This is a genomic window from Dechloromonas sp. ZY10, assembly GCF_041378895.1.
Lineage (GTDB): Bacteria > Pseudomonadota > Gammaproteobacteria > Burkholderiales > Rhodocyclaceae > Azonexus > Azonexus aquae.
Window position 1 is genome coordinate 3,494,288 of record NZ_CP144212.1, and the last position, 55,747, is coordinate 3,550,034.

The 55,747-nt window shown below is 59.9% G+C and carries 61 protein-coding genes and 2 tRNA genes (2 of these 63 cut by a window edge); 22 read left to right on the plus strand and 41 right to left on the minus strand.

The features are described 5' to 3' along the window. The 4 genes from VX159_RS16020 to VX159_RS16035 form a co-directional block, all read right to left on the minus strand. Positions 1–79 carry the beginning of a DUF2026 family protein gene (locus VX159_RS16020; protein WP_371323872.1) on the minus strand. Its footprint begins 308 nt before the window's first position, so only the first 79 of its 387 coding nucleotides appear in the window; it begins with the start codon at positions 77–79; the stop codon falls past the left edge of the window. Positions 80–150: 71 nt separating this feature from the next. Further along, on the minus strand, positions 151–768 hold the full coding sequence (locus VX159_RS16025) for a hypothetical protein (protein ID WP_371323873.1): 618 nt from the start codon (positions 766–768) through the stop codon (positions 151–153). Positions 769–871: 103 nt separating this feature from the next. Further along, positions 872–1,378, minus strand: coding sequence for a hypothetical protein (locus VX159_RS16030; RefSeq protein ID WP_371323874.1), 507 nt, complete (start codon positions 1,376–1,378; stop codon positions 872–874). Positions 1,379–1,771: 393 nt separating this feature from the next. Next, entirely contained in the window at positions 1,772–3,394 is a 1,623-nt protein-coding gene (locus tag VX159_RS16035) for an ABC-F family ATPase (RefSeq protein WP_371323875.1), read from the minus strand. A gap of 160 nt (positions 3,395–3,554) precedes the next feature. Here VX159_RS16035 and gshA point away from each other — a divergent pair, with 160 nt between their 5' ends. The 5 genes from gshA to VX159_RS16060 are packed head-to-tail and all read left to right on the plus strand — an operon-like array spanning position 3,555 to position 7,894. Further along, entirely contained in the window at positions 3,555–4,841 is a 1,287-nt protein-coding gene (gene gshA / locus VX159_RS16040; protein WP_371323876.1) for a glutamate--cysteine ligase, read from the plus strand. Between the two features lie 6 nt (positions 4,842–4,847). Then, positions 4,848–5,867, plus strand: coding sequence for a glutathione synthase (gene gshB / locus VX159_RS16045; protein ID WP_371323877.1), 1,020 nt, complete (start codon positions 4,848–4,850; stop codon positions 5,865–5,867). After that, a complete protein-coding gene (locus VX159_RS16050) occupies positions 5,852–6,907 on the plus strand; it encodes an FAD:protein FMN transferase (RefSeq protein ID WP_371323878.1) in 1,056 nt (351 codons plus the stop codon). Before gshB ends, VX159_RS16050 begins: the two co-directional genes overlap by 16 nt. Next, entirely contained in the window at positions 6,904–7,071 is a 168-nt protein-coding gene (locus VX159_RS16055) for a hypothetical protein (RefSeq protein WP_371323879.1), read from the plus strand. The genes VX159_RS16050 and VX159_RS16055 overlap by 4 nt, the downstream gene beginning before the upstream one ends. Beyond that, a complete protein-coding gene (locus VX159_RS16060; RefSeq protein ID WP_371323880.1) occupies positions 7,061–7,894 on the plus strand; it encodes an NAD-dependent deacetylase in 834 nt (277 codons plus the stop codon). The genes VX159_RS16055 and VX159_RS16060 overlap by 11 nt, the downstream gene beginning before the upstream one ends. Before the next feature lie 10 nt (positions 7,895–7,904). Here VX159_RS16060 and dtd read toward each other — a convergent pair whose 3' ends face one another. The 5 genes from dtd to VX159_RS16085 all read right to left on the minus strand — a co-directional run bounded on the left by dtd (position 7,905) and on the right by VX159_RS16085 (position 11,609). Further along, on the minus strand, positions 7,905–8,357 hold the full coding sequence (dtd, locus tag VX159_RS16065) for a D-aminoacyl-tRNA deacylase (protein ID WP_371323881.1): 453 nt from the start codon (positions 8,355–8,357) through the stop codon (positions 7,905–7,907). A 57-nt stretch (positions 8,358–8,414) separates the two neighbouring features. Continuing rightward, positions 8,415–9,110 carry an STAS domain-containing protein gene (locus VX159_RS16070; protein WP_371323882.1) on the minus strand — a complete coding sequence of 232 codons (696 nt, stop codon included), beginning with the start codon at positions 9,108–9,110 and terminating at the stop codon, positions 8,415–8,417. A gap of 347 nt (positions 9,111–9,457) precedes the next feature. Continuing rightward, positions 9,458–9,997, minus strand: coding sequence for a phasin family protein (locus tag VX159_RS16075; protein WP_371323883.1), 540 nt, complete (start codon positions 9,995–9,997; stop codon positions 9,458–9,460). A gap of 84 nt (positions 9,998–10,081) precedes the next feature. After that, positions 10,082–10,768, minus strand: a complete 687-nt coding sequence (locus VX159_RS16080; protein WP_371323884.1) for a DUF3334 family protein — start codon at positions 10,766–10,768, stop codon at positions 10,082–10,084. Positions 10,769–11,021: 253 nt separating this feature from the next. Further along, the gene (locus VX159_RS16085) at positions 11,022–11,609 is read right to left on the minus strand and encodes a YigZ family protein (protein WP_371323885.1); all 588 of its coding nucleotides are present in this window, start codon (positions 11,607–11,609) and stop codon (positions 11,022–11,024) included. A gap of 134 nt (positions 11,610–11,743) precedes the next feature. Between VX159_RS16085 and VX159_RS16090 the strand changes: the two genes are divergently transcribed. From VX159_RS16090 to VX159_RS16100, 3 genes are all read left to right on the plus strand, one after another. Continuing rightward, positions 11,744–12,184, plus strand: coding sequence for a bacteriohemerythrin (locus VX159_RS16090; RefSeq protein ID WP_371323886.1), 441 nt, complete (start codon positions 11,744–11,746; stop codon positions 12,182–12,184). Between the two features lie 58 nt (positions 12,185–12,242). Then, positions 12,243–12,602 (plus strand): CZB domain-containing protein, encoded by a 360-nt coding sequence (locus tag VX159_RS16095; protein WP_371323887.1) that lies wholly within the window; start codon positions 12,243–12,245, stop codon positions 12,600–12,602. A gap of 64 nt (positions 12,603–12,666) precedes the next feature. Then, positions 12,667–12,813, plus strand: a complete 147-nt coding sequence (locus VX159_RS16100; protein ID WP_371323888.1) for a hypothetical protein — start codon at positions 12,667–12,669, stop codon at positions 12,811–12,813. Between the two features lie 127 nt (positions 12,814–12,940). Here VX159_RS16100 and VX159_RS16105 read toward each other — a convergent pair whose 3' ends face one another. The 5 genes from VX159_RS16105 to VX159_RS16125 form a co-directional block, all read right to left on the minus strand. Next, positions 12,941–13,663 carry an NYN domain-containing protein gene (locus VX159_RS16105; RefSeq protein ID WP_371323889.1) on the minus strand — a complete coding sequence of 241 codons (723 nt, stop codon included), beginning with the start codon at positions 13,661–13,663 and terminating at the stop codon, positions 12,941–12,943. Between the two features lie 69 nt (positions 13,664–13,732). After that, complete coding sequence (locus VX159_RS16110; RefSeq protein ID WP_371323890.1) at positions 13,733–15,310, minus strand: hypothetical protein; 1,578 nt, start codon at positions 15,308–15,310, stop codon at positions 13,733–13,735. 59 nt (positions 15,311–15,369) lie between these two features. Beyond that, on the minus strand, positions 15,370–15,525 hold the full coding sequence (locus VX159_RS16115; protein WP_371323891.1) for a hypothetical protein: 156 nt from the start codon (positions 15,523–15,525) through the stop codon (positions 15,370–15,372). A gap of 93 nt (positions 15,526–15,618) precedes the next feature. Beyond that, entirely contained in the window at positions 15,619–19,320 is a 3,702-nt protein-coding gene (locus VX159_RS16120) for a reverse transcriptase domain-containing protein (protein ID WP_371323892.1), read from the minus strand. Positions 19,321–19,608: 288 nt separating this feature from the next. Beyond that, positions 19,609–19,896, minus strand: a complete 288-nt coding sequence (locus VX159_RS16125) for a hypothetical protein (protein WP_371323893.1) — start codon at positions 19,894–19,896, stop codon at positions 19,609–19,611. 83 nt (positions 19,897–19,979) lie between these two features. On the opposite strand from VX159_RS16125, the gene VX159_RS16130 reads away from it, so the two are divergent. From VX159_RS16130 to VX159_RS16150, 5 genes are all read left to right on the plus strand, one after another. Then, a protein-coding gene (locus VX159_RS16130) for an IS3 family transposase (RefSeq protein WP_371323894.1) occupies positions 19,980–21,127 on the plus strand; the annotation gives its coding sequence in 2 pieces (ribosomal slippage) (positions 19,980–20,226 and positions 20,226–21,127; 1,149 coding nt in all). Positions 21,128–21,147: 20 nt separating this feature from the next. Then, positions 21,148–21,402, plus strand: a complete 255-nt coding sequence (locus tag VX159_RS16135; RefSeq protein ID WP_371323895.1) for a restriction endonuclease subunit S — start codon at positions 21,148–21,150, stop codon at positions 21,400–21,402. A 12-nt stretch (positions 21,403–21,414) separates the two neighbouring features. After that, the gene (locus tag VX159_RS16140; RefSeq protein WP_371323896.1) at positions 21,415–23,211 is read left to right on the plus strand and encodes a DUF262 domain-containing protein; all 1,797 of its coding nucleotides are present in this window, start codon (positions 21,415–21,417) and stop codon (positions 23,209–23,211) included. Further along, on the plus strand, positions 23,211–25,610 hold the full coding sequence (gene hsdR, locus VX159_RS16145; RefSeq protein WP_371323897.1) for an EcoAI/FtnUII family type I restriction enzme subunit R: 2,400 nt from the start codon (positions 23,211–23,213) through the stop codon (positions 25,608–25,610). Before VX159_RS16140 ends, hsdR begins: the two co-directional genes overlap by 1 nt. Positions 25,611–25,625: 15 nt before the next feature. Continuing rightward, on the plus strand, positions 25,626–26,531 hold the full coding sequence (locus VX159_RS16150) for a hypothetical protein (RefSeq protein WP_371323898.1): 906 nt from the start codon (positions 25,626–25,628) through the stop codon (positions 26,529–26,531). Between the two features lie 117 nt (positions 26,532–26,648). On the opposite strand, the gene VX159_RS16155 is transcribed toward VX159_RS16150, so the two are convergent. Together VX159_RS16155 and VX159_RS16160 are read right to left on the minus strand one after the other, a co-directional pair. Next, positions 26,649–26,722, minus strand: a tRNA-Gly gene (locus VX159_RS16155). Positions 26,723–26,790: 68 nt separating this feature from the next. Further along, the gene (locus VX159_RS16160; protein WP_371323899.1) at positions 26,791–27,276 is read right to left on the minus strand and encodes a flavin reductase family protein; all 486 of its coding nucleotides are present in this window, start codon (positions 27,274–27,276) and stop codon (positions 26,791–26,793) included. A gap of 65 nt (positions 27,277–27,341) precedes the next feature. Here VX159_RS16160 and mutY point away from each other — a divergent pair, with 65 nt between their 5' ends. Next, positions 27,342–28,391, plus strand: coding sequence for an A/G-specific adenine glycosylase (mutY, locus tag VX159_RS16165; protein ID WP_371323900.1), 1,050 nt, complete (start codon positions 27,342–27,344; stop codon positions 28,389–28,391). 211 nt (positions 28,392–28,602) lie between these two features. Here mutY and VX159_RS16170 read toward each other — a convergent pair whose 3' ends face one another. Then, complete coding sequence (locus VX159_RS16170) at positions 28,603–29,199, minus strand: hypothetical protein (RefSeq protein WP_371323901.1); 597 nt, start codon at positions 29,197–29,199, stop codon at positions 28,603–28,605. Positions 29,200–29,267: 68 nt separating this feature from the next. On the opposite strand from VX159_RS16170, the gene VX159_RS16175 reads away from it, so the two are divergent. Further along, a complete protein-coding gene (locus VX159_RS16175) occupies positions 29,268–31,181 on the plus strand; it encodes an ATP-binding cassette domain-containing protein (RefSeq protein WP_371323902.1) in 1,914 nt (637 codons plus the stop codon). Positions 31,182–31,193: 12 nt separating this feature from the next. Here VX159_RS16175 and VX159_RS16180 read toward each other — a convergent pair whose 3' ends face one another. Further along, positions 31,194–31,967: a Crp/Fnr family transcriptional regulator gene (locus tag VX159_RS16180; RefSeq protein ID WP_371323903.1), complete on the minus strand. Its 774-nt coding sequence runs from the start codon at positions 31,965–31,967 to the stop codon at positions 31,194–31,196. Between the two features lie 321 nt (positions 31,968–32,288). Between VX159_RS16180 and thrH the strand changes: the two genes are divergently transcribed. The 3 genes from thrH (at position 32,289) to VX159_RS16195 (ending at position 34,421) form a co-directional block, all read left to right on the plus strand. After that, the gene (thrH, locus tag VX159_RS16185; RefSeq protein WP_371323904.1) at positions 32,289–32,900 is read left to right on the plus strand and encodes a bifunctional phosphoserine phosphatase/homoserine phosphotransferase ThrH; all 612 of its coding nucleotides are present in this window, start codon (positions 32,289–32,291) and stop codon (positions 32,898–32,900) included. 91 nt (positions 32,901–32,991) lie between these two features. Next, positions 32,992–33,855, plus strand: a complete 864-nt coding sequence (gene purU, locus VX159_RS16190) for a formyltetrahydrofolate deformylase (protein WP_371323905.1) — start codon at positions 32,992–32,994, stop codon at positions 33,853–33,855. 11 nt (positions 33,856–33,866) lie between these two features. Beyond that, positions 33,867–34,421, plus strand: coding sequence for an isochorismatase family protein (locus VX159_RS16195; RefSeq protein WP_371323906.1), 555 nt, complete (start codon positions 33,867–33,869; stop codon positions 34,419–34,421). Positions 34,422–34,433: 12 nt separating this feature from the next. Here the strand turns inward: VX159_RS16195 and VX159_RS16200 are convergent, their stop codons facing one another. The 5 genes from VX159_RS16200 to VX159_RS16220 all read right to left on the minus strand — a co-directional run bounded on the left by VX159_RS16200 (position 34,434) and on the right by VX159_RS16220 (position 38,621). Continuing rightward, a complete protein-coding gene (locus VX159_RS16200; RefSeq protein ID WP_371323907.1) occupies positions 34,434–34,889 on the minus strand; it encodes a Crp/Fnr family transcriptional regulator in 456 nt (151 codons plus the stop codon). A gap of 98 nt (positions 34,890–34,987) precedes the next feature. Then, positions 34,988–35,782 (minus strand): phosphodiesterase, encoded by a 795-nt coding sequence (locus tag VX159_RS16205; RefSeq protein WP_371323908.1) that lies wholly within the window; start codon positions 35,780–35,782, stop codon positions 34,988–34,990. A 111-nt stretch (positions 35,783–35,893) separates the two neighbouring features. Continuing rightward, entirely contained in the window at positions 35,894–37,387 is a 1,494-nt protein-coding gene (locus VX159_RS16210) for an ammonium transporter (protein WP_371323909.1), read from the minus strand. 10 nt (positions 37,388–37,397) lie between these two features. Continuing rightward, positions 37,398–37,736, minus strand: a complete 339-nt coding sequence (gene glnK / locus VX159_RS16215; protein WP_371323910.1) for a P-II family nitrogen regulator — start codon at positions 37,734–37,736, stop codon at positions 37,398–37,400. 90 nt (positions 37,737–37,826) lie between these two features. Next, positions 37,827–38,621 (minus strand): TorF family putative porin, encoded by a 795-nt coding sequence (locus VX159_RS16220; protein ID WP_371323911.1) that lies wholly within the window; start codon positions 38,619–38,621, stop codon positions 37,827–37,829. Between the two features lie 224 nt (positions 38,622–38,845). On the opposite strand from VX159_RS16220, the gene VX159_RS16225 reads away from it, so the two are divergent. The 3 genes from VX159_RS16225 to VX159_RS16235 are packed head-to-tail and all read left to right on the plus strand — an operon-like array spanning position 38,846 to position 41,808. Further along, positions 38,846–39,088, plus strand: coding sequence for an accessory factor UbiK family protein (locus tag VX159_RS16225; RefSeq protein WP_371323912.1), 243 nt, complete (start codon positions 38,846–38,848; stop codon positions 39,086–39,088). A gap of 22 nt (positions 39,089–39,110) precedes the next feature. Further along, positions 39,111–40,619, plus strand: a complete 1,509-nt coding sequence (locus VX159_RS16230) for a YifB family Mg chelatase-like AAA ATPase (protein WP_371323913.1) — start codon at positions 39,111–39,113, stop codon at positions 40,617–40,619. Then, entirely contained in the window at positions 40,612–41,808 is a 1,197-nt protein-coding gene (locus tag VX159_RS16235; protein WP_371323914.1) for a multidrug effflux MFS transporter, read from the plus strand. Before VX159_RS16230 ends, VX159_RS16235 begins: the two co-directional genes overlap by 8 nt. Before the next feature lie 221 nt (positions 41,809–42,029). On the opposite strand, the gene VX159_RS16240 is transcribed toward VX159_RS16235, so the two are convergent. The 4 genes from VX159_RS16240 to VX159_RS16255 all read right to left on the minus strand — a co-directional run bounded on the left by VX159_RS16240 (position 42,030) and on the right by VX159_RS16255 (position 45,198). After that, on the minus strand, positions 42,030–42,530 hold the full coding sequence (locus tag VX159_RS16240; RefSeq protein ID WP_371323915.1) for a GIY-YIG nuclease family protein: 501 nt from the start codon (positions 42,528–42,530) through the stop codon (positions 42,030–42,032). A 104-nt stretch (positions 42,531–42,634) separates the two neighbouring features. Then, entirely contained in the window at positions 42,635–43,186 is a 552-nt protein-coding gene (locus tag VX159_RS16245) for a hypothetical protein (RefSeq protein ID WP_371323916.1), read from the minus strand. 98 nt (positions 43,187–43,284) lie between these two features. Beyond that, positions 43,285–44,430 carry an OmpA family protein gene (locus tag VX159_RS16250; RefSeq protein ID WP_371323917.1) on the minus strand — a complete coding sequence of 382 codons (1,146 nt, stop codon included), beginning with the start codon at positions 44,428–44,430 and terminating at the stop codon, positions 43,285–43,287. Between the two features lie 375 nt (positions 44,431–44,805). Then, positions 44,806–45,198: a rhodanese-like domain-containing protein gene (locus tag VX159_RS16255; RefSeq protein ID WP_371323918.1), complete on the minus strand. Its 393-nt coding sequence runs from the start codon at positions 45,196–45,198 to the stop codon at positions 44,806–44,808. 89 nt (positions 45,199–45,287) lie between these two features. Here VX159_RS16255 and VX159_RS16260 point away from each other — a divergent pair, with 89 nt between their 5' ends. Then, on the plus strand, positions 45,288–45,788 hold the full coding sequence (locus tag VX159_RS16260; RefSeq protein ID WP_371323919.1) for a hypothetical protein: 501 nt from the start codon (positions 45,288–45,290) through the stop codon (positions 45,786–45,788). 109 nt (positions 45,789–45,897) lie between these two features. Here VX159_RS16260 and VX159_RS16265 read toward each other — a convergent pair whose 3' ends face one another. From VX159_RS16265 to fdxH, 14 genes are all read right to left on the minus strand, one after another. After that, complete coding sequence (locus VX159_RS16265; protein ID WP_371323920.1) at positions 45,898–46,080, minus strand: hypothetical protein; 183 nt, start codon at positions 46,078–46,080, stop codon at positions 45,898–45,900. Between the two features lie 229 nt (positions 46,081–46,309). Next, complete coding sequence (locus VX159_RS16270) at positions 46,310–46,696, minus strand: DsrE family protein (RefSeq protein ID WP_371323921.1); 387 nt, start codon at positions 46,694–46,696, stop codon at positions 46,310–46,312. Further along, positions 46,689–47,123, minus strand: coding sequence for a glycine cleavage system protein H (locus VX159_RS16275; protein WP_371323922.1), 435 nt, complete (start codon positions 47,121–47,123; stop codon positions 46,689–46,691). Before VX159_RS16275 ends, VX159_RS16270 begins: the two co-directional genes overlap by 8 nt. A gap of 91 nt (positions 47,124–47,214) precedes the next feature. Continuing rightward, positions 47,215–47,310 (minus strand) — tRNA-Sec (locus VX159_RS16280). A 19-nt stretch (positions 47,311–47,329) separates the two neighbouring features. Then, positions 47,330–49,228 (minus strand): selenocysteine-specific translation elongation factor, encoded by a 1,899-nt coding sequence (gene selB, locus VX159_RS16285; RefSeq protein ID WP_371323923.1) that lies wholly within the window; start codon positions 49,226–49,228, stop codon positions 47,330–47,332. A gap of 11 nt (positions 49,229–49,239) precedes the next feature. After that, a complete protein-coding gene (locus tag VX159_RS16290; protein WP_371323924.1) occupies positions 49,240–49,545 on the minus strand; it encodes a type II toxin-antitoxin system RelE/ParE family toxin in 306 nt (101 codons plus the stop codon). Further along, complete coding sequence (locus tag VX159_RS16295) at positions 49,542–49,817, minus strand: type II toxin-antitoxin system ParD family antitoxin (protein WP_371323925.1); 276 nt, start codon at positions 49,815–49,817, stop codon at positions 49,542–49,544. The genes VX159_RS16290 and VX159_RS16295 overlap by 4 nt, the downstream gene beginning before the upstream one ends. Before the next feature lie 33 nt (positions 49,818–49,850). Beyond that, entirely contained in the window at positions 49,851–50,411 is a 561-nt protein-coding gene (locus VX159_RS16300; protein ID WP_371323926.1) for a flavodoxin family protein, read from the minus strand. A gap of 24 nt (positions 50,412–50,435) precedes the next feature. After that, positions 50,436–50,759: a YnfA family protein gene (locus VX159_RS16305; protein ID WP_371323927.1), complete on the minus strand. Its 324-nt coding sequence runs from the start codon at positions 50,757–50,759 to the stop codon at positions 50,436–50,438. Positions 50,760–50,830: 71 nt separating this feature from the next. Further along, on the minus strand, positions 50,831–52,165 hold the full coding sequence (locus tag VX159_RS16310) for an FAD-dependent oxidoreductase (RefSeq protein ID WP_371323928.1): 1,335 nt from the start codon (positions 52,163–52,165) through the stop codon (positions 50,831–50,833). 123 nt (positions 52,166–52,288) lie between these two features. Then, positions 52,289–53,686 (minus strand): L-seryl-tRNA(Sec) selenium transferase, encoded by a 1,398-nt coding sequence (gene selA, locus VX159_RS16315; protein ID WP_371323929.1) that lies wholly within the window; start codon positions 53,684–53,686, stop codon positions 52,289–52,291. Between the two features lie 66 nt (positions 53,687–53,752). Beyond that, positions 53,753–54,679: a formate dehydrogenase accessory protein FdhE gene (gene fdhE, locus VX159_RS16320; RefSeq protein WP_371323930.1), complete on the minus strand. Its 927-nt coding sequence runs from the start codon at positions 54,677–54,679 to the stop codon at positions 53,753–53,755. A gap of 196 nt (positions 54,680–54,875) precedes the next feature. Further along, positions 54,876–55,496 carry a formate dehydrogenase subunit gamma gene (locus VX159_RS16325; protein WP_371323931.1) on the minus strand — a complete coding sequence of 207 codons (621 nt, stop codon included), beginning with the start codon at positions 55,494–55,496 and terminating at the stop codon, positions 54,876–54,878. Continuing rightward, positions 55,493–55,747, minus strand: the end of a protein-coding gene (gene fdxH / locus VX159_RS16330; protein WP_371323932.1) for a formate dehydrogenase subunit beta. It continues 642 nt past the right edge of the window; 255 of the gene's 897 nt are visible here — the last part of the coding sequence; its start codon lies beyond the right edge, outside the window; it ends in the stop codon at positions 55,493–55,495. Before fdxH ends, VX159_RS16325 begins: the two co-directional genes overlap by 4 nt.

The window sequence follows — 55,747 nt, forward strand, 5'->3', positions numbered from 1 at the left end:
CAGCGTGAATGGTGCGAAACAGTCGCTCATACTCGGGAAGGGTAAGTGGCGGTCGGGTCCGCTTAGACGTATGCGACATAGTTGTTGGACTAACGTGGAGGTCAGCGGCGCTGCACGGCTTTATCGCGCAACGCCGGGTGGACCGCAGGGTTACACATCATTTCTCAGCCTCTGCGGAATTGGGTCGATGACTTCGAGAACCTTCGTTTCCAAATTGAATGCCAAAAGAACGATGCCGCCTGACGCTCTTGGTGCCTCCAAATTCGCGGCAAATTCGGCTTCTGCGGCGTGCGAGTGATATGCCTCAAGAAACCCAATAAATGCGCAAAGCATTTCGTCGTACTCGCACTCAGAAACTTCACGCTGAATGAGGAGCTTGAAACGCAAACTGCCATTACCCTCTGCCATGATGGAATAGACAAGCGAGTATGGCTGGTTCGGCGTCGTTTTCCCTGCACTCGATACCACAGCTATTTGCGGGGCGGCTGGCCCCAGGAGTTTCTCTCGAAGTGACTGGAACCCTGCCTTCAGTAAGTTGTAGTGATCTTTCCCCATCTCTTTCAAGAAGCCATCGAAGTATGACTTTCCGATGTAGATGAAGACCGCGGTAGGTATTAGCCACTCCAGCCCGGCGTAAATTCCCCCATCCTCGCGTGACTTAATATCGAGCTTCAAGCGTTCGGTAGAAATTGTTCGCACAAATTCGGAGAAGAGCTCTTCTGGAATTGAGTCGACGTGAACGATTGCGATCTGAGGAGAAGTAGTCATAGCCTGCGCCTATGGGGCATAACGTTGGATGCAACCGGCGGAGCGCTCAGCGCGGGGGGAACTCCAAAAGCGTAGCTTTTGGGGCGTCTGGTTGACGGACTTGTTATGACCCGGTTGCATTTGCATAGCGAGCCCAGAATGATGCTAATAGAAATATCATTCCGATGCCCGCGATTACCCCTTTTGATGTGAAGAGGAGGTAGGCCGCAAGTGCCCGCGCCCCAAGCGGAATTACCATTGGTGCAAGCCCCTCAATAACGAGGCGATCAAGAACAGTTTTGAACGCGCCTAGCATTAGTACAACAGACATTAGGCCGAACGCTATCGCAATCAGAACTGTTCTTTGATCTTGTTCGAAAACAGCGACGAAACGAAGGGAGATGGCGCCCGCTACCATTACTGCAAACGCAATGACGTAGGTACGCAAGTTGTGTTTGAGAACCTGTACTTGTGCCTTTATTGCGTCGTTGGATTGGATTTGAATGTCGTGAATTCGATTTTTCGCCCATTCATCGAGTCGATCCTTAATTTTGCTCGAAATGAAGTAGTCGTAGCCCATGAAGATGGCAGCGACAACTTGCAGTTTCAGAATTGTGAGTTCAGACACCATGGTGGCTTGTCTTTGCATAACGTGAAATGGACTTCAATCTTGCAGGGTCTGTCGCCTGCTTGATATCCATATTAGTGCTGTGCATGCCTGTAATCCCCCTTGCCATCTTGTTCTTCGTGACTGCGCCGTACGTACGAACAGCGCTAAATACCCGGCCAAACCCTGCTGGCCACGAAACGTGCCAATGGAATTATACGGCTGTCTTCGGACTCATTGAGCAGCGGCTGCTTCTGGCCGCTTCTTGCTAATGACTGCCTACAAGCCACAGGTTCAGGCAGCCTTCAGCCACACACCCAAGCGCCGCCCCACCAAACCACAGACGTAAAAAAGCCGAAGGCCAAGGCCTTCGGCTGCTTTCCACGGTCGACGCCCGAAAACGGGCAAAAACCTGTTTTACTCGACGCCTTGCGAGGCGAGGTAGTCTTCGTAGCCGCCGAGGTAGTCGACGATGCTGCCGTCGCCCTTGACTTCGAGCACGCGGGTGGCGAGGGAGGAGACGAATTCGCGGTCGTGCGAGACGAAGATCAGGGTGCCGGGGAATTTTTCCAGGCCGCTGTTGAGGGCTTCGATGGATTCCATGTCCAGGTGGTTGGTCGGTTCGTCCATCACCAGCACGTTCGGCTTTTGCAGCATCAGCTTGCCGAACAGCATGCGGCCCTGTTCGCCGCCAGAAATCACGTTGACCGGCTTTTTCTGTTCGTCGCCGGAGAAGAGCAGGCGGCCGAGGGTGCCACGGATCAGGGTTTCGAGGTCGCCGCCTTCTTCGACCGAGGCGCGGGCGTAGCCGATGATCCAGTCGGTGAGGCTTTCACCGTTGGCGAATTCGGCGCTGTGGTCCTGCGCGTAGTAGCCGAGCTTGGCTTTTTCGGCCCACTTGAGGGTGCCGAACTGCGGCTGCAGTTCGCCCATCAGGAGCTTGAGGAAGGTGGTTTTACCGACGCCGTTTTCACCGATCACCGCGATGCGTTCGCCGCCGTTGATGGTCAGGGTCAGGTTGTTGAAGATCTTGCGCTCGCTGCCTTCGTAGGCGAAGGAGAGGTTTTCGATCTCGACCGCCTGACGGTGCAGTTTCTGCTTGTCGTCGTGCTCGAAGCGGATCCACGGGTACTGGCGCGACGAGGGTTTGACGTCTTCCGGCTTGAGCTTGTCGATCAGCTTGAGGCGGCTGGTCGCCTGCTTGGCCTTGGAGGCGTTGGCCGAGAAGCGGCGGACGAAGGTCTGCAGTTCGGCGATGCGTTCCTTGGCCTTGGCGTTGGCCTGCGACTGGCGTTCGCGGGCCTGCTGCGCGGCTTCCATGAAGTCGTCGTAGTTGCCAGCGTAGGTGGTGATCTTGCCGTAGTCGAGGTCGGCCATGTGGGTGCAGACTTGGTTCAGGAAGTGACGGTCGTGCGAGATGATGATCATCGTCGAGTCACGGTTGTTGAGCACGTCTTCCAGCCAGCGGATGGTGTTGATGTCGAGGTTGTTGGTCGGTTCGTCGAGGAGCAGGATGTCCGGGTTGGCGAACAGGGCCTGGCAGAGCAGCACGCGCAGCTTCCAGCCGGGGGCGACTTCGCTCATCGGGCCGTTGTGCTGCGCGGTCGGGATGCCGACGCCGAGCAGCAGTTCGCCAGCGCGGGCTTCGGCGGTGTAGCCGTCGTATTCGCCAACCTTGCCTTCGAGTTCGGCGGCGCGCATGTAGTCGTCTTCGCTCGCTTCCGGGTTGGCGTAGATCGCGTCGCGTTCCTGGATCGCCGCCCACAGTTCCTCGTGGCCCATCATCACCACGTCGAGCACGCGCATGTCTTCGTAGGCAAACTGGTCCTGCTTGAGGTAGGCCATGCGCTCATGCACGTCCTTGGAGACGTTGCCGGCCGAGGGCTCCAGCGCGCCGCAGAGGATCTTCATGAAGGTGGATTTGCCGGCGCCGTTGGCGCCGATCAGGCCGTAGCGATAGCCTTCGCCGAACTTGACGTTGACGTTCTCGAAGAGGGGCTTGACCCCGAATTGCATGGTAATGTTGGCGGCGACGAGCACGGTGTTTCCGATCTCTGAAATAAACGCAAAATAGTCGGCAATTTTACCTGCTTTCGTCGGTCGACCGTGGGCATTGAAGCTGGCGCATTCATCCCCATTTAAGAAAGCCCGCTGTAAGATGCTTTCCGACTTCTTTCCGCCGCAAGGCAAGGCCTGACCCATGGTTCCACATCTCACCACCGCGCTGAGCGGTCCCCTGCTCGAACTCGAACGCCGTTTTCTCGCGGCCAGCCCGCAAATCGAGCACTGGTTGCGCGGTCAATGGCAGGAACACACGCCCCCCTTCTATTCGTCGGTCGACCTGCGCAACTCCGGCTTCAAGCTGGCGCCGGTCGATACCAATCTTTTCCCCGGCGGCTTCAACAACCTGAACCCGGCCTTCCTGCCGCTGTGCGTGCAGGCGGCGATGAGCGCGATTGAAAAATTCTGCCCGGAAGCGCGCAGCCTGCTGCTGATTCCCGAAAACCACACGCGCAACGCCTTTTACCTGCAAAACGTCGCGCAGATTGCTGCGATCCTGACCCAGACCGGCCTCAACGTGCGCATCGGCAGCCTGATCCCCGATCTGCAGGCGCCGCTCACGGTCGACCTGCCCAACGGGCAGAATTTGCTGCTGGAGCCGCTGGTGCGCAAGGGCAACCGGATCGGCGTCGCCGGCTTCGAGCCCTGCGCGATCCTGCTCAACAACGACTTGTCGGCCGGCATCCCGGCCATCCTGCAGGGGCTGGACGAACAGTTCGTGCTGCCGCCGGTACATGCCGGCTGGGCGGTGCGCCGCAAGTCCAACCACTTTGCCGCCTACGACGAAGTGGCCAACGCCTTCGCCAAGGAAATCGGCATCGACCCGTGGCGGATCAACCCGGCCTTCTCGGTCTGCCGCAGCATCAACTTCCACGAGCGCCAGGGCGAGGAATGCCTGGCCGCCAACGTCGCCGCCGTGCTCGACATCGTGCGCGAGAAGTACAAGGAATACGGGATCGACGAAACGCCTTACGTGGTGGTCAAGGCCGACGCCGGCACCTACGGCATGGGGGTGATGACGGTGCGCGACGCCGACGAGGTGATTGCCTTGAACCGCAAGCAGCGCAACAAGATGAGCGTGGTCAAGGAAGGTCTGGAAGTCAGCGAGGTGATCATCCAGGAAGGCGTGCATTCCTTCGAGACGGTCAACGAGGGCGTGGCCGAGCCGGTGGTGTACATGATCGACCGCTACGTGGTCGGCGGTTTCTACCGCGTGCACACCGGTCGCGGCAAGGACGAAAACCTCAACGCGCCGGGCATGCATTTCGAGCCGCTGGCCTTTGAAACCGGCTGCAACCTGCCCGACTACCGCTGCGGCAACCCCGATTCGCCGCCCAACCGTTTTTACGCCTACGGCGTGGTCGGCCGCCTGGCCTGCCTGGCCGCCGCGCTGGAACTGGAACGGACAGCGCCGGACGCAGTCTGAGCGGGCATGGGACAACAGCTACATTTCGAGAAACACCTGCTCGGCGGACGCAGCCAGACGCTCAAGTTCGCCTTCGTGATCGACCCGCTGCACAGCCTCAAGCCGTGGAAGGATTCGACCATCGCGATGATGCGCGCGACCGAAAAACATGGTCACGAGGTCTTCGCCATCGAGTCCCACACCCTCGGCTGGCGCTGCCCCGAGCCGGGCCAGAATGGCGGCGTCTTCGGCCTGGCGATGCATTTGCACCCGCGCCCCGACGACCATGACTGGTATCGCGAAACCGGCCGCGACTGGCTGCTGCTGAACTCCTTCGACGTGGTGATCATGCGCAAGGACCCGCCCTTCGACGCCGAATATCTGACCGCCACCTGGCTGCTGGAACGCGCCGAGGCCGAAGGCGTGCGCGTCTTCAACCGGCCACGGGCGCTGCGCGAACACTCGGAAAAGCTGGCGATCATGGAGTTCGCCGACTTCATTCCACCGACCCTGGTCGCCCGCGACATCGCACAGCTGCAGCACTTCATCGACGAAGAACACGACGTGATCGTCAAACCGCTCGACGGAATGGGCGGCAGCCAGATTTTCCGCATCCAGAAGAACGACCCGAACCGCAACGTGATCCTCGAAACGATGACCCGCCTGGGCCGCCGGACGATCATGGCGCAACGCTACCTGCCCGAGATCGCGCAGGGCGACAAGCGCATCCTGCTGATCGGCGGCAAGCCGGTGCCGTATTGTCTGGCGCGCATTCCCAAGGCCGGCGAGACGCGCGGCAACCTCGCGGTCGGCGGCGTCGGCGTGGCGCAGGACCTGTCGCCGAACGACCGGCGGATCGCCGAACACCTCGGCCCGATTCTGGCCAAGCGCGGGCTGCTGCTGGTCGGGCTCGACGTGATCGGCAACCACCTCACCGAAATCAACGTCACCAGCCCGACCTGCATGGTCGAGATCAAGCAGCAAACCGCCTTCGACGCCGCCGGCGCCTTCATCACCACCATCGAGCATCTATGCGGCGTTTATTGAGTGCCGGGCTGCTGCTCGGCACGCTGTTGCTCACCGCCTGCCGCCCGACGCCCCTGCAGGAACAGCAGGCCTACGTCTTCGGCACCCGCGTCGAAGTCGTCGTCGTCGGCAGCGAGCCCGAGCGGGCGCGTAGCGCCATTGCTGCCGTGCTGCGCGAATTCGACCGCCTGCACCAGAACTATCACGCCTGGCAGCCGTCGCAGCTGAGCGACCTGAATTCGGCGCTGGCCGCCGGTCGACCGTGGCCGGTCGCGCCCGAAATGGCGGCGCTGATCCGCGATGCGCAGCAACTCACGGCGCAGGGCGAAGGCCTGTTCGACCCCGGTATCGGCCGGCTGATCGCGCTGTGGGGCTTCCAGTCCGAGGAGTTCAAGGCGCAATTGCCCGATCCCGCCGCGCTCGCCGCCTGGCAACGCGAACGCCCGGGGATCGCCGACCTCCAGCTCGGCCCCGAGGGCACGGCGAGCAGCCGCAAGCGCCTGCTCGCGCTCGACTTTGGCGGCTACCTCAAAGGCGTCGCCCTCGACCGCGCCGCCGCGATCCTGCGCGAACAGGGAATCAGGGACGCGCTGATCAACATCGGCGGCAATGTCATCGCCCTCGGCAGCAAGGATGGCCGCCCCTGGCGGGTCGGCATCCAGCACCCACGCCAGCCGGGGCCGCTGGCAACGCTCGAACTGCACGACGGCGAGGCGATTGGCACCTCGGGCGACTACCAGCGTTTTTTCGAACTCGACGGCAAACGCTACTCGCACCTGCTCGACCCGCGCAGCGGCCAGCCAGTCGAACACACCCAGGCGGTGACCGTGGTGATTCCTGCCGGCCAGGGCGGACGCGGCGCCGGCACCTTGTCGGACGCGACTTCAAAGCCGATCTTCGTCGCCGGCCCCGAGCGCTGGCACGAACTTGCCGACAAGCTGGGAATTTCGCTGGTTTTGCGCGTCGACCGTGACAACGGCATCGAGTTGACGCAAGCATTGCAGCAACGCCTGCAATTTGTCGGCGAAACCAGGGATTTGTCGATCAAGGTCGTGCCATGAGCCCACTCGAACATAGCCAGACTTTCCAGCGCCTGCGCCAGCTGGTCGCCGCCGAGCTCGCCGACGAACGCTGGAAGGCTCGCCAGGCTCGACGCCTGGGCGTGCTCTTTGCCGTCCTGGCAGTCGCCCTGCTGCTCCTGCTCGGCTGGCGCCTTGGCCGCTGATCCGCTCACCGCCGCCTTAACCCGCGCCGCCGGCTGGCTGGCAGCGGCCGATGGGCTGCTGATCAACGCCGGCGCCGGCATGGGGATCGACTCGGGACTGCCCGATTTTCGCGGCCCGGGCGGGTTCTGGGGCGTATACCCAGCGCTCGGCCGGGCTCGCATCGCCTTCGAGGAAATCGCCAACCCCGCCGCCTTCGCCCGCGACCCACAGCTGGCCTGGGGCTTTTACGGCCACCGCCTGGCGCTCTACCGCACCACCGAGCCGCATGCCGGCTTTGCGCTGCTGCGCGAGATCGCGGCGCAACTGCCGCAGGGCGCCTTCGTGTTCACCAGCAACGTCGACGGTCAGTTCCAGAAGGCTGGCTACCCGGCCGAGCGCATTTGCGAAATCCACGGCAGCATCCACCACCTGCAATGCAGCCGGCCGTGCAGCGAACGCATCTGGTCGGCAGCCGGGTTTGCACCCGAGGTCGATCACGCGGCCTGCCGGCTGCGCAATGAAGCGCCGCATTGTCCGCAGTGCGGCGCGCTGGCGCGGCCGAACATTCTGATGTTCAACGACTGGCACTGGCTGGAGCAGCGCAGCGCGGCCCAGCAACAGGCCCTGGCCGACTGGCTGGGACAGGTCCGCCGCCCGGTGGTGATCGAAATCGGCGCCGGCAGCCGGATTCCCAGCGTCCGGCGCTTTTCCGAACAGTATGGCCAACGCCTGATCCGGATCAATCCGCTCGAAAGCGACAGCCCGCCCGGCAGCATTGCGCTGCCGCTGGGCGGTCTGGCGGGGATTCGAAGGCTGGCTGCGGCCTATTCGGCGCTCGCCTGAGGCCGCCGGTTTATTCCGGCTGCCGCGAGTCGATGGTCAGCGTCACCGGCCCGTCGTTAACCAGCGCAACCTGCATGTCGGCGCCGAAAACTCCGGTTGGCACCGGTTTGCCCAGCGCGGCTTCGAGTCTGGCAACAAAGTCGGCAAACAACGGCTGCGAAATTTCACCCCGCGCAGCCCGGCTCCACGATGGCCGGTTGCCCTTTTTGACCGAGGCATAGAGGGTGAATTGCGATACGGCGAGAATTTCGCCGCCGACTTCCTGCACGCTGCGGTTCATCACCCCGTCGGCGTCGGCAAACAGGCGCAAGCGCAACAGCTTGCCGACCATCCAGTCGAGATCGGCCGCAGCGTCTTCCGCCTCGAACCCGGCCAGCACCAGCAAACCGGCGCCGATTTTTCCGCAAATTTGCCCGTCGACCGTGACACTGGCTTGCGCTACCCGCTGCACTACCACCCGCATGAGACGTTCCCTATCCGAATCAAGAAGGCAACATCTTACCCAGGCTGCGGGCCTGGCTCAGCAATGCGCAGCGCCGGACTGGCTCTGACCGAGAGCGAAACACCGCTGGCAAACCCCGGCCGCAGTCAGCATGGCCCGCACATCGCCGGAACAACCAGTCAGCGCGACACCCCGAGCCACCGCCAGGGCAACCACGCCAACCCCCGCCCCATCGATGCCGCTACACTGGGCAAGGTCGATTTTTCTCACCCGATGCGAAAGATGCGTCAGCTGGCGCGCGGTTTCGAAATGCAGCCGACCGTGCACCCTTGCCTGCCCCCGCTGGTCCACCGAAATGCTGCCGAGATTCCAGTGCATCCGCAGGTAGTCGACCAACCCCTTGAGTACCGGCTTGTTATCCCCGATGTGCAGGCCGAGCAGCAGATCGTCGCCATGCAATTGCTGGCGGCGGATGGTTGCCAGACCGCAGGTCAGACCAAGCGAAGAATAAATCTCCCATTCGACGGTCAGCATCTGATCGCGTATCGGCAATTTCGGCAACCGCCCCTGCAGGCGGGTACACAAGCCGGTTTCCGAAATGTCCAGCAGGCTGCCGATCAGATCGTGGCGCACCCCAAGCTGGACAATGCTGACGCCCACTTTGAGCTGCGCATGTTGCTGTGCGTTACCGGGGATGCGATAACGCACCTGCTGGCGCCGCTCGGTAACCTGCGCCTCCGCACTGTTGTGCAAGGCTTGTCTCGCATTGTTCATGGCCTGCTTTGGCTCCCTCGTCCGCCTGGTCCGCATCATCCGCCCGGAATGGCTGGACGACATTTATCGATAATAAACCAATTGCATAAAATGACAAAATCGACAAGAAGCGGATGGACGTCACTGCGGCAAATCAGCAGGCCTGCGCCAAACAAAAAAAATGCCCGCACAAGGCGGGCATAAATCCATTCTTGGAAATGGAGGAGACAGATCGCATTATGCGGCAACATCTTGTGCAATGCAGCAAATATTTTGTTGCAGTCTGTAACGGCAAGTAATCGATTTTGTTGCCGCGCACAAAAAAGCCCCGCAGACCGGAGTCTTGCGGGGCTATCGGAAACGCCGGCTTACTTGCGCAAGCCTTTGCTCATTGCCTCAGCCGCCTGCGTCGCAGCGGAAAAATTGGCCTGGGTCAGTTCGGCAAACTGTTTGCTGACCTCGTTCATCCGGGAGAACGATGCATTGACCTGATTCATCGCGGCCTGAATCCCGCCAAATGCGCCTTCGCCACCGACCGGAATGGCCTGCGTAGTCTGCTTGGCCAATTCGGTCAGGGCTTTCTGAAAACCGGAGAACTGGGCTTCCATCAGTTTGGCCAACTCACCCTGGCTCTGCGCGGCAATCTCGTACACCGAACGCGAGTAAGCCACCGCCTTCTCTACCGCCGGCTGAGCCAGAGCCACCTGAATGTCAGCCGCCTCCTGCGGGCTCTTTGCCGCCAGCACGGCCTGGGCGCCGGAAGCGGAATCCTCGATCGCCGACCGGGCTGCGTTCAGGTTCAAGGCAGCAATCCGTTCAGCGGAAGCGAGTGCGACATTGGCCACGGCCAGCAGGGAATCGACCGTTGCCTTGTTGGCAACTGCAAATTGTTCGACATTCATCGTCATGGAGCTTCTCCTCTAAAAATATCAAATCTTCCATATCTCTGTTGATTATAGCCCCACCTGCGAGCCGACCGGACCCCGCGCCGCTTACATGCCCAGCGAATCGAGCAGGCGCTGGTTATCGCTCTCGCCGCCGTCCGCCGCAGCCTGCACCGGTTGGCCGCTCTTGGCAGCCTGGGCGAACAGGGCATCCGGATCGCGGTCTTCCTCGGTATCGAAATCGGCAATCTTGATGAACTCCGTCCGATCAACAGCCAGTTCGAGATAAAAAGTATTGCTCTTGCCGGTAAAGAAGCTGACCCGTCGTGCCTCCGGGTTATCCAGGTTGGCCCCGATGCTGAGCGTGACCTGTTTGTTGATCACCAGCATCTTTGGCTGATTCTGCGTGATGTGGGTCTGCAATTCACGTTCGACGCGGCTGGTGAAGTCGCCGACCATCTGGTTCATCAATTCGCCCATCACATTGCTGACTTCGTCCGAGGTGTAGGAGACGGCCAGATCTTCGCGCGCCATGCCCATGTTCAGCATGTAGCTCTCGTAGAGTTCCATCGCCGCCTGGGCCGAGAAATTGAGCACGACCAGACCGGAAAAACCGCCGTCAAACAGGACAAAGCAACCGATATCCGGCTTCAGGCAGGTCTTGCCGATCTTCTGCACCATCCCGGAATAGCGGATCGGCTGTTGCGTCGCCGTAGTCAGCACCCGGCTGACCGAATTACACAGGGTTTTCAGCAAATCCTCGGTACCGAAGACAACAGGTGCTTGCGTGCTCATGATCGAATATTCCAGACGAAAAATGTTCAATGTATAACAGCCGCCCAGTCTGGGCCAGCCATTACTGCCGGTGCTTAACAATTACCCTTCTTGGCCTGCCCTGGCGGGCAAAAGCCGCCACCGGAGGGATGTGGATCAATCACCACACTCGTGCCCGGTGTGTGCACTGCACACCCGGCCAGCGCGGCCAGCAAAAAACATACGCTCAGATATTTCATCTCGTTTCTCCTGGGCTCGCCCTTGCGCGCAACCGTCAGGTCGCTTCCCAGCAGACCTGCCCCCCGCCGTTCTCATCGAGCCGGCGACGAAGATTATCGGCCTGATCACAAGGCAACGAAAGCACTACCCGCACCGCCTGCCCATGCTCGACCGCCTCCAGTACCGCACCGGCAGCCTGCAATTCCCGCCGCAACCAGCCTTCACGCGCATAGGGCAGGACGCAACACAGTCGCAGGCGCGCGACCTGCGGGACCAGGCAGGCCTCGGCCAGGGCCCGGGCAACACTGTCGGTATAGGCCCGAATCAAACCACCGGCCCCCAGTTTGACCCCGCCGAAATAGCGCACCACCGTCGCCAGCACCCCATCCAGATCGCGGTGCCGCAACACGTCCAGCATCGGTCGGCCGGCCGTACCGCTAGGCTCGCCATCGTCCACAGCCGCCGACTGCCCCCCAGCCAGCAAAGCCCAGCACACATGTGCGGCACCGGGGTGCTGGCGCCGCAAGTCGGCAACGATGCGCAGGGCCTCCTCGCGGCTGGCCACATTTTCGATCCGGGCCAGAAAGCGGCTCTTCCTGATCGTCAATTCGGCGGTCGCCGGCGCCATCAGGGCATTAGCCATGGCTCCCTCCATGCGTCCGCGCATGCATTGCGGCCAAATTTTCCGGCAGCGAACCGTCAATCTGTTGACAGCGGACAAAACAAGACATGCGAATTAGTTAATAATAGAAACACGAAAATCAAAAAAAACGCGAAATGAACCAAATGCTCAACTGGTCGCCCGACTTGCAGGTCGGCAATGCAACACTTGACCGCCAGCACCGGCAGCTGTTCGAAATCAGTCAGCAGGCGGGGCGCTGTGCGCTTGAGGCCGGCACCCAAGCCGACAGCCATTTTCACCTGCTGCTTAACGATATCGCGGTTTTGTTCGACCGGCACTTCAACGACGAAGAAAACTTTCTCGAACAAAATGCCAGTCCCAACCTCGAAGCTCATAAGGCCGAGCACGATCACTACCGGACTCGGCTGACTGACCTGCTGTGCGAGGCAAGCATCGGCCACATCGACCGCCAGGGACTCTATCGTCTGACCTGCGATTACCTGTGCGATCACCTGCAAAAAACCGATCAAGCCGATCTGACAGGGCGGCATCCGCAGCCGGCGGCTGCCGGCAATGCGGCAAGCGAAACTGCCTGACCTGGCCGGCGGGGATTCTTCAGATAAACTGCGAGTCAATCACGAAAGACGACACCGCATGCCGCTCTCCAGCATCGATCAGGCAATTCTCGCCCATCGCACCTGGGTAGTCCGCTTCCAGACCGCGATCCAGGGCGTGAACCGCGAGGCCTTCGATCTCGCCACCGCCCGCGACGACAATCTCTGCACGCTCGGCTGCTGGCTGAACTCCCCGGATTCTCTCAGGCTCCTGGGCGATGACCCGCACCAGAGAATCAAGGTACTGCACAAGACCTTCCATGAAATTGCCGGCGACCTGGCCGAAAAAATCAACCGCCACGACGCCCTCGACGAACTTGAATTATTGCTCGGCGAGTTCGACAACCTGTCGGCACAACTTATCCAGTTGCTGCGGCTGGCCAAAAAGCGGATCGGCTGATCACGCAAACGGTAAAAAGCGGCGAAAAGCAAAAAAGCCAACCGGCATCGGTTGGCTTTTTCTTTTGCAGATCAATGATCTGCCTGAATTCGATGTGGAGCGGGCGATGGGAATCGAACACGTCAACCCGACCATCGATCCGCTCATTATGGGCTTCACCAGTGATTCTATTACCCCGCTGTTTCCTTGGCAATTGAAGGAAATCACATGAATACAAATTTTCGGGATAGGGCTTAGTTCTAACGCCTCAGTTTGACTGAATTGGATGGAATCCGCTTCTGCTGTGACCAGAATGTGACCAGACGCGAGACCGAACAGTTACGAAACACCACGCGCGGCTAAATGAGGATATCAGTAATCCGGTTTTCCCCGCCTGGCGATGTTGTAAAGCGCAAGTGCCCTCGGCTAGTCATCTCTTTCACCAGTGGCATGAAGTTCTTGTACTGAGTTCGCGCAACGTCAAAACTGGGGTCAATTTCCTTCATCTTGTTATTAGCGGTCGAAACATTGATTGGCAACTTGTTCCGATCAATGTTGCGGAGCGCTTTGACAAAGAGATTTTCGATTGCATCGTCAAAGGTCCTGATCTTCGCCTTCGCAAAATCCTCAAGAAATAGCAAGGTATCAAAAGCTTTAGCCAAAATTGCCCGGTCTTTGTCCTTTTTACGACAGACCAACCAGACCTCCTTCCCGTACTTCCGCAAACGGTCACCAATGACTGTAAAGTCGGAGTCGCTAGTCAGGAAACAGTAGCGGTCGATCTTCGGGTTGCCGAGGTAGAGCGTTTCAAAAGCGTCCAAGCTGATGAAGAGATCGGCCCGGTTCTTCTCCGCGCCAATCTTCGGCGTGTCGATCAACGTGAAGTTGTGGTCGATTAGTTGCTCTTTGAGCGTCTTCTTACCAGTCGTCTGATTTCCGTAAGCCGCCTTGATCACGAAAATGCAGTTGTGGTCGTCATCGGCTCGAAGCAATGCACTCATTAAATCTTCCAGCGCAAATTCGGTTGAAGCGACATTCTCCATGTCTACGTAAACCGCAATGTTGTACATCTGCTTCTTCATGATTTTTGGATTGTTAGAACAAACGTCGATCGTATCCCGACCGCTATTATTTGTCATGATCTGGGGCGCTTATAACTGTGCGTAGGTGGCCTTTTGCATCATCGCGAAAACGAATTGCAGCGCCTCCTCGGTAGGCTCCTGAGCACGGAGCCAGCGGATGGAAACCCCAATGTATAGTGCCCATTCGACTCCTTTCTTGAAGCTTTTCCAGCGATCCGTTTTTGCGGCAAGCTCGATGAATTGGTTCACCAGCAGATACTGGCTACCGCCGGCTCGGTACTTCGCCTGCTCGAAGGCATATTCCATATGATAGAAGGCAGACTCGTAGTCACCGTTCCGGTAGCGAACGACTGCACGCAACCAACGCTCCATCCAGTTGAGATGTGACGCTAAGCCGTCCTGTCGGAGTGCCTGCAGGTACTGATCAATATCCTCGTCGCTGCATTCGGAATTTTTCTTTAACTCGAATCCTTCGCCTAGCCTTTGTGGAAAGCCGGAAGGAATGGAAAATTCGCGATTGATTTCCAATCTGTCGAGTGCGGTACGCACACTGTACTCGCCATACCTCTGAATAAGTTCAGCAACCGTATCAGCGGGCAGAGGGTTGTAGTCGTTCTCGTGCAGCAAGTAATCCAGCGTATTGGCCAAGTCGGCGTAGCGATCGCGGAACCAGGTCCAGTATTGCTCCGAGAACTCCATCCAGACTGTATCTATGGCGATTGGCGGGACGCTGTATCCCTCGATATATGAAGTGGTTTCTTCTGTAAATGAATCAAGGTCGACTGATAGCCAATCGCGGTGTTGCGTGAATTGGGTGATTAACTGCTCCAGTATGACCGTCCCGTAGGCTTCCTTGATCAAATTGCAAATGTAGGTAGCCAGCCGGGCCAAGAAAAGCACCTGAAAGATGCTTTCACGCAACTTCTCTGGAAAATGGCGCTGATACGCTCTGTCGCTATGGCTTTCAAGATGCTCAAATGAGCGCGCAAAGTTCCAAGACAGACCGGGCCATGATGGAAGACGTTCTCCTTTAAACCAGTCCGACGCGTTCTCTAGGTTCTGCTGTAGCTCTGCATCATCAGTGTTGGCGCTCTTGCCCGGGTAGTGAAAGTGTGTCCGGCTGACACCGCAGGCTTCATAAACCCAAGACATGGCTTTCTTGATCGGCAAAATGATCTCGTCGCCGTTAACCGTAGGCAGGTACCAGTTGGGGTCAGGCGGAATTGCGAATCCCTCAGAAGCCAAATTGAAACGGAGTGCGTGCTTCTGGATTGATATCGCCAGTCGGGGAATTGCATGTGCGCGACAAAACCAAAGAATGCTGTCTTTCTTGTTGAGATAAGTACCCTCATCACGAATGACGGCGTTGTAAACCTCGAAGAGGTCCATAACACCTTCGCCAAATGCCAAATTTACTTTGGCGTTCGGTATCGCACCGGCTGTCAGAAAACCCAGGTTACGGATCAGCTCACCACAGCGATCCGTCAGGCTACCTTCTTCGTCGGTAAGGCGCTGGAGCTGTTTTTGAATACGCTTTTTATCTGTGTCGTTTAGGCCGTCGTTTTCTCCCCGTTTGCGGGGTAGAACGCCTGCTGCGTCAAAAGCAAACTTGACCAGTTCGCCCAGTGTCGGAAAGTTATCGTTCATGATCGATCACACCGCTTCTTAAAAGTGCGTATCCCCGCACGCAGCGGGGATACGACGCATCACTTTTGGTTCGGATTGAACTGCTTACCCCGATTGCCATGAACCTGAGCGTTGACCGGGTTCGTCCCAGAAGTCCCTCGATTGTTATTGAGTGCGTTCGCACGGTCGTTCAACTGTTGCTGGGTACGTGATTGCTGTTGGGATTGCTTTGCCATGATTACTCCTAGCTGGGTTAAAGGAGTAGCCATGGTATTTGCCGATGCTCAGCGCGTAACCTGGAGTTTTGGCGACGTGAATTTGGAATGGAATTAACCCGCCGGTTTGGTCTTTACAGGCTTGAAAACCTTGTGCGTTCTCCTGAAAGCAGCAGGATCAATGTCAGCCACATGAATGGAAATTTGGTCTGCGCCGTGCACATGGGAAACGAGCCGGTCGTAATGCTCTTTGTAGGGAGCTTGTACCGTCGATCCGCCGAACTCCCCCTTATTAACGACCACTACGTGCTGATACATATGGTAGTTAAGCGCTGCTGCCATAGTGTCGAAGGTACTCACATCTTTGTTATGTGCACAGACAACAAACAAATCTGTTTTCTTTTTCAAATCGGCCGCCAAGTTTAGGTCTGTCGCGTCATAGCATATAGCCCCGCCGATGCGAATCGCCCCCTCCTCGGCTCCTGTTAGTTCGATAATGTGCTGACAAGGCCTATGGCCGGAAATGCCCAAATATTTCTCTCCTTTAGTCATATTGGCTTTCCCTTGATCTCGAATGATCCAGTGACGTCCAGACGGTCGGTAGTCTGGAATAAACCAGCGGGCAACATTTACCAACTTCCCTTTATGATCGAGAAAAACCAAACCGGCAAAGACGATCGACCTTGTCTTATCAGCAAGGCGCTTCAATAAATCCTGATCGTCTTGATGTACTGCGACCTCTGGAAAGACTATCAAATCGGCGCCAGTCCCCGATTTATCTTTGTCTGCTTCGAGCTTGGCCGATAAGGTCTTGTAGGTTAATCGGCAGACTCTCGCCACGTGGGCACGTGCGTCCGCTCGTGCCTTTGGTAGATCTAGCTTAGGGTCACTAACCGTAAAATCTTTAGTCCGGGGCAACAATTGCTGCACCGTGACAATTCGAAACGTGGAACGCGATGCATCTGATGGCCGCTTAATCGTAGTAACCAAGGCTGGCATTCTTGAAGCCGAGCAGTAATTGCTGTTCAGTAACGCTTCCCGGTCTTTCAACACGCTCTTTAGCGTAGCAAGACCATCTATACCCGCGATGTCTTCACACTGAAGAAATGTCGACTCAAATCCAGGCCATTGCAGGCATTTCATCAGCAACTCAGACATCCAATTGGATACAGTTGCATAATTTCCAACCAACGCCTCCGCAGCATGCATCATGCCCATTCGGCGTTTATACCATCCCGTTCTCAATCCCTTGTAACCGATAATTTTGCCTGACTTCCAGCGATTACCGGTGTAGTCGCTTCCTCCAACGACCGCTGCTCTAAGGATAGTTCCAATCCAATAGACCACCACATGATCGGAATTATTGCAGTCCAACCATGGTGGGATTTCAAATCGAGGATCGATCGTCTTAGTCTGAGCGGTGCTCACGCATTTAAGCACCTCAACGCTGGGCAACCAAAGCTCATCCCAACCTGCATTCGCTTTTTCTTTGGATATATCTAATTCACTCGGAGAAAGCGGCAGTAAATCAAAGTTATTTTCTGCAAAGGTAATGAGTGCAAGCGCCAGTTTGACCAACGCCACTTCGTGCTCAAACCCATTATTTTCTGATGCAATAATTTTTGATAGTTTCTGCTTATGCGATTTAAGATCTGCGGCAAAAATTGGTGAGGCCCATTTGAGACGATCGGCAAGATTTTGCCATTCCTTCGCTTTTGACAATCGCTTCCAAACGCTGAGCCAGAACTCTCCTCCTCGCTTGGCAATTTCTTCAAGTACGCCATATTTGACGTCGTCGTTCTGCCTTTCAATTGTCTGCAGCAAATACGAGGCAAAGATATTAGGCTTTCCCGTTATCTGGGCAGCGACCTCAAAGAGCGCCGAACGTTGGCGCTGATATTCGGGTAGTCTGCCAGCCAAAATTGCATGCAGACTGTGCTGAATAGTTTTTTCTATTTCACTATCGCTGATAACAACCGGCTTCTGCAAGGTAGCTAGCAATAACAAGGCTTGTCGTTCGAGAAAACGTGGTATTTCAGGAACCGAAATGATTTTTTGAGCTAGGCTCGCGGCAACGTCCAGAGCTTCCTCAGGTGCAGCGGATAGCGGGTAATCGATCCGTTGGAAGAATCCGTTGAAATCAACACAGCAGCGGAAAATATCGGCAAGCAAGTAATCCATCATTGCTGCCGTTTGCAAATCATCCTTGAACCCGCCCACCGCACTTCTTCTGTAGACTGCGTTCAGAACAGGCTCGACAATTGCCGGAGAGGGGAATATTTCGATTGCCTTTCTCAACACAAGGCCGAGTGATGGATCTTGCATCCAAGCTCTTATCAGCTTTTTGGCCAAGAGCTCACTTTCGTTGTCCTCTAGGTTCGCTGCCTCTGCATCTTGTATTCCGCCCCCGGTCAGTTTTCGCTTGCTCCGAGTTATCGACTCCAATCGATTGGCCGCAAATCGCTTTAACGTATCTAAGCGGACATCATGGTCAAACCTAACCAGCCGAAATAGCGGTTTATCCTGATCATTTAGCTTATCGAAGGATTCATCGAGGTCATCAGATTGGGAGCTTAGCAACCCTTCTAATACTGCTGACGCATTCTCCAACACATCACGATCAGCTGGGCCGCTCAGGTCCTCTTGCAATAGCGCGATGCGCCCAGATAGGCTCCCTCGATTATCCAAATCAGATAGCGCAGTAACCTTGGTTTTCTTACCATTGAGCTCAATTGAATTCCCGGCATAAGCTTTAAGCTGATGAGAAATCCAATTGTTGATCCCGAGAGCCAAAGTGTCTCTGTCATAATTATCAAAACTGACCACCAACCGCAGATCATCGACATACCTGCAGTAATCATGCAGCACTACGCCTCGCATCTTTGGAAGGCTCTCACCGATATGCTTCCCAATGGCCCGATCGAACTCCACCATGTACGCGTTGGCAAAGAAGCCCGAAGCCACTAGCCCTTGCGGTAGCCCTTGGCCTAGTTGCATACCTAATTTATTTGCGGTCTCCTTCGCCTCGTCATGCCATTGCCAATCAATAATCTTCTGAGCAGTTGCCCAAAATCTTCGGCACTCATCCTTGTAGCCATATTCCTTGGCTAAAGATTTCAAGCGTTTCACTAATACTGCTCGATCAACATTGTCATAAAACTTGGAGAGATCGAGATTAATGACAAAAACGTGGTCGGTATCGCTAACCGAATTAGCCACGTTTCGCCCAATATCAATGGGGCGCCGCAAAAAGTTTTGATAATCGGTAAAAAACTTTCGATAGGTTTCCCCATTTCCCCATCGGAACCATGCCCCCTGGTCGTTCCAGTCGCAAAGCAAGCGATTTCCGTAACTGAATACGCGGTTCTTATTCCGCGAAGTGACTGCCTTACTACAATCACCTTGTGCGGTCTCGACTGCATCAGCCAAGCAAAGCATCAGAGCAGATGCCCAAGTTTGGTCTCTGATTGTCAAATGGGCTAATGGTCGAAGCGGTGGCTTGATCTTCCGATCTTCCGCAGGTTGCAGAGGGGCCCAGCCCTCATCTGGTTTTATGTCCCATGTATCAGATTTCGCTGCTGGCACCAACTCCAGTGGGACCAATTCGAGATTTTCATTTTCTAGTGCATCGGCCCACGCTTTAGAGTTGCGCTCCAGCCCTAGCGCGGACACATCTAAAGCCAAAGTGTCAGCGTACCAATTATGAGTACGCATATAGCCATGTGTTTTCTTCCAAGCTTGGGCAATCACAACTTGATCGGCCAGATACTCGATCTGAGGTTTAAGCTTTCGATAGTGTTCTGAAATGAGTTTCATTTTATTGTCGTTACCCAGCGAGTAGTCCTAGCTTCGTACATGCTCTGAAAATCGTAGTGCCAGCATGAAAATACATGATCATAGCATGCAACAAAACGATCGAGACCGCGTGACATAGTGATCTCCGACATCCGTCACTTTCTATTCATGCTTGAGCATGGCGCGCTTACTCCAACCGAATGCCATCCGCGTCCGCAACTGTGGCAGTAGGGGCCGCATTGCCTTTTCAATCGTGAAAAGAAAAGACCCAGGAGATCGCTCCCCTGGGCCCTTTTTGTGCTCGACGTTTTATTCAGCCGAGCAGTAGGCAATCACCTCATCCGCAGTCAGATCAAACCGCTCACCTGCTTCAATGGTGCCCAGAATCGCATCGAGAATCCTGAACCCGCAGAGGTTATCGACGCAGCCAACTCCTTTACGAGACTTGATCGCTACGAGCCCAACGCTCTTTGCCTTGCGACGCGCACGCTGTTCCAGGGCCTTAACTGCACGTTCTTGCTGATTCCACATCATGGTGAACTCCATTTCCATTAGTTTAGAAATGAAGAGCGGACTGGAAGCGTCCAGGGTATCCATCCCTGCTTCACACCGAGAAGGACTGAATCGCCCCGGCCTCATTAGATACTCCTGAGCCTTAAACTTAGGGTCAAGGAGGCCTCATGAGCAGCAAGCGTTACCCGGAAGAGTTCAAGATTGCGGCGGTCAAGCAAGTGACCGATAGTGGTCATTCAGCACCCGACGTAGCACAACGTCTCGGCGTGTCACAGCCGACGCTGTACGAGTGGATCAAGAAGTACAGCCTGCCAGAACCGGAGCGGCTGGAGCAACAGAGCCAGTCGGGCGAGATTCGGCGCTTGAAAGCGGAACTGAAGCGCGTGACCGAGGAGGGCGACATTCTAAAAAAGGCCGCAGCGTACTTTGCCAAAGAGTCCCGGTAAGGTACGCATTCATCGAATCGGAGGAGGTGCGGTACCCAGTGCGGAGACTGTGCCGCATGATGTCTGTGCATCCGAGCGGCTATTACGCCTGGAAAGCAAATCCTGCCTCTGAACGAGACAAGGAAGATCAGCGCCTGCTCGGATTGATCAAGCAAAGCTGGTTGGAAAGCGGCGGGGTGTATGGGTACCGCAAGATCGCCCATGATCTGCGCGATCTCGGCGAATCCTGTGGCAAGCATCGGGTCTATCGGCTGATGCGACAGGAAGGGCTGCGCGCTCAAGTTGGCTATGGCCGCCGTTCGCATCGCTATGGCAAGCCGGCTGTGGTGGCTATCAACCAACTGGAGCAGAAGTTCGACGTTGAGGCCCCCAACCAAGCGTGGGTCACGGACATTACCTACATCCGAACTCATGAGGGCTGGCTATATCTTGCAGTCGTCCTTGATCTGTTTTCACGCCAAGTGATTGGTTGGTCGATGCGCTCACGGATCGACAGCGAATTGGTTCTCAAGGCCTTACTGATGGCCGTCTGGCGCAGAAATCCATCTGGCCCGGTGATTGTGCATTCCGATCAGGGAAGCCAATACAGCAGCCATGACTGGCAGGCCTTCCTGAAGGCTCATGGGCTGGTAGCCAGTATGAGTCGTCGAGGCAACTGCTACGACAACGCGGTCGCAGAGAGCTTCTTTCAGTTGCTCAAGCGCGAGCGTATCCGTCGCAAGGTCTATCTCGACCGAGAGGAGGCTACGCGTGATGTCTTCAATTACATCGAAATGTTCTACAACCCGAAACGTCGTCACAGCCATGCCAACGACGTTTCTCCGGTAGAGTTCGAAAAGCAATATTTCAACCGGCTACAGAGTGTCTAGTAATGCCGGGGCGATTCATCTTGACGAGCCCCAACGGTCAAGGGCAGATCAAGGTTTATGAGAACGGCGCTGCTCAACCGAATCTTGGGGCAAAAAACGTCGCAAAATATCCAATTTCACTGCCGGACACCCCTGAGCAAAAGAGAATTGTTAAGGATCTCGATCTGTTGGCGCTTGAAACCCAGCGCCTCGACTCTCTCTATCAGCGCAAACATGCTGCGCTCGACGAACTGAGGCAATCCTTGCTGCATCAGGCTTTCAGCGGCAATCTGTGAGGACACACTCGCATGGCAACCCAGCGTTATTCCGTTACCCCCCACCCGATTGAAACTCTGCTGACCTGGGTCAAGTCTGGTGAGATCGCAATTCCCGAAATTCAGCGCCCCTTCGTGTGGGAGGCAACGCGAGTTCGTAATCTGCTGGACTCCCTGTATCAGGGTTATCCAGTGGGCTATCTGATTGCCTGGCGCAATCCGACCGTGAAGCTTAAGGACGGCACAGCCTCGGCAGGTAAGCGCATCCTGATCGACGGGCAGCAGCGGGTCACGGCGTTGATGGCTTCCTTGCTCGGCGTGGAGGTGTTGACCGAAGATTACGAAACCGTGCAGATCCGCATCGCCTTTAACCCTCAGACAGAAGGGTTTGAGGTGAGCAACCCGGCTATTCGCAAGGATGTGGCTTGGTTGCCCGATGTGGCCAAGGTTTTCGACCCCAAAACTAGCGTTTTCCAGCTGGTGACCGAGTATTGCAGTGCTAATCCCGGGTGTTCGCAGGATACGGTCTTCAAGGTGATCGAGCGGCTGCGTGGGATTGTGCATAACCACGTTGGCATCATTGAGCTGGCGGAAGATCTGGATATTGAAACCGTCACGGAAATCTTCATTCGCGTGAACTCCGCCGGTGCCCAACTCTCGCAGGCAGACTTTGCCATGTCGAAGATCGCGGTAAACGAGACTTATGGCGGCAATGTGCTGCGCAAGGCCATCGATTACTTCTGCCATCTGGCGGTGGCGCCGGACTTCAAGTCCAAGATCGAGAAAGGTGACGCGGCCTTCGTCGGCTCGGAGTTCTACGGCAAGATGAAGTGGATCTGCGATGTGAATGACGACATCTACGATCCCACCTACACCGATATGCTGCGTGTGGCCTTCACCTCGGAATTTGGGCGAGGCAAGCTGCAGGATCTGGTGGCGCTGCTCTCCGGCCGCAATTTCGAGTCGAAGCAGTTCGAAGAGGCAATTGCCGAGCAGTCCTTCGCCAAGTTGAAAGACGGCATCCACGCCTTCATCAACGAAACACACTTCAAGCGCATCACCATGATCCTGCGCTCGGCCGGTTTCATCACCAGCGACATGATCAGCAGCCAAAACGCGGTGAACTTCGCCTACATCCTGTACCTTCGGGGGCGTAAGGAAGGCGTGCCGGCCGCAGAGCTGGAGCAACTGGTTCGACGCTGGTTCGCCATGTCGGTACTGCGAGGGCGTTACAGCGGCTCCCCCGAATCGCAGTTCGATTTTGACATTCGCCAGATCGAAAGCCGGGGAGTAAAGGCTGTGGTGGAGACTGTGATAGCAGCCGAATTGCCAGAGAGCTTCTGGACCGGCATGCTGCCTCAGTTCATGGCCACGTCGTCAATCAAGAGCCCCTATTTCCTTTGCTACAAGGCTGCGCAGGGCAAACTTGGAGACAAGGGTTTCCTTTCAACCAACATCACCGTGACGGATCTGCTGCTCAATCGCTCGGATATTCACCACGTCTATCCACGTCAGTACCTAAAGGGTTTGGGTTTCAGCGCCAGTACCTACAACCAAATCGCCAACTATGTGGTGGCACAAAGCGAAATCAATATCGCTATCAGCGCCACGGCACCGGGTGTCTACTTTGCTGCCTTGGCAGAGCAGTGCAAGGGCGGTGTGCTGAAGTACGGTGGTATCAGCGACGAGCAAACCATGCGCGAGAATCTGCGCATGAATTGCATCCCTGAATCCATGCTTGACGGTGAAATCAAGGACTTTAGCGATTTCCTCGAAGAACGCCGCAAGCTCATGGCCTTGAAAGTTAAGGCTTGGTTTGAGGTGCTGTGATGAACGAAGCCGAAACCCGCGCCGAACATATCGACCCCGCACTGGCCGCCTCGGGCTGGGGCGTCATTGAAGGCAGCAGGATTCGGCGCGAGTATCCGATCACCCTCGGCCGGTTGGAGGGGGGCGGAAAGCGTGGCAAACCGCTGACTGCGGACTATGTGCTGGAATATCGCAACACTAAGCTCGCTGTCGTCGAGGCTAAGGCCTGGGCCAAGCCTCTGACCGAAGGCGTTGGCCAGGCTAAGGATTACGCCGGCAAGCTCGCACTCCGCTTCACTTACGCGAGCAATGGCCAGGGCATCTACGGTATCGACATGCACACCGGCCACGAGGGCGAGCTGCCTGCCTTCCCCTCACCAGAGGCCCTATGGCAAGCCACCTTCGCTGTCGAGAATGCCTGGCGCAACCGCTTTGCCGCCGTACCCTTCGAGGATAAAGGCGGGTACTGGCAGGGGCGCTACTATCAGGATATTGCTATCGAACGGGTGCTGGCTGCGCTGGCGGACGGGCAGGACCGGATTCTCCTGACCCTGGCTACCGGCACCGGCAAAACCTTCATCGCCTTCCAGCTAGCCTGGAAGCTATTTCAAAGCCGCTGGAATATCACTGATTGGAAATCCAACATTGAGCCAACGCGGCGCCCACGCATTCTTTTCCTGGCTGACCGCAACATCTTGGCCGATCAGGCCTACAACGCTTTTTCAGCATTTCCGGAAGATGCTTTGGTGCGCATTTCACCGGACGACATCAAAAAGAAGGGCAAGGTACCTAAGAACGGCAGCATCTTCTTCACCATCTTCCAGACTTTCATGAGCGGCCCTCCCAAGGATGGTCACCCGTCGCCCTACTTCGGCGAATATCCGCAGGATTTTTTTGATTTCATCGTCATCGACGAATGCCACCGGGGCGGTGCGAACGATGAAAGCAACTGGCGCGGCATCCTGGAATACTTCGCTCCCGCCGTACAGTTGGGGTTGACCGCCACACCAAAGCGCAAGGACAACGCCGATACCTACGCTTACTTTGGCGAGCCAGTATTCATCTACTCCTTGAAAGACGGTATCAACGACGGTTTTTTGACGCCTTTCCGCCTCAAGCAGATCGCCACTACGCTGGATGAGTACGTCTATACCCCTGACGACAAACTGGTGGAAGGTGAGATCGAGGCCGGCAAACGCTATGAAGAAGCCGACTTCAATCGGATCATCGAGATCAAGGAACGGGAGAAGAAGCGGGTCGATATCTTCATGCAGTCCATCGACCAGAAGGAAAAGACGATCGTGTTCTGTGCCACGCAGGAACACGCCCTGGCGGTGCGAGATCTGATCAATCAAGCTAAGCAAAGCAGTGATCCGAACTATTGCCAGCGCGTCACAGCGGAGGATGGAGTGCTGGGCGAGCAGTGGCTTCGCGACTTTCAGGATAACGAGAAGACAATTCCGACCATCCTGACGACCTCGCAGAAACTCTCAACCGGGGTCGATGCCCGTAACGTACGCAATATCGTGCTGATGCGACCGGTGAATTCGATGATCGAGTTCAAGCAGATCATCGGCCGCGGCACCAGGCTCTACGACGGCAAGGACTACTTCACCATCTACGATTTTGTGAAAGCACATCACCACTTTAGTGATCCAGAGTGGGATGGTGAGCCGGTAGAGCTTGAGGCCTGCAAGAAATGTGGCAATACGCCCTGCACTTGCGAAAAGAGGCCGCCTCAACTGTGTCCTGCCTGTGGAAATCAGCCCTGCTCATGCCCGAAGGAGCCGTGCCCGAAATGTGGCAATCGGCCATGCACCTGCAAGAAGAAGGCAAAGGTAAAGCTCGCGGACGGTAAGGAACGGCAAATTCAGTTCATGACCGCGACCAGTTTCTGGCACCCGGATGGCACACCCATGTCTGCCGCACAGTTCATGGAGGCCCTATTCGGCAAGCTGCCAGAGTTTTTCAAGGATGAGGACGAACTGCGGACGATCTGGAGCGCACCAGATACGCGCCGCAAGTTGCTTGATGGGCTCGCCGAAAAGGGGTTCGGCAAAGATCAGCTAGCCGAGATGCAAAAGATCATCGAGGCCGACAAATCAGACCTATTCGATGTGCTGGCCTTTGTCGCCTATGCGGACACACCGCTAACCCGCGAGGAGCGTGCAGAACGAGCGAAGGTTGTAATCAGCCAAGAGTTTGGCGACAAGCAGCGAGCCTTCCTGACCTTTGTGCTTGCTCATTACGTCAGTGCGGGTGTGGATGAACTGGATGAAACTAAGCTCGGGCCGCTGTTGAAGCTGAAGTACAACAATGCGATCGCCGATGCGTTTGCTGACCTTGGCGCGCCTGACGTTGTGCGGAAAGCCTTTGTTGGCTTTCAACGGTATTTGTACTTCGATGCTCCCCAAAACTAGGGCATAGGAGTGGAAATGGCCGATACTGCTGACAAGAACTTTACCCCTTACGATTCAGACGAGTTCATTGAGCAAGAATCTTGGGAACTGCGCTCTAGTACAGGAGCGCTTGATTCAGTACGTTCAATCGTCGCCTGGTCTGACATCTGCGGGATCGGGAATGCCTTAGAAAAAAGTGCCTGGAGTCTGGAAGAGCTTTCAAAACAAGGGGTCTTTAAAGCCTTGGGGCTTGCATACAAGTATCTCGGAAATCCGTTCATCATTGGAGTTCCACCGCAGCCTTCAGAAAGGGTGCTTGTAATCAATGACGGAATCGCCCGCACCGTCGATTTAATTGATGCGCGACTTATCCTTGTGCCCCAGTTCTTGTTCTATGTTCGTGATCTGCTCATGCATCACTTCATGCTTGAGCGGCAACTCGTGCGGATAGGGCTTGGACTACGCACCGTATTGGCTGGAGGGGAACGCTGCCAGTACTCACTTCCAAAAAAGACGGGAGAATCGTTTCTTTTTTATACCAATCAGCCATCGGAGTATGGGAAAAAGCTGATCGACCAGCAATTCGTTTACAACCCTTCAGAGTTTCAGATGAATACAGCTTTTGCGCTGGCCTATTCTCTCGAAGCAAAAGGTACTGCAGATGGTTTGATCCCGAATCGCTTATATATCGAGCAGAGATGGCTTGAAGTGATTGCAGGGCTACTTCCAGGCTTTATCAGGATCGAAAACTGTTCAATTACCTTCATGTTTAACGGGCAGCCAGGAATTACCATCAACGCTGACCGCTGTTGGGAAGTCAATGTCCGAGGGCTCATGACAAAGGTTTTCCGTGTGAAGGAGTTCACCGTCCATCGCGAGTTTGAAGGTGAAACTACTCACTTTCCAATGGCCGAACATGATCTGCCGCTTAGAGCGAACTAGACTTGGTTTGATTGGGAATTACCCAGCTCTGACCAGATATCGACCAGACAACAAAAAAGCCAACCGGTCTCGGTTGGCTTTTTCTTTTGCAGATCAACGACCTGCCGGAATTCGATGTGGAGCGGGCGATGGGAATCGAACCCACGGCTCTAGCTTGGGAAGCTAGGGTATTACCATTATACGACGCCCGCTCGGGCGTGAAGGCGGCATTCTATGCGGGAACCGGCGGCGCGGCAAGCCGCTTCGTGCTGCACTCCGCTCAGGCCAGGCGGGCGTAGTGGCCGGCGTGGAAAAGCAGCGGTGCCGGCTTGCTGTTTTCGCTGAAGTGTTCGACGCGACCGATGAAGACGGTGTGGTCGCCAGCGAGGTGGGCGGTATCGTTGGCGACTTCGAACACCGCACAGCAGCCGGGCAGCACCGGCGCGCCGCCGGCACCGGGATGCCATTCGAGCCCGGCAAAGCGGTCGGCCGGCCAGGTGGCGAAGCGGTTGGACAGTTCTTCCTGCTCGGCCCCGAGAATATTGATCGCATGATGGCTGGCGCGCGAGAAGGCGGCGAGATTGTGCGAACGGTTGTCGAGGCACCACAGCACCAGCGCCGGATCGAGCGAGACGGCACTGAAGGAGTTGATGGTCAGGCCGACCGGGTGGCCGTCCGGATCGATGGCCGTGACAATGGCGACGCCAGTGGCAAAACGGCCCAGGGCATTGCGGAAGGCGCGGCTGTCGAACGTACTGGCAGGCATCGGCTATTGATCCAGATCAAAAGGTCGTATTATCCGCGCTCCCGCGCACCACGTCGAGGCAAAATTTGTACACTGCAGCATTTACCCGGCATCTGATCGACTGGCAAAAGCAGTCGGGCCGCCACGACCTGCCCTGGCAAAACACCCGCGATGCCTACCGCGTCTGGCTCTCGGAAATCATGCTGCAGCAGACCCAGGTGACGACGGTGATCCCCTACTACCAGCGTTTTCTTGCCCGCTTTCCCGACGTCGCAGCGCTGGCGGCGGCACCGGCCGACGACGTACTCGCCCACTGGGCCGGCCTCGGTTACTACGCCCGCGCCCGCAACCTGCACCGCTGCGCGCAGGCGATTGTCACGGTCCACGGTGGGAAATTCCCGAATTCCCCGGCTCTGCTCGCCGAACTGCCGGGCATCGGCCGCTCGACCGCCGCCGCGATTGCCGCCTTTGCCTACGGCACCCGGGCAGCGATTCTCGACGGCAACGTCAAGCGGGTGCTATGTCGGCAATTCGCCATTGAAGGCTTCCCCGGCAGCGCAGCGGTCGAACGGCAACTCTGGGCGCTGGCCGAGAGCCTGCTCCCGGAATGCGACATCGAAGCCTACACCCAGGGTTTGATGGACCTTGGCGCCACCTGCTGCACCCGCAGCAAACCGGACTGCACTGCCTGCCCGGTTGCCGCCGATTGCCGAGCCCGGCAGCAGCAGCGGCAGCACGAACTGCCCTGGCCCAAGCCGCGCGCTGCCCAGCCCGAACGCAGCGCCTTCTTCCTGCTGATCGACGACGGCCAGCAACTATTGCTGGAAAGACGGCCGCCCAGCGGCCTCTGGGGCGGCCTGCTGGTGCCGCCGGAAGGCGATCCGGCGGCGGTGCTCGCGGGACTGGGCTTGCAGGCCGAGGAATGCCGCAATCTGCCGGCGATCCGCCATGTGTTCACCCATTTCAAGCTACAGCTGACGCCGGTCTGGTGCCGGGTCCGGCCCACCCCGGGCGTCGCCGAGGACAGCCGGGTCTGGATCGCGCATCGGGCACTGGCAAACGCCGGCGTACCGACTCCGTTCCGCAAACTGTTTGCCGAACGCTACGGCCAGCCGGCTGCCGATACGCCGGACTGAGCGGCGGCGATTGCTTCGGCGCGGCAAAGCGCCGGAGCAAAATCACCGGCGGCCTGGCTATTGCCCGGGAACGACCTGACGCAGCCGGGAAAACGGGCATTCAAACTGGCCGCGCAAAAACCGGGCGCCACCCCGCACGCCAAACCATGCTGCACGGTAGAGCGTGTCGGGTTGCCGTCATCTGCGGCCGCGCCCGCCGGCAACCGGTGGCTTATTCGGCGCCCGCAGCCTTTTCGGCGGTTTTGCGCTCGCTGGCCTCGATCTTGGCGGCCACCCGGGCTGCGTGGTCGGCCTGCTTTTTAGCCAGCCGCTCGGCCTCGGCAGCCCGGCGCCGCGCCCCTTCTTCAGCCTTGCGCTCCTTGTCGGCCAGCTTGGCGGTCCGCTCGGCCGCCGCCTGCTCACGCTCGGCGGCAATCTGCTGCGCGCGCTCCTCGTGCTCGCTGCTGCGCTGCGGCTCGCTGGCGGCGCGCTCGCGATCCTTCTCGGCCAATTGCTCGCGCTTGACCTCGCGCTCAATGCTCCGCCCTTCGTTTTCCAGCCTTCGCGCCTCGCGGGTGGCCACGACATGCGCCTTGTGCGCCTGATCGCGGCAACGGTTGACCAGGAATTTATCGTAGCAGGCACGGTCGGCCTCGCTGAATTCGGCGTTGGCCGCCGCTTGCCTGGCCTTGGCTTCGGCGATCAGGGCATCCGCCCGTTCAAGGCGGGCCTGCCAGTCGGCAGCCTGTGCCGTCTCGGCCGCCAACACGGTCGACCCGGCAAAAACGGCAAAAAGCGGCAGCAGGAAAATGGCGCGAATGGTCTTCATGCGCGGGGATTTTAGCAGCGCCTCGCTATAATCGGCCGCCCGCCTTTGCCTTCCTCCTCTTCGCCGCCATGATTGCCCTCCGTAATGTCACCTTTGCCCGCGCCGGGCGCCCGCTTGCCATCGACGCTTCGTTGCAGATCCACGACAGCTGGAAAGTCGGCGTGGTCGGCGCCAACGGCTGCGGAAAATCCAGCCTGTTTGCGCTGCTGGCCGGCGAACTGCACGCCGAAGCCGGCGATGTCGAAATTCCGGCGCGCTGGCAGATCGCCCGCGTGGCACAGGAAACCCCGGCGCTCCCGACCCCGGCGCTGGAATTCGTGCTCGATGGCGATGCCGAGCTGCGCCGCGTGGAGCGCGAACTGGCGGCCGCCGAAGCCGCTGGCGACGGCGAGGCCATCGGCCACCTGCACGCGCGCTATGACGAAATCGGCGGTTATTCGGCCAAGGCGCGTGCCGCCGAGGTGCTGCACGGCCTGGGCTTTTCCGACGCCGATTTCGCCCGCCCGGTCGCCGACTTCTCGGGCGGCTGGCGGGTCCGTCTCAACCTGGCGCGCGCCCTGTCGTGCCGTGCCGACCTGCTGCTGCTCGACGAACCGACCAACCACCTCGATCTCGACGCCGTACTGTGGCTGGAAAACTGGCTCAAGGCGACGCCGGCAACGCTGCTGCTGATTTCGCACGACCGCGACTTTCTCGACGCGGTGGTCGGCCAGATCATCGCCATCGACCAGCAACGCCTGACCCTGACCTCGGGTGGTTATTCCGACTACGAGCGCGCCAAGGCGGCGCGGCTGGCCACCCAGCAGGCGGCCTACGAGGCGCAACAACGCGAAATCGCCCACCTCTCGCGCTTCGTCGAGCGCTTCAAGGCCAAGGCGACCAAGGCGCGCCAGGCGCAAAGCCGGGTCAAGATGCTCGAACGGATGGAAATCGTCGCTGCCGCGCACGTCGATTCGCCTTTCCACTTCAGCTTCCGCGACCCGGAAAGCCTGCCCGACCCGCTGCTGGTGGTGGAAAAAGCGGCTGCCGGCTATGTCGACCGTAAAATCATCAACAACGTCACGCTGACCCTGCGCCCCGGCGCCCGCATCGGCCTGCTCGGCCGCAACGGTGCCGGCAAATCGACGCTGATCAAGCTGCTCGCTGGTGCCGTGCCGCAGCAAGGCGGCGAACGCAAGGAAGCCAAGGCACTCAAGCTCGGTTACTTCGCCCAGCACCAGCTGGAACAGTTGCGCGAGGAAGAATCGCCGCTGTGGCACGTGCAAAAGCTGGAACCGCTGACCCCGGAGCAGGAATTGCGCGATTACCTCGGCGGCTTCGATTTCCGTGGCGAGATGGCGACGCGCCCGGTCGGGCCATTTTCCGGCGGCGAAAAGTCGCGGCTGGCGCTGGCGCTGCTGATCCGCACCCGCCCCAACCTGCTGCTGCTTGATGAGCCGACCAACCACCTCGACCTCGAAATGCGCGAAGCGCTGACCTTCGCGCTGCAGGATTACGAAGGCGCGGTGGTCTTCGTCTCGCACGACCGCCACCTGCTGCGCACCTGCGCCGACGAACTGCTGCTGGTCGCCGACGGCGTGGTTCAGCCTTTCGACGGTGACCTCGACGACTACTCGGCCTGGCTCGCCGCGCAGCGCGTTGCCGACAAGGAAAAAGCCGTTTCGCCCACGTCGACCGTGGACAAGCAGGAACGCCAGCAACAGCGTGCCGAAGCCAAGGCCAGCCGCCAGGCCCTGCTCGCCGAGCGACGCAAGATCAGCAAGGAAATCGAGAAGCTCGACAAACAGCTGGCCAAACTGCAGGGCGAAAAGGGCGAGCTGGACGCAAAATTTGCCGCGCCTGACTTCTACGCCACGGTCGACCGGGCCCAGAGCGAGGAAATGCACAAGCGCGCCGCCGACCTCGGCGAGCAAATCGACGAAATCGAACTGCAGTGGCTGGAGCTGCACGAAGCGCTCGACGCGCTACCGCAGCCCGACTGAACCGGCTGCCGCTCAGGCGGCGGCCAGCCGTTCCCAGCCGGCCCGGCCGCGCCCGGACGAGCGCCCTCCCCGGTTGGCGCAATGACCGGCACCGGAGTCGAGATAGTTGCGCAAACGGGCCACATCGGGGATATGAATGTGGCGCCCGGCCACCTCGATCACCCCGTACTCGGACAGTTGGCGCAGCAAGCGTGAAAAATGTTCCTGGGTCAGGCTCAGGCGCGAGGCAAGCACCGCTTTCGGCAAGGCCAGATCGACTACCGCCGAGCCGCTCTCGACCTTCTCGTCGAGTTGGCGGATCAGGAAAGCTGCGATCCGCTCGGCCCCCGAGAGCAGCGAGGTCGCCTCGATGTCGAGCAGCAAGCCGTGCAGTTTTTCGGCGATTCGCATCATCAACTGGTAGGCGAATCCGCGATGCGCCTCCAGGCATTCCAGCAGGGCCGCCTGCGGCAAAAAGATCAGGTGAGTGTCGAGCAGCGCCTCGGCATGCACCGGGTAGGCCTGCCCCAAAGACATGCAGGCCTCACCCACCCCCTCGCCCGGGGTGACGATGCCAACCACTTTTTCAATACCCTGCGGCGAGCAAAAGGCCAGCTTGAGTTGGCCGGAAACCACCACATGCACGCCCCGACAGGCTTCACCCTGCTCAAACACCATCCGCCCCCGCTCCACCCGCTGCACGCGGGCACTCGCCACCAGCCGGGCAAAGGAGGCCGCGTCGAGCGCCCGATAAGGTTCAATGCCGCACAGAAATTCGGCCGGATCGATCACTGCTTTCTTGTTCATCTTGCTGCTCCTGGCAATGGCCGTAGCCCATAGCGGGAGCATTTCTCCACAGAACCCGGGAGATTTTTTGACCTTGATCAAAAGCGTTCGAATGACGTGCGGGAACTACAACCGAATAACTAAAGCGCCCCCTACCAACTGGGGCATGGCCGGCAATGGCGACTCAGCCCGACGGCGCAGACAATTCGGCCGAGAAGGGGCTGAAATCCCGACTGGCGCAACCTCCCCGGTTCAGGCCTGGGCAAACTGTTTCACGTGAAACCAAGCGGCGAGCACTATCGGGTAAAATTCCCCCTTTTTCGCCGTCTCAGGGAGTTGACCGTGCAAATCGTCTGTCTTGACCTCGAAGGGGTACTCGTCCCCGAAATCTGGATCGAATTTTCCAAGCGCACGGGCATTCCCGAATTGATGCGTACCACCCGCGACGAGCCGGACTACGACAAGCTGATGAATTTCCGCTTGAACCTGCTGCGCGAACACAAGCTGGGCCTGCCCGACATTCAGAAGGTGATCGGCGAAATGGGCCCGATGGAAGGCGCCCGCGCTTTCCTGGACCAGTTGCGCGAGGATTATCAGGTGATCATCCTTTCCGACACCTTCTACGAATTCGCCCACCCGCTGATGCGCCAGCTCGGCTGGCCGACGCTGTTCTGCCATTCGCTCGAAGCCGACGCCAGCGGCATGCTGGTCAACTACCACCTGCGCATGCCCAACCAGAAGCAGGAAGCGGTCAAGCGCTTCAAGGAACTGAACTTCACCATCGTTGCCGCCGGTGACTCCTACAACGACACGGCAATGCTCGGCGAAGCCCACGGCGGCATCCTCTTCCACCCGCCCGAAAACGTCATCCGCGAATTCCCGCAATTCCCGGTCACCCGCAACTACGACGAACTGCGCGCCGAAATCGACAAGGCGTTTGCGCGAGTTGCCTAATTGCCCGGAAGCCAGAGGCTGCACCAATCAGCCTCTGGTTTGCTACCGGCCCCCACTGGATCCATGATCCTCGATCCTGTTAGCTAAAAAAATGCATCGCGACCGTTTCTATACCCTGTCTGCCTCCTGCCCCGACCAAGTCGGGATCATCGCCCGTGTTTCCGGTTTCATTGCCGAACATGGTGGCTGGATTCTCGAGTCGAGCTTCCATGCCGATGATCTGACCGGGCGCTATTTCATGCGCATCGAAATCAAGGCCGACTCCCTGCCCTTCCTGCTTGCCGAGTTTCGCGAACGCTTCAAGCTCGAAGTCGGCGAGCCGCTGCAAATGGACTGGCGGATTACCGACAGCGCAGTCAAGAAACGTGTCGTGGTGATGGTTTCCAAGCAGGAACACTGCCTCTACGACCTGCTCGCGCGCTGGCAATCCAAGGAACTCGACATCGAGATTCCTTGCGTCATTTCCAACCACGACACCTTCAAGGGTTTCGTCGAATGGCACGGCATCCCCTTCATCCAGGTGCCGGTGAACAAGGACAACAAGGCCGCCGCCTACGCCGAAATCCAGCGCATCTTTGAAGACGTGCGCGGCGACACCATGGTTCTCGCCCGCTACATGCAGATCCTGTCGCCCGAACTGTGCGATGCGCTGGCCGGCAAGATTCTCAACATCCACCACAGCTTCCTGCCCAGCTTCGTCGGCGCCAAGCCTTACCACCAGGCCTACGAGCGCGGCGTCAAGCTGATCGGCGCGACCTGCCACTACGTCACCAGCGAACTCGACCAGGGCCCGATCATCGAACAGGACGTGATCCGCATCGACCACTCCGATGCCCCGGAAGACATGGTCCGCTACGGCAAGGACATCGAGAAGACCGTGCTCGCCCGTGGCCTGCGCTACCACCTGGAAGACCGGGTGCTGACGCACGGCAACAAGACCATCGTCTTCCGTTAAGCGAGCACCCGATGCTGCTCAAGGCCACCGATTCGCTGCTGCTGATCGTCGATATCCAGGAAAAGCTGGCGCCGGCGATTCACGATGCGGCTGCGGCAGTGGCCAACAACCGGCGGCTGCTCGCCGCCGCGGCCCGGCTCAAGGTGCCAGTGGTGGTCACCGAGCAGTATGTGCGCGGCCTCGGCCCCACCGTGGCCGAATTGCAGCCCTGGCTGCAGGATTCCACGGTCGACCTCGAGAAAATCGAAAAAATCCATTTCGGCGCCTGCGGCGAACCCGGCTTTGTCACCGGCCTGCAGGCCCGGGAGCGCCGCCAGATCGTGCTGACCGGCATGGAAACCCATGTCTGCGTGCTGCAAACCGCGCTCGGCCTGCTCGCCGCCGGCTTCTCGGTCGCGCTGGTCGCTGATGCCGCCTCGTCGCGGACGCCGGAAAACAAGGCCGCCGCCATCGCCCGCCTGCAAGCCGCAGGTGCCCAGATCGTGACCACCGAAATGGTCATCTTCGAGTGGCTGGAACGCGCCGGCAGCGACGACTTCCGCGCCCTGCTGCCGCTGATCCGGTAAATCCTGCGCTGCTCAGTTGAGCAGGTGTTCGGCGAGAATGCCGGAGGTCCGGCGCAAACGCTTGGACAGCAAACGGGCCAGGTTGTGCATGAAATGGTAGGCCACCGCCGGGGCCTCAAGCGCCATCCGGTCCAGCGCATCGCCGCCGAGCGACAGTAGCTGGCAATCGCTCTCGGCAACACAGCTGGCCGACCGCAATTCCCGATCGAGCAAAGCCATGTCGCCGACCATCCGGCCTCGGCCCTCGTAAGACAGCAAGTATTGCCCGCTCTCTCCGCCCTTGTAGATACCCATCTTGCCTTCAAGCAGGATCAGCATATTGCTGCCCGGGTCGCCTTCGCGAAAAATGGTGTCACCACGCGGCACCTCCTGGTAGGCGAGATAACCCGCCACCACCTCAAGTTCGCGATAGGCAAAATCGCGAAACAGGTCGAGCCCGTCAATCATGTCGGCAATATTCTGGCCCATGCATCCCTCCGGCTATTTCTTTAGTAATAGCCAGGTATTCTAAGCGATCTCCCCCGGCGCCGGAGTTGCGCACCGCCAGGCGAAAGACTGCTGCAAGGTCAGTCAGGATAGGCAACCGGCAGCGGCGCGGACAAGGGCAGGCGATGGGTTATCGGCGGTAGCGGTGGCCGCCAGTCGTGGATCAGGAATGCCCCGGGTTCCAGTTGGAAAGCCAGCGCATCCGGCGCGGCTTCCGGCTGCCAGGCAATCTGGTGCGCAATCGATGGCGCCACCACCGCCGGACGGCCGGCAAACAAGGTGGATACGCTGCGGTGTGCGTGGCCGCAAAGTACCGCCGCAACCTCAGGATGCCGTGCCAGCCAGCACGCCAGCAATTCGCCACCGGCACAGGAAATCGCGTCCAGAGCCGGCAACCCCAGCGTAAACGGCGGATGATGCAGGGCCAGCAAAGCTGGCCGGCCATCACTGACCGACTCCAGCCAGTTGCAGTGGGCTGCGGTCACCTCACCTGCGGTTTGTCCCGACACGCTGCTGTCGAGCAGCAAAATCCGGCCTGCCGCAAGGTCGACCGTGGCACAGGCAAGGACACCAGCAGACCAGGTCTGCTGCGGAAAGAAACGGCGCAGTTGAACTCGGTCGTCGTGATTCCCCGGCAGTACCGCACAAGGCCAGGGCAAGGCCGCCAGCGCCTGGCACAGCCGCTGATAGGCCGCCGGGTCCCCCTGACTGGCCAGGTCACCGGTCAGCAACACCAGGTCAAGCGCGATGCCGCGCCGCTGCAAATCGCGCAGCGCGGCCAAGGCTGCGACAAAAGCCGCCTCCGTGTCGATCGCTCCATACAAGGGGCGAGCGTCGCCGGTGAGATGCAGGTCGGAAAGCTGGGCAATGCGCATGGAAGGAAAGCATGCACCGCAGCCCGCACCAGCGCAAGACAATAAAAAAGGACGCCCGCAGGCGTCCTTGAAGGGAGAGAGGAAAATCCTCGATCTCAGAGGAGAAATGGCTCAGTGGTGGTAGGCGCTTTCGCCGTGCGAGGTGAGGTCGAGACCTTCGCGTTCCTCGTCTTCGGCAACCCGCAGACCGATCACCATGTCGACCAGCTTGTAGGCGACGAAGGAAACCACGCCGGACCAGATCACGACGGTACCGACACCCCACAGCTGGGCGATGACCTGAGCGACCATGTCGTAGTCGCCGACCTTGTTGGCAACGTAGTCATAGACACCGGTACCGCCAAGGGCCGGATCAGCAAAGACGCCGGTCAGGATGGCACCGAGGATGCCGCCAACGCCATGCACGCCGAAGACGTCGAGCGAGTCATCGATACCGAGCAGACGCTTCAGGCCATGCACGCCCCACAGGCAGACCACACCGGCCAGCAGGCCGATCACGATCGAGCCCATGATGCCGACAAAACCGGCAGCCGGGGTGATCGCCACCAGGCCGGCCACCGCACCGGAAGCCACGCCCAGCATCGAGGGCTTGCCCTTGAGAATCCACTCGGCAAACATCCAGGACAGCGCGGCACAAGCCGTGGCCAGCCAGGTGTTGACCATTGCCAGGGCAGCGGCACCGGACGCTTCGAGGGCGGAACCGGCGTTGAAACCGAACCAGCCGAACCACAGCAGGGAAGCACCGATCATCGTGAAGGTCAGCGAGTGCGGCGCCATCGAGACGTTGCCCAGACCGGTACGACGACCGACCAGCGCAGCACCGATCAGACCGGCGATGGCGGCGTTGATATGCACGACCGTACCACCAGCGAAATCAAGTGCGCCCTTCTGGAACAGGAAACCAGCTGTCTTGCCCGCAGCTTCGGCAGCGGCAGCGTCGGTGTAGGCATCGGGACCGGCCCAGTACCAGACCATGTGCGCCATCGGGATGTAAGAAAGCGTGAACCAGATCACCATGAACACCAGGATCGCGGAGAACTTGGCGCGCTCGGCGAAAGCACCGACGATCAGGCCGCAGGTAATCGCCGCAAAGGCGCCCTGGAAGATCACGAAGGCCAGCTCGGAGATCACCACCCCCTTGGAGAAGGTCGCACCGACCGATTCCGGGGTAATGCCCTTGAGGAACATCTTGTCGAGCGTACCGAAGAATTCGTTACCTTCGGTGAAGGCTGCCGAGTAGCCGTATACCACCCAGAGGACGGTAATCAGCGAGAACACGGTGAACACCTGCATCAGCACCGAAAGCATGTTCTTGGAGCGGACCAGACCGCCGTAGAACAGGGCCAGGCCGGGAATCGACATCAGGATCACCAGCGCGGCGCTGATCATCACCCAGGCGTTGTCGGCCTTGTTGGCCACCGGGGCCGGGGCGGCCGCATCAGCGGCAGCCGGGGCCGCAGCGGCGGCAGGCGCGGCGTCGGCCGCTGCGGGCGCAGCAGCAACCGCTACGGCAGTGACCGCCGGGGCGGCCTTTTCTTCCGCCCAGGCCGGAGCGCCGAAGGCGACCGCGCCGAGCAGGGCAAGCATGGCAAATACGCGTTTCATGATTTGCTCCTCAAAGGGCATCGGTGCCGGTTTCGCCGGTGCGGATGCGGATCGTCTGTTCCAGGTCGAATACAAAAATCTTGCCGTCACCGATCTTGCCGGTGGATGCGGACTTTTCGATGGCTTCGATCACCTGATCGAGTTGTTCGCTGCGCACGGCAGCTTCGATCTTGACCTTGGGCAGGAAATCGACGACGTATTCGGCACCCCGATAAAGCTCGGTGTGGCCCTTTTGCCGGCCGAAACCCTTGACCTCGGTCACCGTGATGCCCTGCACACCGATGGCGGACAGCGCCTCGCGCACTTCGTCAAGCTTGAACGGCTTGATAATGGCAGTAACGAATTTCATGATGCTTGGTTCCTCGAAAGGGTAGAAATCTGGTGCTTGCGTTCCCGTCGGCGCCGGCCGAACGCCGACGGGAAACTGGCAGCGGATTGCTTAGAAGTTCTTCAGGAAGGACACGGAAACAACGCCCTTGCCCACATCCTTGCCGTCCCAGCGATAAGCCTGGCCGACACCACCCTTGGCGTTGGTATCGGTATAGCTGACGCCGACGATGCCGAAGCCGAAGTCCTTGGTCACGCCCAGCTTCCAGTCGGTGTAGGAAGCCGGCAGGCCGGTTTCGACGGTGTTCTTGATGTTCTGACGGCCGAGGTGGGCGATCACGTTCACCGTCTCGTTAACCGGGTAGGTCACGGTCAGGTCGATGTAGCCCGAGCCCTCGCTCTTGTTGTTGGCGCCGGTACCGCCCCAACCGAAGATGTTCTGGGAAACGACATGGTTGTACTTCAGGCTGACGATGTTCCAGGTCGCACCGACGTAGATTTCGGAGGTGTTGGCAGTCACGTTGGGAGCGCCGCCAACGGTGGCGCGGAAATCACCCGGGTAGAAATAGCGGATGAAGCCGACGTCGTAGCCGACATCGCCGACGGTGCCCTTGTAGCCACCATAGACGTCAACTTCAACGTGGTTGTTCTTCTGGTAGGTCCAGTCCGGACGGTCGGTCCAGTTGACCTGGGAAGCCCACAGACCGGCATACAGGCCGCTGGCGTGTGCGTAATCGACACCGCCTTGCAGCGCCGGGCGATGCTGGCTCTGGCTGATACCGCGGAAGATGTAGTCGGACACGACACCAACGTTGGCGGTAAAGGTATGCGGACCAGCGGCCTCTTCGGCAACGACCGGGGCCGCGAAGGCTGCAGCAAGCGACAGGGCAATCAGGGAATACTTCATGAACCTCTCCTAAATTGATTTGGAAAAATTTTGTGCAAGGCCTACTTAGCACGAGCCATGCCAGGCCTTGTTCTTGACAAAAATCAATGAATTTTAAGTCGCCAGCCGAAGTTATGCATAAAGAATGCACCATGGCGGTGCCTCGAACCGGTGCATCGCACCAGCGCCGAGCAAGCAGAGGTCGCCAGGGCCTGTGCTAAACTCGGCGGCGAACGGAGGACACCATGCTCGACCCCAAGATTTTTGAAGATTTCGGCGCCCGGATGAGCGCCCTGCTCGCCACCGGCCCGGCCGCCGACCTGGAAAAGAACGCCAAGGCCCTGATGAGCGGTTTTTTTGACAAGCTCGATCTGGTCACCCGCGAAGAATTCGACGTTCAGGCACAGGTTCTGGCCCGCACCCGGCAAAAGCTGAAAGAACTCGAAGCCCGCGTCGAGGCGCTGGAAAAGGCCCGCGACCAGGCCTGAGCGCGCTCCCGGAACCCCGGCCATGGCCCTCGCCATCGCGCACAGTCGCGGACTCGACGGCCTGAATGCGCCGCCGGTCCGGGTTGAGGTTCATCTGGCCAGCGGCTTGCCGGCCTTTGCGCTGGTCGGCCTGCCCGATACCGAAGTCAAGGAAGCCCGCGACCGGGTCCGTGCGGCGATCGTCAATTCCGGATTTGAATTCCCGCAAAAGCGGATTACCGCCAACCTGGCCCCAGCCGATTTACCCAAGGAATCCGGTCGCTTCGACCTGCCGATCGCGCTGGGCATCCTCGCGGCCAGCGGGCAGATTCCGGCCAAGGCTCTGGCCGACTACGAATTTGCCGGTGAATTGTCGCTGTCGGGCGAATTGCGCCCGATACGCGGGGCGCTGGCGATGGCCCTGCAGGCCGGCGACTCGGGCAAGACCTTCATCCTGCCCGCCGCCAGCGCCTGCGAAGCGGGCCTGACGCAGACCGCGCCGGTACTCGCTGCATCCAGCCTGCTTGCCGTCTGCGCCCATCTCTGCGGGCGCGAAAGCTTGTCGGCAGCGGCCAGCGCCACGGTCGACCACGAAATTTCCGGTTTTTCCCCGAACACGCCCGATCTGCTCGACGTGCGCGGGCAAACCCAGGCCAGACGCGCGCTCGAAATCGCCGCCGCCGGCCAGCACTCGCTGCTGTTTTCCGGCCCGCCCGGCTCGGGCAAGTCGATGCTTGCCGCCCGCCTGCCCGGCCTGCTGCCACCGCTTGACCTGGCCGCCGCCCGCGAGTCGGCCGCCGTGCTCTCCTTGAGCGGCCAATTCAGGCCCGAGCAATTCGGCCAGCGCCCTTACCGGCAGCCACATCACACCGCTTCGGCAATTGCCCTGGTCGGCGGCGGCAATCCGCCGCGCCCCGGCGAAATCAGCCTGGCGCACCAAGGCATCCTGTTTCTTGATGAATTGCCGGAGTTCGACCGCAAGGTGCTCGAAACCCTGCGCGAACCGCTAGAAACCGGGCGCGTGCATATCGCCCGCGCCGCCCGCCACGCCGAATATCCGGCCCGCTTTCAACTGCTGGCGGCGATGAATCCATGCCCCTGCGGCTATCACGGCCATCCCGGCCGCGCCTGCCGGTGCACGCCGGACCAGATCAGCCGCTACCGCGCCCGGCTCTCCGGACCCTTCCTCGACCGCATCGACCTGCTGGTTGAGGTCCCGGCGCTCTTGCCCGAGGAACTGGCCAGCCGCGCTCCCGGCGAAAGCTCGGCCGAAGTCAGGCCGCGTGTTGCCGCCGCCCAGGCCCGCCAATGGCAGCGCCAGGGCAAAAGCAATGCGCAACTCGCCGGGCAGGAAGTCGATACCCATTGCACGCCGGACGCCGCCGGCCAGCAACTGCTGCAGCAGGCGGCAAGCCGCCTCGACCTCTCGGCCCGCGCCTGGCACCGCGTACTGCGGGTCGCCCGCACCATCGCCGACCTCGCCGCCAGCGACACGGTCAGCAGCCAGCATATTGGCGAAGCGATCCAGCTGCGGCGCCTGGCGCATGCCTGAGCAGTCCGGCCAGCGCCGGGGCCTCGCCTGGCTGCTCGCCGCGCTGTCGGCACTCGGGCCGTTTTCCATCGACGCCTACCTGCCCTCCTTCGCCGCCATCGGCCACAGCCTCGACGCCAGCCCGCTGCAGGTGCAGCAAACCCTCTCCGTCTACCTCTTCGCCTTTGCCGCCATGAGCTTGTGGCACGGCGCGCTGGCCGACCGCTACGGCCGCCGGCGGGTCATCCTCGCGGCCTTGCTGCTGTTTGCGCTGGCCTCGCTTGGCTGCCTGCTCGCCACCAGCATCGGCCAGCTGTGGTTCTGGCGCGCCTGGCAAGGCGTCACCGCCGGCGCCGGCATCGTCGTCAGCCGGGCCATTGTCCGCGACCTGTTCGACGACGCCGATGCGCAGCGGCTGATGGCAAGGATCACCATGATTTTCGCGCTGGCCCCGGCCATCGCCCCGCTGCTCGGCGGCTGGCTACAGGTCAACTTCGGCTGGCGGGCGGTTTTTGCCTTCCTCGCGCTGTCGACCGTGGCCTTGTGGCTGGCCTGCCTGAAATGGCTGCCGGAATCCCTGCCGCCCGAAAAACGCCAGCCGCTGCACCCCACCTACCTCCTCGGCGCCTACCGCAAGGTGCTCAGCACCCCGGGCTTTCTCGCGGCCTGCGCTGCCTTGTCGCTGAATTTTGCCGGCTTTTTTATCTACGTACTGTCGGCCCCGGTCTTCGTCATGCAGCATCTGGGCCTGCCCGAAACCGCCTTCCTCTGGCTCTTTGCCCCGGCCATGCTCGGCCTGCTCGCCGGCTCGGCACTCTCCGGCCAGTTGGCCGGTCGCCGCAGCGCGGCCTACTGCCTGCGGCTGGGCTATGCCTTGATGGCCCTCGCTGCCACGGTCAACCTGCTCTACCACCATGTTTTCCCGCCGACCCTGCCCTGGAGCATCCTCCCCATCGGCCTCTACACCAGCGGAATGGCACTGGCCATGCCCAGCCTCACCCTCGCCGCGCTCGACCTCTTTCCCCGCCAACGCGGCCTCGCCGCCTCCTGCCAGACCTTCCTGCAATCCAGCTTCAACGGCCTGTGCGCAGCGCTGATCGCCCCGGCGCTCTGGTCCTCAGCACGTCACCTGAGCTTGGGCATGGCAGGATTACTGCTACTCGGCGCCCTCGCCAGCCAGCGGCAATGGCGAGGACGAGCCGCTGCTTGAGTGCTGGGGCAGGTGATATTCCGCCCACTCGAAAAACACGCCCCAGCAAAGCCGGATTACAGCAAAGCGGTAGCCTGTGGCATGCAGATCAGTGCAGAAAACATGATCCGCTGGGCTGCGGGGATGCAGCCTCTAGCGGTTAAATGCTGACAGCCTTAAGGTGGCTACCGACCCTTTGCGGAAATTCGCCTACTGGGAGAACAAGCGCCTCAAACGCAGGATCAGGGCTCTTCTCTCGGCTCCTCTGCGTATTCATAAATGATCCCGCATTTCAAACAGCGCTCACTTCCGTAGTTTTCGTTGTACTGAAGCCCACAGCTACATCCGCATTTTGGGCAAAACTCTGAATCGTCGACGTCCGCCCACTTCCATGCGCCGTAGTATTCGGGCACTCCGTCTTTGTCACGAGACATGATCTCGAACGTATTTTTTTCGATAGAGATATACGAGTAAATGCCATGTGACTTTAGCTCGGCAAGTACGTCTTCAGGCTGGAGGTAGAACCACTCGAGATGGATGCGTTGATCTGTATATCGCTCATGTAGTGCAAGCTCTAGTTGTTTATCGTCGTCACTTTCAATCCAGCCCATGAGCTTGAGGTCGTACGGGCTACCTGTCCGCAAGGCGCGTAACCGAACCTGTAAATCTTTGGTGCGCCCAATTTTTACGCGCAATGAGCTGTGATCATCATTTTCATTTTCAGCGATGAAGTAAACAGGCATGACGGCGTTCCTGATAGCCTTAATGTTGGAATTCACCGGACTTCGCGGCTTTTCGCACAGGTCCGGTGGGATAATGGATTAGGTCTCGGCAAAACATGGCTTTATTAATACGGGCGCAATTCGCCGTTTGCGTCGATTAGGCCCATAGCAATCGCCTTAGCCTTCAGTTCTGCACTACCAATGCCATTTGCTACCTCGACATACCCGTACAGAAATGCGCTTACGTTTGAGGTGACCGCCAAAGCAGAAAGATCACTCGTTACGAGAGTGGCAAAACCGGTTGGAATGATGTTTGAGAGATTGCTCTTTGGCGAAAGCAGTTCGCAACCATTCGACCCCCACGAATATTCAGGAAGGAAATAGCAAAACGACCCAAATTCACGAACGAGGTCATCGGCTCGCTCGAAACCATCTTCGTATTCTTCAAAACGCCCATCGCCACGCGCAACAAAACCAGTGGTACGAAGGTGATAGCGCTTTAGATCAGCTTCCGAATAGGTACACACCCAGAAACGCCGCTTTCCACTGAACCGCCAAAAAATAAACGCATCCAGTTCCATCTCACGAAGAGAAGCCGCCTCATCTTGTTTCAAAAACCGAATACGGTTTTCTCCTTGAGAGGTCACTTCAATGACATAGATTGGCAAGTTGTTCATGGCTTCAGAGAGCTGCGGAATAAGAGGCCCAACGTTCAAGGTAACCGCCCTGCTGCGCTCTTTGCGGCAGGTCCGAGTGACCGCGGGGCTGGGCGTCACTAATGCTTTCGGCATATGTTTGCAGATTTATCACTCACATTAAGTATTTCTCTAATTGTCGAAGAAGTTCTTGAACGCACTCTAATAGTCGTGCGACGATCAAGGCCTAATTCAGTTTCTCCGACAGAAGTACTCGTGTGAGATGGGCCAATGCTCTGCGAATGCAGCTTATTGCTTGGAATGCCATCATTCAAAAGCGAATCGAAAATGGAATCAGCTCTTTTTCGGGCAAGCCCCCAGTTGCTTGAGTACATTCGTTTTGCGCTGGGCAGTAAATCGCGGCGATCAGCGCTACTGATTACAGTGATATCGACTATGTCACCGCTATCGCGCTTAAGAATTGGTAAAAGCCGATCAATGTGACATCGGATTGCAGGTGTAAGTACGTGTGATGCAACGTTGAATGATGGAAGGATGATTTCGGATTGTTCAAAGTCCAAAGTCTGTTCGATATGCGATTCCGTTTTCTTCTCGGAAATTTTAACGTCGGCGTTTGCCTCAAGATGAACAGATGGCTTATCTATCTTGATGAGCGAAAGTTCACGAACATCAAATGTTACTTTGCCGATGATGGCGACACTTCCACACAGTAGTATACCTCCGGCGGCTTTCCCGCCGATTCGCCTTGAGGTTCCCACAATTAGCGCACCCATAACTGCTGCGATTACCAAGAATGGAACTGTGCTTTGTAGAAACCCGATGTAACTGGTCGATTGGTCAAAGCTACTTATGGCATGTGCTGGAGCACTCTCGACGTCAATGCGGGAAAACCGATGAGGGCCCCAAACCAACATACCAACAAGAACAGCAGTGCCTACCGCTGATGCTCCCTGAATTGCAGCACCAGTAGTCCAGTAAGATTCTTCAAGTTGACTGAGGGCTAGATTGTCCGACAGCAGGCCGTTTTGGGCCTCCCATTCAGCGATCCGTCGCATTTCATAACGGCGGAGCGATTGCCGGTGGGACTTACTGGGTATGAGAAAAATACTTGAGTGAAAGTCTGCTCGATCCAGGCGCTCCTTTGCATGAATAGCCTTAATCCGCTTGAATTTTCTGTGCCGATTAATGCGGAACAGCAGCCAGATCAGAAAGTATATTGATCCAGAAAGGAGTGCTGCGGTTACTAGTTTTGAGAGATCACTCATTGTCGCTACGGTCGCGAGATTAGTACGAGATGCAGGGGAGGCACTGTTACGCCCAACGTAAATTGAACTTCAATTTTGCAGGGTTTCTCAGACTAGCAACCGGAAAATTCTCAGCCTGCACTGGTGCACTCCGTTGTTTTTCATCAAATTTACGGATGCTATCGGCCTGAATCTGATACCCAACATTCCGCCAAACCCTGCACGCACGCCATCGTGCCATCGGCATTATATGGCTGCTTTAGGACAACACGGTCAATCGGCTTCTGGCCGGCAAGCACCTCTTTCCTCTACACCCAACGCCAATATTAGCAACTCACTTCCGCCGAGATCGGGGGCTCAATTCGCTCGAACCTCGGCAGCAGAGCCAGCCGCCGTTCAGCTCTGCTGCCAGGGCAGGCCGCGAAAGCGCCAGCCGCCCTGGGTGCCGCGATGGAATTGTTCGTCGAGCGGGCCTTCGAAGCCTTCGAGAACGTTGATCACCTGGGTAAAGCCGGCGGCTTCGAGGGCTTCGCCGGCCAGCACCGAGCGATGGCCGCTGCGGCAGAGCAGCAGTACCGGCCGGCTCAGGTCGTGGCCGACCAAGCGCCCGACCTTGGCGGCAAAGGCCGGGTCGATTTCCCAATCCGGCGCTTCCTGCCAGGCGACATGCTCGGCGCCGGGCGGATGACCGACGTACATGTGCTCGATTTCAGTACGGCAATCGACCAGAACGGCCTGCGGCTCGGACTGGAGAAAGGCATGGGCGGCGACAGGATCAAGATGTTGCATGACCGTATGGGAAAATTCGAAAGCGCCGATATTAGCGAAAAGCAAGCGACCCGGCGTAAACTGATGTCCTCTTCAGCAGGAGCCCCGCGATGAAATTACCAGCCTGGATCAATACCGCCACCGCCGCCCTGGCCGCAGCGGTGCTGCCTGCCTGCGATGGCTTCAATCTGCAGGAGATCCGCCCGGGTATCACCACTCAGGCCGAAGTGCGCGCCCGCATGGGCGAACCCAGCCGGGTGCATTGGAACGACGACGGTACCGCCGTCTGGGAGTACAACCGCCAGCCCAATGGCGTGCATTGCCACATGATCGCCTTCAACCGCGACCAGATCGTCGCCAGCGTCGAACAGGTACTGAACGAGCAAAACTATGCCCGCGTCCGCGATGGCATGAGCAAGGACGACGTTGCCCGCTTGCTCGGCGGCCCGGGCAGCAAACAGGTTTTCGCCAATCTTGGCGAGGAAATCTGGGAATGGCGGATCGAAGGATTACCGCCGCTGCCGGCGGAGGAGCATTACTTCGCCGTGCACTTCTCGCTCGCCGATGGCGGCGTCAAAAAGACCTCGAAGCGGGTCGAGCGCAAGGGCTGAATGCAAGGCGAGCGCGCCCGGAGAGCGCGCTGGCAAGCGGCGCCCAGGGTGGCGGGGTCGCCTGCCCTGCCGCAGGCTGCGGCAAGGCGTAGCGGAGGATGACGCCCGCTCAGTCCTCGATCATCGAGATTTCGACCGCGCTGGCGGGGATCTGGTAATCGGCGGCCAGTTCGGACTTGGCCAGCTCGATCAGCGAGCTCATTTCCATCTGCGGAAAGCGGCGGGCACCGGAAAAGTTCTGCGGCAGGCCGGCGCGGTCCTGGGTAATGCGGTAATGCACTTTGACGTTCATGATGAAAAACCCGGAAAAACAAGAATTCAGGCGCGCAGTCTAGCGCTGCGGCAATCCTTGCCAATACGGGTTTTCCACAATCAAGCCATTGTTTTTTATTGATTTTTGATAATTACAGCCGGGCCAAAACCGGCTTGGTGGCGCTGCAGCGGGGCGCCGTGGGACTCGGCGAGCCGCCTGCCTGGGCACGAGATTTTTTCCAGGCCCGAGCCAGCCGGCGCAGCTGAACTCAAAAAACCTGGGTTTTCCAAGCCGGGTCGAGGCTGCGCGCGACAAAGGCAGTTGCCCCGGCATGGCGAACGCCAGCCAGCAGCGTTTCGTCAGCGGCAATCCATTGCGCCGCCGCCATCGAGCAGAGGTAGCAGCGGACGCCGGCTTGCTGCGCCTCGGCGATGAAGGCGGCAATCGACTTGTCGCTGCCCGCTGCCGGATAGGCGGCTGCAGCCACCCCGGCAACCAGCCAGCGCACCGCCGGGCCGGCGAAATGCAGTTCAACCTCGGCATCGAGCGCCCGCCCGGCCAGCGCATGCACCAAGGGCGTGGCGATCAGTTCCGGGTGCGCCGGGGTCGCCGCCCAGATCAGGAAAGCCAGTTGGCTGCGCGCCGGCTCAGACAAAGCGGGCCTCCGGCTCGATTTTCAGGATATGGGCGCGATAGGCGGCAGCGTCGAGCAAACCGTCTTTTTCGTCTTCCCAGGCGGTTGACCGTGCCTGCGCCATCCAGCCGGCGCCGTAGGGGTCGTCATTGACCAGACGCGGCCGCTCCTCGGCCTCGTCGTTGCCAGCGAGCAGCACGAAGCTGACCGGCGCATGCACCGCCAGTACCGTCTTGCGGCATTCGACCGTGCCCATGCCGCGTCCGCGTGCCACTTCGGCGCCCTTGGGTTTGCTGGTAAAGGCGATGATCTCGCCGGCAAGGAAGATACCGAAGGCGGTGGCGCCAATGCGCAGGCTGCCATCCGGCTGCGGCTGCACCCACATGTCGCTCTGCGGGCAATACAGACGATCATCGGGAATCGCACCGGAAAATGGGAGATGGGGCATCGCAATCGGCCTCTAAGGGAAAACCGCGCCCGGAACAGCAAAGGCACTCGCAAGTGCCGCCTGTTTCACGTGAAACGTCGGACGGGAAAAGTGGCGGAAGAGAGCAGGAGTCGAACCTACCCGAACCTGTCTGACAGGTCCTGCCGGTTTTGAAGACCGGCCGCCCCACCGGGGAACGATCTCTTCCATGATGGATGGTCTCTGCATCAGCCGAACTGCGCCGGCGAGCCGCGCAACACGTGAGTGTCGCGAACCCGGCGAGTGTACCCGATGCGGTCGAAGAATTCGAGGATATGGATGGCTACTTTGCGCCCGCCACCGATTTCATCGCGCAAGGGCGCAGCGCGGGCACAACCGTCGCGAGCATTCAGCGCGGCAACGCGGCGCGCCAGATCGGCAACGGCCTCGGCGGTGAAGTAATGGTCATGCGCCACCGGGTAAGCTTCGCCGAAGCGTGCGACCCGCTTGAACAAGGCGCGCACCGTCTCCTCGCCGATGCCGGTGGCCTTGGCTACATCGCGCACACGCGGTGGGCCGTAGGGCGTTGCCGCCAGCAAAGGCTGCAAGGTTGCCCACAACTCGCGGTCAGCCGCCGCCAATTGCACTCGGTGTTCCGGCAAATGCAGCCAAGCATGGGTCTGCGCGATCAAGCCAGCCGCCAGCGGCGCGGCCAGCAGGGCATCGAAGGCCGGCCGGGCCAGCGTCGGCAAGGTCAATCGGCGCAAGCGGTCGCGCTCGACGCCGGGCATGTCGGGCGCCCGCTCGTGCTCGGCAGCCAGCGCAGCGAGCAGCTTGTCGGCCAAACCCTGCCACACCGCCGGCGCAAAGGCGCTGTCACCGACGACGATCAGCCCCAGTTGCCGGCACAAGGCCTGCAAGCGCTCCGGCAACAGGTTGCGGTTCTGCGCGTAGGCGCTCAGCGCCAGCCCGGCCGGCTGCTGTTCGGCGGCCAGCTGCAAGGCCCGCGCCGGGTCGGGATCGGCCAGCGCCGCGAGCAGCGCCAGGCGTTCCGGGCTGCGCTTCTTGCGCGTGGGCGGCGCAGCGTCGAGGACCACGCCACCGCCCAGCGTATGGCGGGCGCTGGCGTCGCGGAGGATGAAGCGGTCGCCGCAAAGTGCGCCGATTTCACGGTCGACCGTGATTTGCACCCAATTTTCTTCGCCCGGCGCGATTTCGTCGCCGGCGAGCAAGGCCACCCGCGCCGGCACATCCTCGGCGCCGAGGTGGCAATGCACCTGCGTCCAGTGCTTGAGCGGCGCCTGCCCGGCCAGCACCCGCACCCGCGCATCGAAACGCCGGGTCGGCGCGTGCAAGGCCGGTGCCAGCAGCCACATCCCGCGCGCGACCTCGGCCTTTTCAACGCCGGCCAGCGCCAGCGCAATCCGCTGCCCGGACTGGCCGCCTTCTGCCGCCCGGTCCTGCACGCGCAGGCTGCGCACCCGCACCGGCTGCCCGGACGGCGAAAGCAGCAGTTGATCACCGACCTGCACGCTGCCGGCAAAGGCGGTGCCGGTCACCACCGTGCCGGCGCCACTCAGGGTAAAGCAGCGGTCCACCGCCAGCCGGAAGCCGCCGACCGGCGCCTGCTGCCCCAAGGCATCCGCCGCCATTTCGAGATGCGCGCGCAATTCGTGAACGCCCTGCCCCTCCGGCCCGCCGCTGGCCGCCACCGGAAACAGCGGCGCAGCGGCCAGCGCGGTGCCGGCAAGCAACTCACGAATCTCGCTTTTTGCCTGTTCCAGCCGGTCGACCGTGACCAGATCGGATTTGCTCAGCGCCACCGCCCCCTGGCGGATGCCGAGCAGCTCGACAATCTCCAGATGCTCGCGGGTCTGCGGCATCGGCCCGTCGTCGGCGGCGATCACCAGCAGCGCGAAGTCGATCCCGGTCGCCCCGGCGAGCATGTTGTGGATCAGCTTCTCGTGCCCCGGCACGTCGATGAAACCGAGCGTCTCGCCGGAAGCCAGCGGCGTGTAGGCGTAACCGAGATCAACGGTGATCCCGCGCGCCTTCTCTTCCTTCAGGCGGTCGCAATCAATGCCGGTCAGGGCTTTGACCAGCGTGGTTTTGCCGTGGTCGATGTGACCGGCGGTGCCGACGATCATGCTTTTCTCACTTACTGGATTGGCCAGCACTCGATAGCCGGCACGTCGCGCGCATGGTGCAAGACCCGTGCAACCACGATGCCGGTATCGTCGATGAAGTAATACAGCAGATAGGCCGTCGCGGTCGGCCAACTACGCAAACCGGAAGCCAGCTCATCGCGCCGCCGCCCTTGGGCAGGATGCGCGAGCAAGGCCTGCGCCTCGGCAGCGATCTGGTCGAGCAGGCGATCCGCCGCCACCGGACTCTTCTCGGCGATATACAGCCAGGCTTCCAGCAAGTCGTTTTCGGCGCTGGCCGTAAAACGCAGGGAACTCACTTGGTGGCGTCACTTTCTGCCAACAGGACGCGGCCACGTTGCTTCAGTTCCGCCAGATTGAGTTCGCGTACCCGGCCAGCCGCCATATCCTCCACACCTGCAGCGATATCCGCCTTGAGCGCCACCAGGTTCGCCGCCTGCACGCCCTGATAGGCCTCGAACAGGCGCAAGGCTTCACGGATGACTTCACTCGCCGAACTGTAGAGGCCGGACTCGACGTGCTGACGCACGCGCTTTTCCAGTTCAGGCGGCAAGGAAACGTTGAGCGACATGGCAGACTCCTTCAGATGTCAGTATTTGACATTCTATGCCAGTGCCGGTTCGCCAAAATAGGCTTGTGCCGCCGCCAGCGCCTCGCCATCGTCCAGCACCGCCCCCGGCGCCCCGCCTTTACCCCACAGCGGTGGCATGAACTGCATGCCGAGGAACTCGGCGCACAGGCGGTAGCTGTCGAACATCGGTTGCGCGCGCTCGCGGTTGCCGCTGGTGGCGATCACCCACAGCCGCTTGCCGGCCATCTTTTCCTTGAAGTCGACGCCGGGCACGCGCAGCCAGGCGCTCCAGTGGTCGAGGTAGGTCTTGGCCGGCGACGGGATCGAGAACCAATAGACCGGCGAGACGAAGACCAGGTCAGTCGCCGCCAGCGTTGCGTCAAGCAGGGTTTTCAGGTCGCCTTCGGGCAGCGGGTAGCTGCCGGCGGTGTGGCGCAGGTCGACGAAGGGCGGCAGCTCGAGCTCGGCGAGCTTGAGCCAGGTCTGCGCGCTGCCCGCCGGTAGCGCGGCGGCAGCCTGCCGGGCTAGGGTTTCGCTGTTGCCGACGTGGCCAGGTTCGCGGGTGGAGGCGTTGAGGAAGAGGAAATGCGACATGGGCAGGCTCATTCAAAAAAGAGGTCAGGAGGTGGCCGGTTGCAGCGCGATGATCGCCATCCCGCACAGCGCCACGGCGGCGCCGGCAAGGTCCCAACGGCTCAGCGGCAGGCCATCGACAAAGTGCAGCCAGGCCAGCGCGACGGCGATGTACATCCCGCCGTAAGCCGCGTAGGTGCGGCCGGCGGCGCTCGGGTGCAGGGTCAGCAGCCAGGCGAACAAGGCCAGCGCCAGCCCGGCCGGCAACAACAGCCAGGCGCTACGGCCCTGCCTGAGCACCAGCCACGGCAGGTAGCAGCCGACGATCTCGGCAACCGCCGTCAGCGCAAACAACAGGACGTAACGCAAAAACTCCAAACGGGGCTCCCGAAACCGGCGGCAAGGCTGAAGGCGCCCGGCCGCCACGCAGTTTACCGGCCTCAGCCGAACATGTCCTCGACCATCCGGCCGTACCACTGGAAGTCCTCGGTCACCAGTTCGTCGCGGCGCAGGTTGTCGTCGTCCTGGTCCTGCACGATCAGGCCCTTGTCGTTGACCCAGTACTTGAAGCGCACCGCGATGTCCTCGCGCGGCTCGGTGTTGACCATCATGAAACAGAGGTTGTCGGGCAGCGCGTACTTCGGCTCGCGGCCCTTGACCCGCTCGGCAATGTACTTGGCGACGATGCGCGCGTGCGCGTTGGCGACGTGGCCGGCCTTGGGGTAGAAGTTGAACAGCGGCGAGACCACGCCGACCGCGTCGCCGATCACGTAAGTGTCCGGGTCGTCCTTGAGGTTGAGGAAGAAGGGATCGACACCGGCCCAGCCGGTCGGCTTGCCCTCGGCATTCTTGCCGATCACCCCGGCCTTCCACGCCATATCGCCAGCCTGGTGCGGCGCCATCAGGATCGAATGATCGAAGCGGAAATCACCAGCAGCGGTCTTGATCTTCTTGTTGAAGGGATCGACTTCCTGAATCGTCGCCTTGGGCACGTAAACGATCTGGTCCTTGTACAGATTCTCGAAGGCTTCCTTGAAGCCGCCGGTAATCGGCGCCGGGCTCGGTTTGGGGTCGAGAATGGTGATCTTGCCCTTGACCTTGCGCCGCTTGAACAAATCGGCGATCAGACAGGCGCGCTCGTAAGGCGACGGCGGGCAGCGGTGCGGCGGCGGCGGCAGGGTCATCACCAGGTCGCCGCCCTCGAAGTTCTGGATGCTCTGCTTGAGGCGGAAATGCTCGGCGTTCGGTATATAGGCGGCCGGGAACATCGCCTTGGTGTAGTCGGCGGCCTTGCGGTCGTTGCCGAACCAGGTTTCGTAGTTGTAGCGGATGCCGGCGCCGATGATCAGGTAGTCGTAATCGACCCAGCCCTGAGCAGTGATCACCCGCTTCTTGTCGCGCTCGAAGGCGGTGACTTCGGTCTGGACGTAGGTGTAGCCATACTTTTGCGCCACCGGCAGGTAGCTGTGGGTGAGGAACTGGGCATCGACCACGTCGACCAGCCACTTGTTGCTCATCGGGCACGAGAAGAACACCGGATTGCGTTCGAGCAGCACCACATCGAGGCTGGGATCGAGCAGGCGCAGATGCTTGGCGGCGGTGACCCCGCCCCAGCCGCCACCGCAAATCACCACCCGTTTGCCGGCAGCCTTGGGCAACAGCGGCGCGGATTGCATATTGATCAGGAAAGGCAGCGGACTGGTTGGCTGCGCGATGGCGCTGCCAACCCCGAGGGCCGCGCTGGCGGCAAGAAACTGGCGACGGTTGATCGTCATGGTTGTCTCCATTGATGAACCGCCCGGACGCGGAGTCGTCCGGACTTATACATACCCGTCGGAAGATCTCCGACGGGCCTGGGGAACGGCACAAGGCGGTACGCAGACCGCCGGCAAGGCCGCTTAAAACTGCAAATCGGCGAGCTGGGCGACGAAGCGGGCTTCGTCGCAGTGGTCCAGACAGCGCAGGTCGAGATGATACGCATCGTCGCGGATATAGCCGATCACCGGCTGCGGCAGGCGGCGGAACGCGGCTTCCACGGTCAACAGCGTTTTTCCCGGTTTTTTCGCGCTTGGGCGGATGACCAGCGCCGCCGACGGCAGGCGTTCGACCGGCAGCGCACCGCTGCCGATCTGGCTGCTGCAGGCTTCCACACTGACCGTCGCCAGAGCACCCAGCGCCGCTTGCACCGCCGGCTGCAGGCGGCCGCCGAGCGCCGCGATCTCCTCGGCCGGGCGGGTCAGCAGGCGCAGCGTCGGCAGGCGTTCAGCCAGCCGGTCCGGGTCGCGGTACAGGCGCAGCGTCGCTTCCAGCGCCGCCAGCGTGGTCTTGCCAACGCGCAGGGCGCGCTTCAACGGGTTTTTCTTGATCTTCGCGATCAAGTCCTTGCGTCCGACGATCAGCCCGGCCTGCGGCCCGCCGAGCAGCTTGTCGCCGGAGAAGGTGACGATGTCCGCCCCCGCTGCCAGCGCCTGCTGCGGCGTCGGCTCGGCCGGCAGGCCACGGGCGGCGAAGTCGCACAGCGTGCCGCTGCCGAGATCGACGACAAAAGGCAGGCCGGCGGCGTGCGCGATCCCGGCAATCGCCTTTTCCTCAACCGCTTTGGTAAAACCAACCACCGCGTAATTGCTGGTATGCACCTTCATCAGCAGTGCGGTCTTCGGGCCAATCGCTTCGGCGTAGTCCTTGTCGTGGGTGCGGTTGGTGGTGCCGATCTCGACCAGCTTGACCTGCGCCCGACGCATCACGTCAGGCACGCGGAAGGCGCCGCCGATCTCGACCAGTTCGCCGCGCGAGACCACTGCCTCCTTGCCCTGAGCCAGCGCATTCAGCGTCAGCAGCACGGCGGCAGCGTTGTTATTGACGATGGTCGCAGCGATGTTCGGATCGCCGTCGGCGATCAGCTCGGCGAGCAGGCCGGAAACCAGATCGTCGCGGTCGCCGCGACCTCCGGTTTCCAGGTCGTATTCGAGCGCACAAGGCGCCCGCGCCGCCGCGACCATTGCCGCAATCGCCTCTTCGGCCAGCAGTGCGCGGCCGAGATTGGTGTGCAGCACAGTGCCGGTGAGGTTGAACACCGGGCGCAGATTGGCCCGACCGAGCTCGTCGGCACGGCGACGGATCGCGGCAAGCAGAGCCGCCTCCTCGGGCAGCGGCAAGCCGTGCTTGAGCCCTTCGCGGGCAGCGGCGAGTTCGGCGCGGACGCAGCCGGTCACCAGTTGCCGGCCGTGCACGTCGATCAGCTCGGAAAGTTGGCCGAGCACACGGTCGACCGCAGGAAGATGTCTTTTTTGATTCATGGAATTCACCCGGACCGGGCAGAAAACAGGAGGGAAGCAGGAGAAAAACAGCAGAGAAAAGGAAGCTCAGCCCTGGTGGGCGCCAATCAACAACAGGTTGGGACCAGCCCGCTGATAGCCGGCCTCGTCGAGCAGCACGTCGAGCGCCAGCGTCGCCAGATCATCGGCCACCGGATCGACCAGCGGGTCTTTTTCCTGATAGACGATTTTCAGGTAGCTCTTGCAGCTATCGCAGGTTTCGCCGCGCACCGCCTGGACTTTCGGGTCATTGCTGCCGCCCAGCTCCTGCAATGCGACCTCCTTGTCGCTGTCGCAACTGGTGCATACCGCGCGCGGCACATTCCATTCGCTGTTGCACAGACTGCAATGCAGATAGCGCAGGTTGTTGATCGCGCTGCCGAGGCGCACCACGCTGGCGACCGCCGGACTGCCGCAGCAGGGGCAGACGTTGTGGTAGTCGAGTTTCTGTACCGAGGCGGTATCGAGCAGGCTGGCCAGCCGGGTGTATACCACCTGCAAGGCAGCAGCGACGAAGGGCAGCTGGGCCGCATCGGCGACGCTCGGCTCGCCGCTCAGCAATTGCTCGGCGAGCGCCTCCAGACGCTCGTCATCGGTGGCTTGCAAGGCAGCCAGCGCCTGCGCCACATTGCTGGGCGGCAGAGGCGTGATCGTGGCCAGTTCGCCGACCAGCTGGCGCAGCACGGCCCGCCATTCGGCCGGGCGGATACCAGGATCGAGCGGCGGCATCGCATGTTCGCGGGCCAGGGCCAATTGCTCGGGTGTCGGCAAAACCACGGTCGACGCCAGCGGCAGCGCATTTTGCTGCGCCCGGCTCAACTGCCCGAGAAAAGCCAGCCAGTCACCGAGGCTGCTGCCTTCGGCCAGACTGGCAAAACGTGCGGCCCGGTCGGCAAACAAAGTGCTGGTCACCGGCAACAGGATGGACGCGGCCTCTTCGCTCGGCGCCTGGAAATTGATGGGTTGAGCTTGCATGGGATTCTTGGTTAGAGGTGAGTTGCTCGTGCTCAGGGTGCGCTTGGAAGCACACCCTGAGCACCAGAAACTGGCGTTAAAAAATGGGGGCCACGGTCAGGACACCGCCCGGCCCCCCAAGCGCAAGGTAAATCAGTGTGGCCGGAGAAGGAAGCGGCGACCGGACAAAAACACCAATCGCCACCGCCCTCGCCTTTTACTTGCCAGTCATCTGGCGATACCAGCCACGATGGTGCTGCTTGGCCCAGGCACGGGTCACCGTGCCGTACCACATGGCGCGGATGGTGCCCTTGACCCAGATCGCGGCATAGACGTGCACCATGATCAGGGCAATCATCACCGCACCGGCCGCAGCATGGACGACGGCACCGAGGCGAACCAGGGTGATGTCGAAGCCGAACCAGGCGCGCCAGATGAACAGGCCGGAGACCGTCATCAGCAGCATGCACACGGCGAGCGCCCAGAACATGACTTTCTGGCCGCCGTTGTACTTGCCCTGTTCCGGCATGTCGTGGTCGTTGCCATCGACCATGTTCTTCGCCTTGGCCAGCCATTCCTTGTCCGCCGGGGTCATCTTGTTCAGATGCTTGAAGCGGATGTACAGCCCGAGGAAGGAGACCGCCATCAGCACCCCGAGGTAGGGGTGGATGATGCGGGCCCAGGTCGGGCCGCCGAACAGCTGGGTCAGCGGGAAGAAGGCCGGATGGAAGAAGGCCAGACCGGAGAGCGCGAGCAGAATGAAGCTGATGCCCACGACCCAGTGGTTGGCCCGTTCCTTGGGCTCGTAACGCTTGAGGTCTTTCGGATCGCGGATCATTTTGCTTCCTCCTTGTCTTCCGCCTCGATCTCGTTCTCGATCTCCTTCGAGACCTCGTTCGGACCCTTGGTCACGTAGTGGAACAGGCTGCCGAGCGCGACACCGGCCAGGGCCAGGGTAGCGAGCGGCTTGGTGAAGCCCTTCCACAGCGAGACCAGCGGGCTGATCGACGGATTGGCCGGCAGGCCGGCATACAGATCCGGCTTGTCGGCGTGGTGCAGCACGTACATCACGTGCGTGCCGCCAACGCC

Coding starts and splice junctions, on each gene's coding strand:
- VX159_RS16025 (WP_371323873.1), bottom strand. CDS start 768: ATGACTACTTCTCCTCAGATCGCAATCGTTCACGTCGACTCAATTCCA.
- VX159_RS16030 (WP_371323874.1), bottom strand. CDS start 1,378: ATGGTGTCTGAACTCACAATTCTGAAACTGCAAGTTGTCGCTGCCATC.
- gshA (WP_371323876.1), top strand. CDS start 3,555: ATGGTTCCACATCTCACCACCGCGCTGAGCGGTCCCCTGCTCGAACTC.
- gshB (WP_371323877.1), top strand. CDS start 4,848: ATGGGACAACAGCTACATTTCGAGAAACACCTGCTCGGCGGACGCAGC.
- VX159_RS16050 (WP_371323878.1), top strand. CDS start 5,852: ATGCGGCGTTTATTGAGTGCCGGGCTGCTGCTCGGCACGCTGTTGCTC.
- VX159_RS16055 (WP_371323879.1), top strand. CDS start 6,904: ATGAGCCCACTCGAACATAGCCAGACTTTCCAGCGCCTGCGCCAGCTG.
- dtd (WP_371323881.1), bottom strand. CDS start 8,357: ATGCGGGTGGTAGTGCAGCGGGTAGCGCAAGCCAGTGTCACGGTCGAC.
- VX159_RS16070 (WP_371323882.1), bottom strand. CDS start 9,110: ATGAACAATGCGAGACAAGCCTTGCACAACAGTGCGGAGGCGCAGGTT.
- VX159_RS16075 (WP_371323883.1), bottom strand. CDS start 9,997: ATGACGATGAATGTCGAACAATTTGCAGTTGCCAACAAGGCAACGGTC.
- VX159_RS16080 (WP_371323884.1), bottom strand. CDS start 10,768: ATGAGCACGCAAGCACCTGTTGTCTTCGGTACCGAGGATTTGCTGAAA.
- VX159_RS16085 (WP_371323885.1), bottom strand. CDS start 11,609: ATGGCTAATGCCCTGATGGCGCCGGCGACCGCCGAATTGACGATCAGG.
- VX159_RS16090 (WP_371323886.1), top strand. CDS start 11,744: ATGAACCAAATGCTCAACTGGTCGCCCGACTTGCAGGTCGGCAATGCA.
- VX159_RS16095 (WP_371323887.1), top strand. CDS start 12,243: ATGCCGCTCTCCAGCATCGATCAGGCAATTCTCGCCCATCGCACCTGG.
- VX159_RS16105 (WP_371323889.1), bottom strand. CDS start 13,663: ATGAAGAAGCAGATGTACAACATTGCGGTTTACGTAGACATGGAGAAT.
- VX159_RS16110 (WP_371323890.1), bottom strand. CDS start 15,310: ATGAACGATAACTTTCCGACACTGGGCGAACTGGTCAAGTTTGCTTTT.
- VX159_RS16115 (WP_371323891.1), bottom strand. CDS start 15,525: ATGGCAAAGCAATCCCAACAGCAATCACGTACCCAGCAACAGTTGAAC.
- VX159_RS16120 (WP_371323892.1), bottom strand. CDS start 19,320: ATGAAACTCATTTCAGAACACTATCGAAAGCTTAAACCTCAGATCGAG.
- VX159_RS16125 (WP_371323893.1), bottom strand. CDS start 19,896: ATGGATACCCTGGACGCTTCCAGTCCGCTCTTCATTTCTAAACTAATG.
- VX159_RS16140 (WP_371323896.1), top strand. CDS start 21,415: ATGGCAACCCAGCGTTATTCCGTTACCCCCCACCCGATTGAAACTCTG.
- hsdR (WP_371323897.1), top strand. CDS start 23,211: ATGAACGAAGCCGAAACCCGCGCCGAACATATCGACCCCGCACTGGCC.
- VX159_RS16150 (WP_371323898.1), top strand. CDS start 25,626: ATGGCCGATACTGCTGACAAGAACTTTACCCCTTACGATTCAGACGAG.
- VX159_RS16160 (WP_371323899.1), bottom strand. CDS start 27,276: ATGCCTGCCAGTACGTTCGACAGCCGCGCCTTCCGCAATGCCCTGGGC.
- VX159_RS16170 (WP_371323901.1), bottom strand. CDS start 29,199: ATGAAGACCATTCGCGCCATTTTCCTGCTGCCGCTTTTTGCCGTTTTT.
- VX159_RS16175 (WP_371323902.1), top strand. CDS start 29,268: ATGATTGCCCTCCGTAATGTCACCTTTGCCCGCGCCGGGCGCCCGCTT.
- VX159_RS16180 (WP_371323903.1), bottom strand. CDS start 31,967: ATGAACAAGAAAGCAGTGATCGATCCGGCCGAATTTCTGTGCGGCATT.
- purU (WP_371323905.1), top strand. CDS start 32,992: ATGCATCGCGACCGTTTCTATACCCTGTCTGCCTCCTGCCCCGACCAA.
- VX159_RS16195 (WP_371323906.1), top strand. CDS start 33,867: ATGCTGCTCAAGGCCACCGATTCGCTGCTGCTGATCGTCGATATCCAG.
- VX159_RS16200 (WP_371323907.1), bottom strand. CDS start 34,889: ATGGGCCAGAATATTGCCGACATGATTGACGGGCTCGACCTGTTTCGC.
- VX159_RS16205 (WP_371323908.1), bottom strand. CDS start 35,782: ATGCGCATTGCCCAGCTTTCCGACCTGCATCTCACCGGCGACGCTCGC.
- VX159_RS16210 (WP_371323909.1), bottom strand. CDS start 37,387: ATGAAACGCGTATTTGCCATGCTTGCCCTGCTCGGCGCGGTCGCCTTC.
- glnK (WP_371323910.1), bottom strand. CDS start 37,736: ATGAAATTCGTTACTGCCATTATCAAGCCGTTCAAGCTTGACGAAGTG.
- VX159_RS16220 (WP_371323911.1), bottom strand. CDS start 38,621: ATGAAGTATTCCCTGATTGCCCTGTCGCTTGCTGCAGCCTTCGCGGCC.
- VX159_RS16225 (WP_371323912.1), top strand. CDS start 38,846: ATGCTCGACCCCAAGATTTTTGAAGATTTCGGCGCCCGGATGAGCGCC.
- VX159_RS16230 (WP_371323913.1), top strand. CDS start 39,111: ATGGCCCTCGCCATCGCGCACAGTCGCGGACTCGACGGCCTGAATGCG.
- VX159_RS16235 (WP_371323914.1), top strand. CDS start 40,612: ATGCCTGAGCAGTCCGGCCAGCGCCGGGGCCTCGCCTGGCTGCTCGCC.
- VX159_RS16240 (WP_371323915.1), bottom strand. CDS start 42,530: ATGCCTGTTTACTTCATCGCTGAAAATGAAAATGATGATCACAGCTCA.
- VX159_RS16245 (WP_371323916.1), bottom strand. CDS start 43,186: ATGAACAACTTGCCAATCTATGTCATTGAAGTGACCTCTCAAGGAGAA.
- VX159_RS16250 (WP_371323917.1), bottom strand. CDS start 44,430: ATGAGTGATCTCTCAAAACTAGTAACCGCAGCACTCCTTTCTGGATCA.
- VX159_RS16255 (WP_371323918.1), bottom strand. CDS start 45,198: ATGCAACATCTTGATCCTGTCGCCGCCCATGCCTTTCTCCAGTCCGAG.
- VX159_RS16260 (WP_371323919.1), top strand. CDS start 45,288: ATGAAATTACCAGCCTGGATCAATACCGCCACCGCCGCCCTGGCCGCA.
- VX159_RS16265 (WP_371323920.1), bottom strand. CDS start 46,080: ATGAACGTCAAAGTGCATTACCGCATTACCCAGGACCGCGCCGGCCTG.
- VX159_RS16275 (WP_371323922.1), bottom strand. CDS start 47,123: ATGCCCCATCTCCCATTTTCCGGTGCGATTCCCGATGATCGTCTGTAT.
- selB (WP_371323923.1), bottom strand. CDS start 49,228: ATGATCGTCGGCACCGCCGGTCACATCGACCACGGCAAAACCACGCTG.
- VX159_RS16295 (WP_371323925.1), bottom strand. CDS start 49,817: ATGTCGCTCAACGTTTCCTTGCCGCCTGAACTGGAAAAGCGCGTGCGT.
- VX159_RS16300 (WP_371323926.1), bottom strand. CDS start 50,411: ATGTCGCATTTCCTCTTCCTCAACGCCTCCACCCGCGAACCTGGCCAC.
- VX159_RS16310 (WP_371323928.1), bottom strand. CDS start 52,165: ATGACGATCAACCGTCGCCAGTTTCTTGCCGCCAGCGCGGCCCTCGGG.
- selA (WP_371323929.1), bottom strand. CDS start 53,686: ATGAATCAAAAAAGACATCTTCCTGCGGTCGACCGTGTGCTCGGCCAA.
- fdhE (WP_371323930.1), bottom strand. CDS start 54,679: ATGCAAGCTCAACCCATCAATTTCCAGGCGCCGAGCGAAGAGGCCGCG.
- VX159_RS16325 (WP_371323931.1), bottom strand. CDS start 55,496: ATGATCCGCGATCCGAAAGACCTCAAGCGTTACGAGCCCAAGGAACGG.